Raw genomic sequence first — 57209 nt, 5'->3', positions numbered from 1 at the left:
GCATGGCGGAAGCGGTGCACTATCATGTGCCATTGCTGATCTCGCCCTACGGCTATTCGACCTACAGGGGGAGCTGAGGCATGGCCAAGGTCACTATCCGCAACGAAATCCGCTTCATCCTCAATGGCAGGGATGTCGCGCTGTCGTCGGTGGCGCCAGACGCGACCCTGCTCGACTGGCTGCGGCTCGACCGTTCGCTGCGCGGCACCAAGGAAGGCTGCGCCGAGGGCGATTGCGGCGCCTGCACCGTGCTGGTCGGCAGACTGTCTGCCGGCGGCCTGGTCTATGAAAGCGTCAATGCCTGCATCCGCTTCCTCGGCTCGCTCGACGGCACCCATGTCGTGACGGTGGAACATCTGCGCGGCGCGCCCGGCCAGTTGCATCCGGTGCAGCAGGCGATGGTCGATTTCCACGGCTCGCAATGCGGCTTCTGCACGCCGGGCTTCGTCATGTCGCTCTATGGCCTGTGGATGAAGTCGCCGGATCCGTCGAACGCGGCGATAGAAAAGGCCTTGCAAGGCAATCTCTGCCGCTGCACCGGCTATGAGGCGATCATGCGCGCCGCGCATGCCATCTCCAGCTACGGCAAGGCGGCAAAGGATCCGCTGGCGATTGAGCGCAAGGCGATCACGGCGAGGCTGGAAGCCTTGCGGGACGGCGCACGGATCGAGATCGGGTCGGGCAAGGCGCGGCTCATCGTTCCGGCCAATGTCGATGATTTCGCCACTGTGCTCGACAAGGAACCCGGCGCCACCATCGTTGCCGGCTCGACCGATGTCGGCCTGTGGGTGACCAAGCACATGCGCGACATCTCGCCGGTCGTCTTCATTGGCAATCTCGACGGGCTGTGCACCATCGCCGAAGACAAGGGCGTCATATCGATCGGCGCCGGCGTCACCTACACCGAAGCCTTTGCGACGCTCGCCAAACGCATCCAGGCGCTCGGGCCGCTGTTCGACCGCATCGGCGGCGAACAGGTGCGCAACATGGGCACGATCGGCGGCAACATCGCCAATGGCTCGCCGATCGGCGACACGCCGCCACCCCTGATCGCGCTCGGCGCGCGCCTGACCCTGCGCAAGGGCAAGAAGCGGCGCACGATCCCTCTGGAAACCTTTTTCATCGCCTATGGCAAGCAGGATCGGCAGCCGGGCGAATTCGTCGAGGCCGTGCACGTGCCCGTCCCGGCGAAGGGAGAAAAATTTGCCGTCTACAAAATTACAAAACGCCGCGACGAGGACATCACCGCTGCCCTCGGCGCCTTCTGCCTGACACTGGCCAAGGACGGCACGGTCGCCGATGTCCGTATCGCTTATGGCGGCATGGCGGCGACGCCAAAGCGAGCCTCTTTTGTCGAACAGGCATTGCTCGGCAGGCCCTGGACCGAAGAGACGGTCGAGACGGCGATGGTGGAATACACTCGGGATTTCACCCCGCTCACCGACATGCGGGCGTCGGCCGAATATCGGGCGCTTGCGGCCAAGAACCTTTTGCTGCGTTTCTTCGTCGAAACCACCGGCACCAAGGCACCCTTCCAGGTGTCACGCAACGAGGCGGCATGATGAACAAGCACGCCACATCAAATCTCAAGGCCGAAAAGATCGTCGGCGGCGTCGCCACCGACCAGCGGCATGATTCCGCCCACAAGCATGTCAGCGGCACCGCCGTCTACATCGACGACATGCCGGAACCGGCCGGCACGCTGCACGGCTGCCTCGGGCTCTCGGCCGCCGCGCATGCCACCATCACCCGCATGGACCTTTCGGCGGTGCGCGCCGCTTCCGGAGTCGTCGATGTGCTCACGGCAAAGGATGTGCCGGGCGAGAATGACATTTCGCCGACCGGCCGGCACGATGAGCCGGTGCTAGCCGACGGCAAGGTCGAGTTCTTCGGCCAGCCGATCTTCTGCGTTATCGCCGAAACCCGCGAGCAGGCGCGCCGCGCCACCAGGCTGGCCAAGGTCGAATACAAGGAATTGCCTTTCGTCACCGACATCGGCGAACTCGATCCGAGGAAGGACAAGCTCGTCACACCGCCACTTACTTTGAAGCGCGGCGATGCCGCTGTTGCGATCAAGGCGGCGCCGCGCCGGCTGAAGGGAAAGATGCGCGTCGGCGGCCAGGAGCATTTCTATCTTGAAGGCCATATCGCCATGGCCGTTCCCGGCGAGGATCAGGACGTCACCATCTATTCCTCGACCCAGCATCCGAGCGAAGTCCAGCACATGGTGAGCCATGCGCTCGGCGTACCCAGCAATGCCATCACGGTGGAGATCCGCCGCATGGGCGGCGGTTTCGGCGGCAAGGAAACGCAAGGCAACCAGTTTGCCGCGCTCGCGGCCATCGCTGCCAAGAAACACCATCGCGCCGTCAAGATCCGGCCCGACCGCGACGACGACATGATTGCTACCGGCAAGCGCCACGATTTCCTCGTCGACTATGAAGTCGGCTTCGACGACGGGGGCAACATTCTCGGTGTCGATTTCATGTTCGCCGCGCGTTGCGGCTTTTCGTCGGATCTGTCAGGCCCGGTCACCGATCGCGCGCTGTTCCATTGCGACAACACCTATTTCTGGCCGGCGGTACACGCGCAATCGGCGCCACTCTACACCAACACCGTGTCGAACACCGCCTTCCGTGGCTTCGGCGGCCCGCAAGGCATGGTCGGCGCCGAACGGGTCATCGACGAGGTTGCGTTCGCGCTCGGCAAGGATCCGCTCGAAATCCGCAAGAAGAATTTTTACGGCACCAGCGACCGCAACATCACGCCCTACCACCAGACGGTCGAGGACAACATCATCCAGCGCATCGTCGCCGAGCTCGAGGAGAGCGCCGGCTATGCGCGGCGGCGGCGCGAAATATCGGCCTTCAACGCCAACAGCCGTTTCATCAAGCGCGGCCTGGCGCTCACGCCGGTCAAGTTCGGCATTTCCTTCACCGCCACGCACTACAACCAGGCCGGCGCGCTGGTGCATGTCTATACCGATGGTTCGGTGCATCTGAACCATGGCGGCACCGAGATGGGGCAGGGGCTCTACCTCAAGGTCGCGCAGGTGGTGGCGGAAGAATTCCAGATCGATCTCGACCAGGTGAAGATCACCGCGACCACCACCGGCAAGGTGCCCAACACCTCGGCCACCGCGGCATCGTCCGGCTCCGACCTCAATGGCATGGCGGCGCAGAACGGCGCCCGCCAGATCAAGGACCGGCTGACCAATTTCGCCGCGGAGAAATACCAGGTGCCGCGCGATCAGGTGCTGTTCCTGCCTAACCGGGTGCGCATCGGCAACCAGGAGATCGCCTTCGCCGATCTCGTCAAGCAGGCCTATATGGCGCGCATCCAGCTCTCAGCGGCAGGCTTTTACAAGACGCCGAAGATCCACTGGAACCGCGACAAGGGACAGGGCCGCCCTTTCTACTATTTCGCCTACGGCGCCTCCTGCTCGGAAGTCTCGGTCGACACGCTGACCGGCGAATATGTGGTCGAGCGCACCGATATCCTGCATGAGACCGGCCGCTCGCTGAACCGCGCCATCGACCTTGGCCAGATCGAGGGCGGCTTCATCCAGGGCATGGGCTGGCTGACGACGGAGGAATTGTGGTGGGACGACAAGGGCCGGCTGCGCACCCACGCGCCGTCGACCTACAAGATCCCGCTCGCCTCCGATCGGCCCAAGATATTCAACGTCACTTTGGCCGACTGGCCGGAAGCCGCGGAGCCGACGATCCACCGCTCCAAGGCGGTCGGCGAGCCGCCCTTCCCGCTCGGCATGTCCGTGCTGCACGCGCTGTCGGATGCGGTGGCCAGCGTCGCCGATCACAGGATCTGTCCGCGCCTTGACGCGCCGGCGACGCCGGAGCGTGTGCTGATGACGATCGAGCGGCTGAAAGGCGAGGCGAAGGCCTGAATCCGGCAAAACGTGCAATTCAGGCCGAAAACCCTATGTTTCCCGTACGGGAATGCGAATGATGACTTCGAAAGTGCAAAGCCTGAAAGACTTCCTGGGTGGCCAGGGCCGCATTGCTTTGGTCGAAGTGGCCGGCACCAGGGGCTCGACCCCGCGCGAGAAGGGCGCCTTCATGCTGGTCTCGCCGTCGGCGACATCAGGCACGATCGGCGGCGGGCAACTTGAATATATGGCGATCGACAAGGCGCGGCAGATGGTGGCGTCTTTACCTTCCCGCAAGCGGCAGGGCAAAGAAGCCCGCATCGAGGTCGATGAAGTCTGCGCCACACTCGACGTGCCGCTCGGGCCGGAGATTGGCCAGTGCTGTGGCGGCCGCGTCGAGGTCCTGATCCGGCTTGTCGACGGCGTGCTCGCTGCTGAGCTGGTCTCGGCTGCCGAAGCCGAAGAAGCCCACCTGCCGCACGTCTATATCTTCGGCGGCGGCCATGTCGGTCAGGCGCTGGCGTCGACGATCGCGCTCCTTCCTGTACACGGTGTCGTCATCGAGACGCGGGCCGAGGCGCTTGAAGGCATGCCGGAAACCGTCGAGACGCGGCTGACGCCGATGCCCGAGGCCGAGGTGCGCAACGCTCCCGCCGGCACCGCCTTCGCCATCCTCACCCATGACCACGCGCTGGATTTCCTGATCGTCACCGAAGCGCTGAAACGCGAGGACGCGGCCTATGTCGGCATGATCGGCTCGAAGACCAAGAAAGCGACCTTCAGGAACTGGTTCCTGAAGTCAGGGGACGGCACGGACGCGGAATTTGCCCGCCTCGTCTCGCCGATCGGTGGCGATGCCGTCAAGGACAAGCGCCCGCCTGTCATCGCCGCACTTGCCGCCGCCGAGATCATGACGGCGCTGGTCATCCACAACGCGGCGTCAAATGCCGACCTTGAAATTCCGCATGACAGAGTGATAGCCGGCTAAGCTTGCGCTGCCGGCTCAGGCCGGCCGCTTCAGCCCGAGATGCTCGCGCAGGGTTCGGCCTTCATAGTCCCGTCGAAACAGGCCGCGCCGCTGCAGTTCCGGCACCACCAGCGTGGCAAAGGCATCGAGCTCGCCCGGGAAATAGGATGGCATGACGTTGAAGCCGTCGGCTGCCCCGCCTTCGAACCGCGCCTGCAATTCGTCGGCCACTTGCGCCGCCGTGCCGACAATGCGCCAATGACCGCGCGCGCCGGCGAAATGGCGGGCAAGCTGGCGGATGGAAAGGCCGTCGCGTCGAGATTGCTCGATGACCAGCGCCTGCCGGCTTTTCATCCCCTCGCTCTCCGGCAGTTCGGGCAGCGGTCCGTCGATCGGATAGCGTCCGAGATCGGAGATACTGAGATAGCTGGACAGCAGCGCCACGCCGACATCGTCGGGGATCAGTTCCTGCAACTCCTCATGTTTCTCGCGGGCTTCCGCCTCGGTTTCCGCCACCACGGGTGAGACGCCGGGCATGATCTTGATGTCGTCAGGCTCACGCCCATAGGTGGCCATGCGCCCCTTGAGATCGTCATAAAAGGCCTTCGCTTCCTCGAAGGTCTGCGCCGCCGTGAACACCACGTCGGCTGTGCGGGCGGCAAGATCGCGGCCGACATCCGAGGCGCCGGCCTGGACCATGACAGGCGCGCCCTGCGGCGAAAGCGGCAGGTCGAGAGGGTCGCGCCCCGAAAAGCTCTGGCCTTCATGGCCGGACGCCTTGCCGTGCCAAAGGCCGGTGACCACTTCGGCGAATTCGCGTGCCCGCTCGTAGCGGTCGGCATGGGGTTTGAGGCCGGTCGAGCCGAAATTGGCGGCTTCGATCGGGCTGGCCGATGTCACCAGGTTCCAGCCGGCCCGGCCGCCGCTCAGATGGTCAAGCGACAGAAAAGTCCGCGCCAGGCCGTAAGGCTCGTTGTAGCTTGTCGACGCCGTCGAAACGAGACCGATGCGGCTGGTCTGCACGGCCAGCGCCGACAGCAGGCTGATCGGCTCGAAGCCGATCGAGCGCGAGGTCTGGCTGGCGATGCCGACATTGGCCTCGCGCAGGCCGGCGGCGTCCTCGCAGAAGATCATGTCGAACTTGGCCGCCTCCGCCGTGCGCGCCAGCTGGATGTAATGGTCGATGTCGATGCCGGCGGTCACATGCGCCTTGGGGTGGCGCCAGGCGGCGATGTGATGGCCGGTCGCCCAAAGGAAGGCGCCGAGCTTCATCTGGCGCGCGCTCATTCTGCGCCTCCGGTACCAAGCCCAAGATGTGCGCGCAGCGTTGCGCCTTGCTGACCCTGGCCGGCGATGCCATGGCGCCTGAGCTCTGGCAAAACGCGGTCGATGAAACTCTGAAGTCCCGGGACATCAGCTGGCAAAACAAAATTGAAGCCGTCACAGCCACTCGATTCCAACAAGGCTTGGAGGCTGTCGGCGTCCGGTTCGGATGTCAGGGCTATCGTTGCCAGTACCTTCACTGTCTCCGGTTTGCGGCCGATGGCGGCGGCTCGGCGCTTCAGGTCGCCAACGGCAACTTTCAAGGCCTCAGACGGCTGTCCCTCGATAAGGACAACGTCAGCGGCGCCGCTTGCGAGATCGATATCTGCCTCTGCCGGGCCGGACATGATTAGCACCGGCCTGTCCTGCGGCGAGCGCGCGACATTGAGCGGCCCGCGCACCGAAAAGAATTCGCCGGTGTGGTTCAGACGGTGCATCTTGTCCGGATCGTGGAAGCGACCGGCTGCCTTGTCGAACAGCAGCGCGTCGCGCTCCCAGCCAATCCACAACGCCCGTACGATGTTGATGAACTCCTTGGCACGGCGGCGGAAATCATCGTCGGAAAAGCCTTCGGGCCGGCTGCAGTTTCCGGCCTCGCACGGGTTCTGCCGCATCGTCACGTTCCAGCCGATGCGGCCGTGGCTAATGATATCGAGCGAAGCAAAACGGCGTGCCAAATTGTAGGGCTGATGCGCGAGCGTAGAGGCGCCGGCCACGAGACCGATCCTGTCGGTCACCGTCGTCAGGGCGGCCAGCAGTGTCGTCGCTTCAAACGGGCTGCTTGATAGCTCATCCGCGGAATCGGAAATCACGACCATGTCAACGCCGGCCGCCTCTGCCTCCCGCACGAAACTCGTGATCTGGCCGAAATCCAGAGCGGGCTGTCCGTTGGTGGCAGCGATGTTTAGCGAAATGGCGAGATGCATTGCACCAACCTAAGTTCGCCGGCGCGCAAGGCAAGTCCGGCGAATAGACCAGCGGGCCCTCACTTGCCGGCCAGAAGATCCTTGATCAGCCGTTGGCAGCGTTCGGCCATGAAATCGAGCAGCAGCCGTACCTTGGGGTCCTGCAACTTCTTGTGCGGATAGACGGCGGCGAACTGCACCGGCGTTGGCGGCGTGCTGGCGAGGATCACCTTGAGCCGCTGGTCGCGGATGAACGGCTCGACCTCGAAGCGCGGCTTGTTGATGATGCCGCGCCCGGACAGGGCCCAGCCGGTCAGCACGTCGCCATCGTCGGTGTCGTAGGGCCCGTGCACTTCGAATTTCTGCGGGCCGGTGGGGGTCTGCAGCGTCCAGACATATTCGCGCGCGCCGGAATAGCGCAACATCAGGCAGTCATGCTTCTTGCCGATCAGTTCCTGCGGCTCCATCGGTTCGCCGCGCGCTTCCAGATATTTTGGCGCAGCCACCAGCACGCGTTCGCATTCCATGATGCCGCGCATCCTGAGGCTGGAATCCTCGATGATGCCGAGCCGGAAGGCGACGTCGATGCCTTCCTTCATGATGTCGACATTGTGGTCCGAGAGCCTGAGCCGCACCTCGATATCGGGATACTTGTCGTGGAAATCGGGAATACCCGAGGCCACCAGCCGGCGACCGAGGCCCAGCGGCGCGGTCACGCGGATGGTGCCACGCGGCTGGCCGGACAGCGCCGATACCGCCGCTTCCGCTTCGGTGATCGCCTCCAGCACCTGCTTGGCGCCTGAGTAGAAAACGGTCCCATGCTCGGTCGGCATCAACTGCCGTGTCGTGCGGTTGAACAGCCGCACACCGAGATGCTTCTCCAATTCCTTGATGCGGTTGGAGGCGACGGCCGGCGAAATACGCATGTCGCGGCCGGCCGCCGACAGATTGCCGAGTTCGACGACGCGGACGAAGACGGCGATGTTGTCGAGATAGGCCATGCTGAACACCTTCGCCGGTTTTCGGCGATCAGCCTAGTATTTTCCATTTTTTTTTGAAAGTCATCGTACACCTCGCCTCTTTCCGTTTGCGCGCCACACCGTAAAGTCAGCCGATCGGCAGGGACGACTTCAATGATGGATTTCGCGATTTTCTGGGACTGGCTGAGCTTTGCCGTGCGGTGGCTGCATGTGATCACCGGCATCGCCTGGATCGGCTCGTCCTTCTATTTCGTCGCGCTCGATCTCGGCCTGCGCCAGCGTCCGGGCATGCCTGTCGGCGCCTTTGGCGAGGAATGGCAGGTGCATGGCGGCGGCTTCTACCACATCCAGAAATATCTGGTGGCGCCGGCCGAGATGCCAGAGCATCTGACCTGGTTCAAATGGGAATCCTACGCCACCTGGCTCTCTGGGTTCGCCATGCTGTGCGTGGTCTACTACGCCGGCGCCGACCTGTTCCTGATCGACCCCAATGTGCTGCCGATGTCGGTGCCGGTCGGCATCCTTTTGTCCATGGCCACGATCGGTGTCGGCTGGGTGGTCTATGATCTCTTGTGCCGCTCGCCGCTCGGCAAAAGCGACACCGGCCTGATGCTGGTGCTCTACTGCGTGCTGGTGTTCATCGCCTGGGGGCTGACGCACCTGTTCACCGGCCGCGCCGCGTTCCTGCATCTGGGCGCCATCACCGCCACGATCATGTCGGCCAACGTCTTCATGGTCATCATCCCCAACCAGAAGATCGTCGTCGCCGACCTGATCGCCGGCCGCAAGCCCGACCCGAAATATGGCAAGATCGCCAAGCAGCGCTCGCTCCACAACAACTATCTGACGCTGCCCGTTCTGTTCCTGATGCTGTCGAACCACTATCCGCTGGCGTTCGGCACGCAGTTCAACTGGGTGATCGCCTCGCTGGTGTTCATCATCGGCGTGCTGATCCGGCACTATTTCAACACTGTTCACAAGCGTGCTGGCAACCCACACTGGACCTGGCTCGGCGCCCTCGTCCTGTTCATCATCATCATCTGGCTGTCGACCGTGCCGAAGGTGCTGACCGGCGAGCCGAAGGCGTCCGCCTCGGCGGACATCTATATTGCCTCCGCCCATTTTCCGGCTGTGCGCGACACCGTGCTTGGCCGCTGCTCGATGTGCCACGCGCAAGAACCGGTCTATGAAGGCATCTATCATGCGCCCAAGGGCGTGATGCTCGACACCGACGCTGATATCGCCAACCATGCCCGCGAGATCTATCTGCAAGCCGGCCGCAGCCACGCCATGCCGCCCGCCAATGTCAGCCAGGTCACCGACAAGGAACGGGCGCTGCTGGTGGCCTGGTTCGAAGGCGCGGGGAAATAGCATGAATTCGACACTTCTGCGCGGCCGCACGCTGTCCTTCGTGCGCTGGCCCGAGACCATCGACGACCATTCGGCCTGGCGTTACGAGGAAGATGGCGGCCTGCTGATCCGCGACGGCAAGATCGTCGCCTCAGGCGCCTACAGCGGTGTCGAAAAGCAAGCCGGCGAGGGTGTACAAAGGATCGATCACCGGCCGCATCTTTTGCTGCCCGGTTTCATAGATACCCATGTGCATTTCCCGCAGATGCAGGTGATCGCTTCCTACGGCGCCGAACTGCTCGACTGGCTGAACACCTATACGTTTCCCGAAGAGACGAAATTCGCCAACGCCCAGCATGGCCGCCGCATCGCGCGGCTCTTCCTCGACGAGATGGTGCGGCACGGCACCACGACGGTCACCGCCTACTGCTCGGTGCATAAGGCCTCGGCCGAGGCCTTTTTCGCCGAATCGCATGACCGCAACATGTTCAACATCGCCGGCAAGGTGATGATGGACCGCAATGCGCCCGAGGGCGTGCTCGACACGCCGCAATCCGGCTACGACGACACCAAGGCGCTGATCGCCGAATGGCACGGCAAGGGACGCCAGCACTATGCCATCACGCCGCGCTTCGCCATCACCTCCTCGCCGGAGCAGATGGAGATGGCCGGCGCGCTGTGCCGCGAACATCCCGACCTGCACATGCAGACGCATCTGTCGGAAAACCAAGCCGAGATCGCCTTCACGCAACAGCTCTACCCCCGGTCGCGCGACTACACCGACGTCTACGAGCACTATGGGTTGCTGGGCAAAAAGAGCCTGTTCGGCCACTGCATCCATCTGTCGGAACGCGAGGCGGATGCGCTCTCGGACAGCGGTTCGGTGGCGGTGTTCTGCCCGACCTCGAATCTGTTCCTCGGCTCCGGCCTGTTCGACTATCAGCGCTTCCGGCGCAGGGACAAGCCGCTCAGGATCGCCGCCGCCACCGATGTCGGCGGCGGCACCAATTATTCCATGCTGCGCACCATGGACGAGGGCTACAAGGTGATCGCGCTGAACGGCGAGAAGCTGAATCCGTTCCAGTCCTTCTGGCAGATCACACGCGGCAATGCCGAGGCGCTGTCGGTTGCCGACAAGATTGGCACGCTGGAAGAAGGCACCGACGCCGACATCGTCGTGCTTGATGCCAGGGCGACGCCGGCGATGCGGCTCAGGATGGAAACGGCGCAGACGCTGGCACAGGAATTGTTCCTGCTGCAGACGCTGGGCGATGACCGCGCCGTGCGCGAGGTCTATGTCGCGGGGCGGGCAGCCAAGAGCGACATGATCGCGGGATAGGTCCCCCTCACCCGGATTGCCAAAACTGAATTGCCAAGGGCAATTCGGGGCAATCCGACCTCTCCCCGAGGGGAGAGGAGGTTGCTGATGCCAGCGCCTTTCTCTTCTCCCCCACGGGGAGAAGGTGGCCGCGAAGCGGCCGGATGAGGGGGCGGCCTCGACGGGAGCTTGACCCGGCAGTGCTTGTCGTACAAACGACGTGTGACGATTTTCGGAGAAAGAAAATGGCCGCTGCGGATGACATCGCTCTGATCCGGAAACAGGAAGAGACGCTGGTCTTTCCCGCCTTCGATGAAGCCGTCGCCTTCAAGATCGGCTCAGCCATTCGCGATCGCGCGCTCGCCGAAAACCTGCCCATCATCGTCGATATCAGGCTCTGGGACCGGCCGTTGTTCTATGCGGCCATGCCGGGGTCGAACGCTTCCAATCCCGACTGGGCGCGGCGCAAGATCAATGTCGTCAGGCGGTTTCTCAGAAGCACCTATCGCATGGTGCTGGAGCAGCAGCGCCCTGACCGCGCCTTCAAGATCGGCGAGGGCCTCGATATCACCGACTACGTGCTCGCCGGCGGCGGTTTTCCGGTGACGGTCAAGGGCGCCGGTGTCATCGGCGTGATCGCGGTCTCCGGGCTGCCGGAGCGCGAGGATCATGGTGTTGTCGTCGATGCGGTGTGCGATCACCTGGGTGTCGACAAGCGTGGACTGGCGCTGGCTGCGGAACCCGAATGACTGTGCTCAATCCCAAAGCTTTCCTCACCTCGATCTTCGACGCCGCCGTGGCCGCTGCCGATCCGGAGCGGACCATCAGGGGGCATTTGCCGGCGAAGCCCAAGGGCCGCACCATCGTCATTGGCGCTGGCAAAGGCTCGGCGCAGATGGCGGCCGCCTTCGAGAAGGTCTGGGATGGGCCGATCGAAGGCCTGGTCGTCACCCGCTACGGCTATGGCGCCAAATGCGAGCGTATCGAGATCATCGAGGCGGCGCACCCGGTGCCGGATGCTGCCGGCCTCGAGGCATCTCGACGTCTGCTGGCAAAAGTGCAGGGACTGACGGCGGACGATCTGGTCGTGGCGCTGATTTCCGGTGGCGGTTCGGCGCTACTGCCATCGCCTGCTGCTGGCCTGACACTGGCCGACGAGATCGCCGTCAACAAGGCGCTGCTCGCCTCCGGCGCGCCGATCGCGGCGATGAACACCATCCGCAAGCATCTTTCCACCATTAAGGGCGGCCGGCTGGCGGCAGCGTCCTGGCCGGCCAAGGTGGTGTCACTGGTTGTGTCAGACATTCCCGGTGACAACCCGGCCCTTGTGGCCTCCGGGCCGACCGTGCCGGATACCGGCAGCCGTCAAGACGCGCTGGCCTCGATTGCGGCCTATGGCATGAAGCTGCCGGCCTCGGTGATGGCGCACATCAATTCGCCGGCGGCCGACGCGCCGGATCCCGACGATGAGCGCTTTTCCCGCAATGAGGTGCATCTGATCGCCTCCGCCGGCGTGTCGCTGGAAGCGGCGGCCGCCGAAGCGAAGCGGCAAGGCATCGAGGCCGTCATCCTCTCCGATGCGATCGAGGGCGAAGCGCGCGAAGTCGGAGGCGTCCACGCCGCCATCTCGCGCGAAGTGGCGACGCGAAACCGGCCATTTTCGAAGCCGGTGCTGATCCTGTCGGGCGGCGAAACCACGGTGACCTTGCGCGCCAAAGGCAAAGGCGGCCGCAATTCGGAACTCCTGCTTGCCTTCGCCATCGGCATCAACGGCGTACAAGGCATTCACGCCCTGGCTGCCGACACGGACGGCATCGACGGCTCGGAAAACAATGCCGGTGCCTTTGCCGACGGCTCGACCGTCTCGCGCATGCGCGCGGCCGGCGTCGACGCCAAGGCGATGCTGGCCGGCAACAATGCCTGGACGGCGTTCGACGCGGTGGGCGATCTGTTTGTGCCGGGACCGACCGGCACGAATGTCAATGATTTGAGGGCGATTCTGATCCGATAGTTCACCTGTAGCTTGACTAGCGTTTGGCTCACAAAGTCTTTGGTGATGGGCCGAAGCCTCTCAGCTTCGTCATCCCTGGCGAAGCAGGAGCGCAGCTCCGTCGCGGAGACCCTGGGATCCATTCCGTGATCTTGGTCGAAGAATGCAGCGGAGCAGAATTCTGCACCCGTGGTGGCGCTCAGGAGTCCCGGCATGGATCCCTTGGGCTGCGACGCAGCTCCAGGGGTCTGCGCTGACGAAGTCGTTGAGGCCTTTGCTCATCTCACGACCCCATCAACCGCCTCACCTTTCTCATATCCTGCAAAAACCGTTCTCGCTCCGCTTCCTTCTCCGCCGGCTCCTGAATGCGCAGGATAAATGACGGATGGATGGTGATGAACACGCGCAGGCCATCCTCGCGCTCGACCACCTGGCCGCGCATTTTCGTCACAGGGATCGCCTTGCCCAGCAAAGACAAGGCCGCCGTTGCGCCGAGCGCCACGGCAAGCTCCGGCTTGATCAGCGCGAATTCCCGGTCGATCCACCAGCGGCAGGCCTGTACTTCGCCGGCATTCGGTTTGGAATGGATGCGGCGCTTGCCGCGCGGCTCGAATTTGAAGTGTTTGACCGCGTTGGTGACGTAGACCTTCTGCCGGTCCACGCCCGCGTCATCGAGGATGGAGTCGAATACCTTGCCCGCAGGGCCGACGAAAGGTTTGCCGGCCAGATCCTCCTGGTCGCCGGGCTGTTCGCCGACGAAGATGATCTTCGCATTATCAGGCCCTTCGCCGAACACGGTCTGCGTCGCATCGCGCCAAAGCGGACAGCGGCGGCAACCCTTTGCAGCCTCGCGCAATTCGGAAATGCTGCTTGCGTCATCACCCTGCAGCGTCTTGGCGGGCTGCTTCGGCCAATGCCTGGCCTGCACCTTGGTGTGATGCGGCGCGGGCGTTGTCGGTATTCTGGCGATCATCTCCTTGGCGGCCTTATCAGCTCCTGCGATCAGCTCTGGAATGAGTGAGGCCTCGGGAAGGTTCCGCCAATATTTCTTTGGCATCTCCTTTTGCATGGCCTTCACCTTCAGCCGTGCCGGGTTGAAAATGTTCTCGAAATAGGTGCGCCACAGCGCCTCGGTGTCGTCTTGATCAGGTGCATCGCCCTTGGCGGCACCCGGTCCGATCGCCAGTCTTTCGCCGTCCCAGTCGGCCGAAGCGTAAGGCGTCAGGATCGTCCAGCGCATGCCGGTGAAGCGCCCGACGAAGAAATCGGCGTTCCGCTCGACAATGAAATGATCGGGCTCAAACCAGGCGACATACCGCTCCTCGCCGCCATCGCCAATTTTTCGGAAGCGTACAAAAGCATGCATCTTGTGGCTGTCGCGCCGCACCGCCTTTTCCATCGCCTCGAGCCGCCTGGTGTCGGGATCCGATGCGATCGCCAGCAGTTTCGGCTCGGTGCGCAGTCGCCACAGCAACCGGTAGAGAAAAGCGAACCGGCTGGGGTCGGAATGGCAGAAGGCGGTTTCCGCGTGCTCGATAAAATCGCGCGGCACCACGAGTTGCGCCCCCGTAGGCACGGCGGGCATATCGCCAGGCGGTTGGTCGGAGCCGGCCGCGACATGCCAGCTGATGTCCTCGGGCCTGACCTCGTTCAGCGCCAGCCGCCGTGCCGCGTCGCGCCAGCCGGTAAAATCGGTCTCGCTATCGAGCCGCACACTGTATCGGGCAAGGTTGAGCTCTGCCGGCCGCATGGTCAAAACAATGACAGCTGTTCGCAAGAGCGCACGATCTTGTCGCGCAAGCCTTGCTTGTCGGTGAGCGCTCCCGGCGACCAGCCCTCGGCGATAATAAAGGGTCTGAGCTTGGCGATCGACTGGCAGATCCGCCCGACATCTTCAAGCCGCAGCCTTCGGTGCCGGCGGGTCTCCAGGATTTTCGCCACCACCTTGGTGCCGAGGCCGGGGACCCGCAACAGCGCCTCGCGGTCTGCCCGGTTCACGTCGACCGGGAACTGCCCGCGATTGCGCAGCGCCCAGGCCAGTTTGGGGTCGATGGCAAGGTCGAGCATGCCGTCGCTGCTCCCGGCCAGGATTTCCGGCTGCGAGAACCCATAGAACCGCATCAGCCAGTCGGCCTGATAAAGCCGGTGTTCGCGCATCAGCGGCGGTTTCTGCAGCGGCAGGGACGACGACGAGTCAGGGATCGGGCTGAAGGCCGAATAATAGACGCGCCGCAGATGATAGCTGCCATAGAGCCGGGCGCTGGTGTGCAATATGCCGTCGTCGGATGTCTTGTCCGCGCCGACGATCATCTGTGTCGACTGGCCACCCGGCGCAAAGCGTTCGCGTTTTTTGGTCCTCAGCGTCGGCTCGGCTTTTTCTTCCATCTTCTGGCGCAGCCTGGCCATGGAAAGGCGGATCGTTTCCGGCTTCTTTTCCGGCGCCAATTTCTTGACGCCCTCGTCGGTCGGCAGCTCGACATTGATCGACAGCCGGTCGGCGTAGAGACCGGCCTTTTCGACCAGTTCCGCCGAACTTTCCGGAATGGCTTTCAGATGGATATAGCCGGAGAACTTTTCTTCCAGCCGCAGCCGCCGCGCCACCTCGACCATCTCGCCCATGGTTTCATCCGGCGAGCGGATGACACCCGATGACAGGAACAGGCCCTCGATATAGTTGCGCCGGTAGAAATCCATGGTCAGTTTCACCACCTCATCGATGCTGAAACGGGCACGCTTCACATTCGAGGACGAGCGGTTGATGCAATAGCTGCAATCATAGATGCAGAAATTGGTGAGCAGGATTTTCAGGAGCGAAATGCAGCGGCCGTCCGGTGCGTAGGAATGGCAGATGCCCATGCCTTCGGTGGAGCCGATACCGCCGGATTTCAGCGAGTCCTTTTTCGTTGAGCCTGACGAGGCGCAGGAAGCGTCATATTTGGCGGCATCGGACAGGATTGCCAGCTTTTCACGGACGGTGAGAATGGTCATCCGTTCATGGTATGTTCTGTAGTGCCAGCTTGCTACCTCATTTGATGCAGGCGGCGAAAAAGTGATCGCCGCCCATCACAGAGTCGTCAAACCTCGTGCAGATAGAGATGATAATCCAGTTCGCTGACTGTGCGTGCCACGCGCAGATATTCGGACTGTTTGATCGCCACGAAGGTGCGGTGCAAATCCTCGCCGAGCGCGCCTTTCAGGAAGCTGGACGCCTTGGCCGCTTCGATCGCAGCGCGCCAATCGGCTGGCATCGTCGTGCGGGTGACAGCCGCTTCATAGCCATTGCCGGTCGTTTCCGGACCGGGGTCGAGCCCCTCGTCGAGGCCTTTGATGATGCCGGCCAGCACCGTCGCTGCGATCAGATAGGGATTGGCGTCGACGCCGGACGGCCGGTGCTCGATGCGCCGGTTCTTGGCGTCGCCGGCCGGCACGCGCAGCGCCACCGAACGGTTGTTGACGCCCCAGGTCGGCGCCACCGGCGCATAGGATTGCGACACGAAACGCCGCCAGGAATTGGCGTGCGGCGCAAACACCAGCATCGATTCCGCCATCGTCTGGATCAGCCCGCCGAGCCCTTGCAACAGGGGCAGCGACCAGCTCTCGCCGCCGGCTTCGGCAAAGACGTTGCGGCCGGCTTTGTCCTGCAGCGAGACGTGGAAATGCATGCCCGAACCGGCATATTTCTCGATCGGCTTGGCCATGAAACAGGCGGTCACACCATGGCGGCGCGCCTGCGCCCGCACCAGACGCTTCAGCATGACGAGGTCGTCGGCTGCCCGCATCACATCCTTGCGGTAGTTCAGCGTCAGCTCGTACTGGCCCGGTGCGTATTCGGATATCACGGTCTCGGCCGGAATACCTTGCGCCTTGGCCGCGGCATAGATGTCGGAGAACAGCGGCTCCATGCCGTGCAGATGGTCGACGGAATAGACCTCCGTCTTGCCCGAGACACGGCCGTCGAGCACCGCGCGCGCCGGCTGCACCTTGCCCTCGGCATCGCGCTCGTTGGCAAGGAGAAAAAATTCCAGTTCGAAGGCGCCGGCCGGGTAAAGGCCCTTGGCCGCGAGGATGTCGACCTGCCGGGCCAGCGCCAGCCGCGGGTCCGACGACATGGGCTGGCCGTCGAGGTGATACATCGCCATCAGCACCTGACCGCGCGGCGGGCTGGTGCCGTAGAGCGGCACCAGCGTGCCGGGGATCGGCCATGCCCGGAGGTCGCCGTCGCCGGTGGTCCAGATCAGCCCGGTCTCGTGCACGTCCTCGCCGGTGATGTCGAGGCCGAGGATCGAGATCGGCATGTGCCGGCCGCCCTCGAAAATGCTCTTCAGCTCATGCCGGCGCACGATCTTGCCGCGGCCGACGCCATTGGCATCAGTCAGCACGATATCGAAGGCTTCGATCTCGGGATGGGCGTCGAGAAAGGCTTGCGCTTCGGCGGGCGACGACCCTGAAGGCGAGGTCACAATGGCATTGTCCATGGCCGCTTGTCTCATGCCGCAAGCTTTGCCGCAACCGCGCCGAAGGCGGCGATCAGCCGGTTGACCTGGGTGCCAGTGGTTGCCGGCGAGATCAGCATCATGTTGTGGAAGGGCGCGATCAGCACGCCGCGATTGACCAGCGCGACATGGATGGCGGCCTCCAGCTCCGGCGCATGCGCGGTCTCGGCTTGCGCGCCGTTGCGCAACGGGCCGGGTGCGCAGATGAACTCAACGCGGGCGCCGACACGGGCGACATGCCAGGGCAGGCGATAGCGGTCGATCACCCCGGTCAGCCCGGCATCCAGACGCCGCGCCAGATGGTCCATGCGGTCATAATTCTCCGGCGTCATCACTTCTTCCAGCGTGGCGCGCATGGCAGCAAATTGCAGCGGGTTGGCCGAAAGCGTTGTGCCCATGCCGGAATAGCCGGGCTCCTTGGTCCTGTTGTAGTCGGCATAGCGCGAGGCGACCTCGTCGCTCATGCCCCACACACTTGCCGGCACGCCGCCGGCGATCGGCTTGCCCAGCACGAAGAAGTCCGGCTCCAGCCCGTATTTCCTGGTGTAGCCGCCGGGGCCGGTCGAGATGGTGTGCGTCTCGTCGATCAAAAGCAGTGTGCCGGTCGCGCGCGTCAGCCTGCGCAGCGCGTCATGGAAGCCGGGATCGGCCAGCACCATGCAGGAATTGGTCAGCACCGGTTCGGCGATGACACAGGCGACATCCCTGTCCTTGAGCGCGGCCTCAAGTGCTGCAACATCGTTGAACTCGATCACCTTGGCCGTGCGGGTCAGGTCGCGGAACTCGCCCGCCAGTCCCGGCCGGTTGACCGGCTTGCCGTCGATCAGCCGCACCATCGTCTCGTCGACCGAGCCGTGATAGCAGCCGTTGAAGACGAGGATTTTTTCCCTGCCCGTGACGGCGCGGGCGACGCGCAGCGCAAAGCGGTTGGCGTCGGTCGCCGTCGTCGCGATCTGCCAGAACGGCAGGCCGAAGCGCTGCTGCAGCAACGGCCCGATGGCAAGTGCGTCTTCCGAAGGCAGCATATAGGTCAGGCCGCGTCCGGCCTGGCGGCGGATGGCGCGCGCCACCGGCGGCGGCGAATGGCCGAACATCGAGCCGGTGTCGCCGAGGCAGAAATCGTCGAGCCTGTTGCCGTCGATATCGGTGATCGCAGCGCCCTTGGCGCTGTCCACCAGGATCGGAAACGGCGTCGGCCAGTCGTTCATCCAGTGCATCGGCACGCCGCCGAAGAAGCCAGGCAGGCCGTTGCCGACCTTGGCTTGGGATTTCGGCCGCGCCTTGCGGAAGGCCGCCCCTTCCGTTTCGCGCAATTGTGCGATGCGCTCGCGGCTGATGCCGCCGATGGACGTCTTTGAACTGTTGCTGCTGTGCATGAAAACCCCTCTCGTGCGTCCCTCTTAGCCAATCCACCTCCGCAACTGCAATTGGCCGCGCGCCCGCCCTGCGTTGGCTCAGCCTTTGCCGGCGACGCTTGACCGTGCTGCCGAAGTCAGCGCCAATGTGTGCGGGCGTTGAGGTGGGAGGACAAAAATGCGCACGATCATCTGTGCGGCAATGCTGCTGTCGTCGGCCGGCACGGCCTTCGCCTCAGGCGGCATCTGGTGCAATGTCGACGACACGGCGGTGACGTTCGACGTCGGCGCCGGCGTCACCAGAGGCATGGGTGGCCCGACCTTCAACTTTCGCGGCGATCTCGAAATCAAGGCGAGGCCGGCTGGCGATGGATTGCGCAAGACGGTGTTCGAGGATTCCAACCTGACCCAGTACTGGCTGGACGACAAGGAGCTGCGGCTGAACATCTACCGCGAGTACGAAGCGGCAAACACCTTCAATTCGGTCGAACTGACGATCCTGACCAAGGTCAGCGACGAAGGCGTCTATGACGGGCAGTACTCGCTTGCCGTCTATGACAATGCCGCCGACACGGACAAGGACGGCAAGCCGGCGGAGTTGACGGGCAAGGTGTCGTGCGGGGCTGAGTAGGCTCGCCGACCGGTTGTGTCAGCCCGCCTGCATCGAGGCGATGGCGCGCCGCATCAGGTCGAGAAACACCAGCCGCTCGTCCTCGCTGAAGCGGGCCAGCGCCGCCTCGTTCTGTGAACGCGCGGCCTGTGTCGCCGGCTCGCGCAGACCAACGGCTTTCGCTGTAAGATGGATCGACTGCGAGCGCCCGTCTTCGGGATGCAGGCGTCGTTCGATCAAGCCGTCACGCTCCATGCGGATCAGCGTGTTGGCCATCGTCGCCTGTTCCACGTTGAGGCGCTGCACGAGTTCGCGTTGCGTCAGGCCATCTTCATCCCACAGCGCCAGCAGCGTCATGAACTGGGCGGGCGCCAGGCCGAGTGGCCGGATGCGCTGCTGCAGCCCGTTGGCAAACAACCGTGCCATGTGGTTGGCCAGGAATCCGGCGGATCGTTCCTTCTGAAATGCCATGCCTGCAAAGATAATAGTTGAATAGCATGCTATGCAATGATATATAGCTTGCTATGAAAATGAAAACCAGAATTCATGCGGCGGCGGGCGCCGTCGCGCTCATCACGGTGTCTGCTTTCTGGCTGTCGACGGCCACGGTTGAACTGCTCGGCGACACCGCCGCGATCACAATGGTCAAAAACTCTGTGCTGGTCGGCATGGCGGTGCTCATCCCGGCGATGATCATTGCCGGCGCGTCGGGCGTTTCACTCGGCAAGGGCTGGAAGAGTCCGGTCGTGGCACGCAAGAAGTGGCGCATGCGCATCATCGCCGCCAACGGACTGCTTGTCCTCGTGCCTTCGGCCTTCCTGCTCAGCAGCCTTGCCACGGCCGGTCGCTTCGACAGCCTTTTCACAATCGTCCAGGCGATCGAACTGGTGGCTGGCGCAACCAACATCGCACTGCTGTCGCTCAACATGCGCGATGGTCTGTCGCTGCGGCGCAAGCCTGTTCGGCTGGCCGCCCGGGCGCGGTGAGTTCAGGCCGTGATGTCGATGACGCCGCAGTCGCCGGCGGCACTGCCGAAGGCGATGCGGCGTTCTTCCTTGTCCCACATCATCGCGGTGATGGCGCCCTTGCCTTGCCGGCGCAACAGCACTTCCTTGGCGTCGGCGAAGCGCGCGGCGATCACCATGCCGTCCTCATAACCGATCGCCACGACATCCTGGCTTGGATGGCAGGCGACCGAGGTCACCATCGTGTTGCCGCGCGTGCCGAGTTCCAGCGGCGCCTTGCCCATCGGCCCGTCCTTGCCCGAAAACGGCCAGACGATCGCCGCCGGCGCGCCGGAACTCGCCAGCCATTTGCCTTTGGCGCTCCATGACAAGCTTTTCACCTTGCCGGGATAGCCGGTCATGCGCATGTGCTTGCCGTCAGCGAGCTTCCAGCCGTGCAAGGCGTTTTCCTGCATGGTGGTGACGAGGAAGGCGCCGTCCGGCGAAAAGGTGATGCCGGTGTGGGCGCCGGCCCATTCGAGCTCCACCGGCTTGCCCTCGGCGGCCGGGAAATGCAGCGTCGCGCCATTGTAGCGGGCGACACCGAAGCGCATGCCCTTGGGCGAGAACGCCAGCCCCTCAACCGAGCGCGGATGGGCAAATTCCCTTGTCTTGCCATCGGCGAAGCGCACGAAAGCGGTCTTGCCCGTGGCATAGGCGATAGCGCCTTGCGGCCCTGCGGCAACGCTGGTGATCCATTTCTTGCCGGCTGTCGCCACTTCCTGGGCATCGCCGCCGGTCTTAACGGCAAACACCTTGCCGTCCTCGCCGCCGGTGATCAGCCGGTCGTTGGCCGCGTCATGGAAGGCCGTGAGCAACCCGTCATTGGCCTGAACCGTCTTGTGGCCATTGTCGAGCCGATGGACGGCGCCATCGGCCAGGGCGAAATGCGGCACGTCACCGAGGAAGACGGCGGCAACGCAATGGCCTTCAAGGTCGAGAGGGGCAACTGTGGGCATGAGAACCGTTCCAAGTAAATTTGTCGCCAACCCCGGGAAGGCGCCAGCGCGGCCAGGCATGTCGCCAACCTTCTCCCCTTGTGGGAGAAGGTGGATCGGCGCGCGCGCCGAGACGGTTGAGGGGGTGTGACGGAGCACGGTCATTGCCAAGCTGGAGCACCCCTCATCCGACCTCGCTTCGCGAGGCCACCTTCTCCCACAGGGGAGAAGGAAGAAGGGGCAGCGCTAGCGCCATAAAGTCAGGAAATCAAGCCGCCTGGCAGGCCTCAAAACTCTTCTTCAGCCGCTCGGCGTCCAGCTCGCGGCCGATGAACACCAGCCGGCTCTCATGCTTCTCGCCGTCCTTCCAGGCGCGTTGGTGGTCGCCCTCGATGATCATGTGTACGCCCTGGATGACGTAGCGCTCGTCATCGCCCTTGAGCGCAATGATGCCCTTCAGCCGCAAGATGTTGGGGCCTTCCATCTGGGTGATCTTCTCGATCCATGGGAAGAACTTCTTCGGGTCCATCTCGCCGCCGCGCAGCGACACCGACTGCACCGTCACGTCGTGGATGTCGGAAGGATGCGCGTGGTCGTGATCATGATGATCATGCCCGTCATGATCATGGTGATCGTGGCCATCATGGTCGTGATGATCATGATCGTGGTCATGATGATCGTCATGCGCCTCGAGGAAATGCGGATCGTTTTCCAGCGCCCGCGACAGGTCGAAAGCGCCGCGGTCGAGCACTTCCGACAGGGCGACGCCGGCGCGCGTGGTGCGGTGGATCCTGGCCGCCGGATTGATGGCGCGGATCGTCGCTTCGACCTTGGCCAGCTCTTCCGGGGTGACCAGATCGGTCTTGTTGAGCACGACGACATCGGCAAAGGCGATCTGGTCCTCGGCTTCCTTGGAATCCTTGAGCCTGAGCGGCAAATGCTTGGCGTCGACCAGCGCCACCACCGCATCGAGCTTGGTCTTGGAGCGCACATCGTCATCCATGAAGAAGGTCTGTGCCACCGGCACTGGATCGGCAAGGCCGGTAGTTTCGACGACGATGGCGTCGAAACGGCCGGGCCGGCGCATCAGGCCTTCGACGACGCGGATCAGGTCGCCGCGCACCGTGCAGCAGACGCAGCCATTGTTCATCTCGTAGATTTCCTCATCGGATTCCACGATCAGGTCGTTGTCGATGCCGATTTCGCCGAATTCGTTGACGATGACCGCGTAACGCCTGCCATGGTTTTCCGACAGGATGCGGTTGAGCAGCGTCGTCTTGCCGGCGCCGAGATAGCCGGTGAGAACGGTTACGGGGATCTGCGTCTGTGCGTCGCTCATGGGTTGCCTCGAAAATGACTGGGCCTTGAAATCCAGGCCGCGAAAAAGGGATTGTCGGCTCCATATAGGATGTGTGCGGGGCTTTTGCACGGGGCAAACCGATGGGCCAAAGCTCTCGGCCCGGCCACTGGGATATCGGCGTGCCGGATGACTGCGGAAGTGCGCCTTTGTGGCGAGCAAAACGCATCTCATGCCATGCGCGCCTCGTCCTTGCGGCGATTCCTGTGCGGCCAAAAGTCGTTTGTCATCTAACTGAAATAAACATCTGGCATTAGCCACGGTGGGCACCGCAATGCTTGCCGGCAAAGCTGTTTCACGCGCCGGATTCTTTTTATCGTCGATTGCCAACCGGCCGGCTGCGTCTATGCTGTCGCTACCGGTATGGCCGAAGAGGGATGAACCATGGCCAAGGCGGACAAGACTGCAACAATGAGCCGGCTGCATTCGGCGGCCAGGCTGGCAAGAACCGCGCTGGCGGCCCGGCTTCTGGCGCATGGCTTCTATGCCGGCCAGGACCAGATCATGCTGGCGCTCGACCGCGAGGATGGCCAGACGCCGGGCAATCTTGCCGGCCGCCTTGGCGTGCGCCCGCCGACCATCACCAAGACCATCAACCGGCTGCAGGCGCAGGGTTTTCTGGAAAAGCGCGCCTCCGAGGCCGATGCCCGCCAGGCGCACATCTTCCTCACCGACAGCGGCCGCGAGACCATCCGCGCCATCGAGAAGTCGGTGAAGAAGACCGAAAAGCAGGCATTGAAAGGCCTCGACAAGAAGGACCAGAAGGCGCTGTTCAAGCTGCTGGCCCGTATCGAGGCCAACCTCTCCAACGAGGAGCTGGAGCTGATCGACGACGACGCCGAGTCGGACGACTGATCACGCCGCCGCCGGGGCCGAGTCCCGGATCAGCGACGACCAGCGTCCTGGCGTCAGGCCGAACGCTTTCTTGAATTGCCTGTTGAAGTGGCTCTGGTCGGTGAAGCCGGCCTCGACCGCGATTTGCGCCAGCGGTTCGCCGGCGGTGATCATCCGCCGCGCGCGCTGAAGCCGGCGCATCACCAGGAAACGATGCGGGCTGGTCGAGAAGGCCGCGCGGAAATGCCTCGATAAGGCATAGCGGTCAAGCCCGGTGATGGCCTCCAGTTCGCCGGATCGCACGGGCCGCGTTGCGTTCTCCGTCAAATAGTCCCGCGCCAGCGCGGCCGCCCGCCACGCCGTTCTGGCCATCGGCTTCGCCGGCTGGCCGGCATGGCGCGCCAGGCTTCGCATTAGTTGCGTGAGAAAATCGTCGACGAACAGCTCGTCGAGTTCCTGCTGCAGCGGCCCCAGCGCCGAAAGCAGCGTGGCGCAGAAGGCGTCATCCTTCACCACGGCATCCCCGACGAAGGGCAGAGAAGCGCCGCCAAGGCAGTCCAACATCAGCGACGGTTCGAGATAGAGCATCCTGTAGCGCAACCCATCCTCGGTGCCGGCGCCGCCATCATGCAATTCGTCGGGATGCAGCACGATGATCTGGCCGGGCAGGCTCAGCCGCGTCGCGCCGCGATAGCGGAAGGTCTGCACACCCTGCAGCGTCACCCCGATCGCGTAGGTGTCATGACGATGCAGGTCGAAGGCGCTGCCGTGGAAGCGCGCCTCGATCCGCTCCATCCCCGCGGGGTCGGGAGCCGAGATGATGCAGTTTTCCGCCGCATCCGCGCACAAACGTCCAAGACCTTCGAAGGCCTGGCTGCCTAGATCGTGCGACATCGTCTCCTTCAGCCCCGACATCGGGGCACAACCTCGAATGGTCCATTTTCTCATGTTCGATACGAAATTTGCAATCGTGCTGCGGGAAGATCTGCCCGTCTGGCAGAAGCTCAATGTCACCGCCTTCCTGACCAGCGGCGTCGTCGCGCAGTTTCCTGACATCATCGGCGAGCCCTATCGCGACCGCTCCGGCAACCTCTACAATCCGCTGTCGATCCAGCCGGTCATCGTGCTGTCGGCCGACCAGGCGACGCTGGCCACCATCCACCGGCGCGCGCTGGAGCGCGGCGTGACGACCTCGCTCTATGTCGAGGAGATGTTTTCCACCGGCTTCGACGCCGCCAACCGCGCTGTCTTTGCACAATTCGCGCCGGAAGACGCGAAGGTGGTCGGCATCGCGCTGCGTGCCGAGAAGAAGCTCGTCGACAAGATCACCAAGGGCGCCCGTATGCACACATAAGGATTTCAACCAGCTGGCTGCCGCCGATCGAGAACAGCGGCATACAGTGCCGCCAGCAATGCGAGTGCCGCCGATATCAGCATCGTGACCAACAGCGCAGGGATCGACCCTGCCAGGAACAGGCCGGCGATGGCGGCTATGAGTGCTCCGCCGCCGATCCGCATCGCGGCGGCCAGTCCTGCGGCGGTGCCGACCAGATCCTGTCGCACCGACAAGGCGCCGCTGTTGGCGGCAGGCATGGTCAATCCATTGCCGACGCCGATGAACAGGCAAGGTCCAAAGAAGGCCAGGATGTGCGTGATGCCAAAGCCTGACAGGACCAGACCGGCCAACAGGCCAGCGCAGGTCAGCAGGCGCGCAAAGACAAGTGTGGCGCCGAGCGAGGTCTTCGCGGCGTAGCGCCCGGCCAGATAGCTGCCGAGAATGAAGCCGGTTGGAACCAATCCCATGTAAAGGCCGAGCTTCGCGCTTGATCCACCGAGCGCGTCGCCGACGACCAATGGGGCTCCGCCCAGGAACACATAAAGCACCCCCATCGAGGCGGCCATGCACAGCGTGTAGGCCCAGAACCGCGCTGAACCCAGGAGCAGCCCATAGGAGGCAAGGTAGTTCCTGTTCGATCTCGGTAATGGAATTCTTCTGATCTCGCGCATGGACAGGGCGAAGGCGGCTATCCCGAGGATCGCAAAGACAACGAAGCTTGAACGCCATCCGAACAGCTCGTCCAAAGACCCGCCAAACAAAGGACCGACCATGGGCGCGAGCGCCCACCCCATGGCGAGGTAACCGAATTTGCTGGCGGCTTCGCGCTCGTCCGATGTCTCCTTGATGATGACCAAGGCGACCGAATAGCAGGGACCGATGCACGCCTGCATCGCGCGAAACAGAAGGAAAGTGCCGATATTGGGAGCCAGAGCGCAGCCGATGGACGCCGCGACGAAGATCGAGAGGGATATCAAGACGACCAGCCTGCGCCCAAATCGGTCCGATAGTGCGCCCCCGATGGCCTCTATGACGGCGGTGATGATCGCGAAGCCGGCAACCGACAGATTGACCAATGCGAAATCAGCTTGGAACGTTGCGGCAATGTTCGGCAGCGACGGCAAAATCATGTTCACCGGCAGCACGGCAAGAGCCGAAAGCAGGATAAGGGTAATTAGCCGGGGCGGAGCAACGGGTTTGGGGACGACCGTTGTCTCGAGCATGTCCGTGCCCGGACTCCGAATGGGGTTATCGCTCGCCATGATCTCGCTCGCCTTGTCGGTGGGATTGAAGGGAGGGTCTGACGGGGCGGCCCAAATTCCGGGCATAAAAAAGGGCCCCGTCAGGAGCCTGCTTACCGCGCATGGGTGCTTTCGCCGGATGGTTACACCATCCTGCCCATGCGCTCCCTTACGACGATCAAAGCCATTGCGATGTTCATGGCACCAGAGCTAGGCGCAAGAGGTGCATGTCGTCAAGGCAGCACGCGCTCGGACGTCGATCGGCAACAGAGCCATGCAAGTGGTCTGTCGGAGCAATTCCAGGAACAAGAGTGAAATGGTGAATTGCTCTAAGCCTGTCGGCGCGTCTTGTTGTGCCAGACGCTTTTGGCTTGCCGGCAAGCGACAATTCCCGCAAAGGTGGGCTCCAGCCCTGCTTTTCCCCGGCCTGCAAGTGAATGCTTCCCAAAGATATGTCGAGAGCGCGACGCCGCCCGTGGCGATTCTGTGCATGCTCACCACCTACGTCTTCTTCACCTTCCTCGACACCTCAAGCAAATATCTCGTCCTTGCCGGCGTTTCCGCGCTGATCGTCGCTTGGGTGCGCTTTGCCGTGCATGTCGTGCTGGTCGGCACGCTGCTGCGCGGCTGGCGCGAACCCATGCGGTTTCGCCCGGTCAACCTGCCGGCGCAAGTGCTGCGGGGCGTGTTCCTGTTCGGCTCGACCATGGGCAACGTTCTGGCTCTGCGCTCCCTGCAACTGGCGGAGACCACATCGATCTATTTCTTCGGGCCGATGGTGATCACGGCCCTAGCCGGCCCGCTGCTCGGCGAATGGGCCGGCTGGCGGCGTTGGTTGGCCATCCTGGCCGCCTTCGTCGGGGTCCTGATCATCACAAGGCCAGGTGTCGGCGTTTTCGGCATCGGACATCTCTTCGCGCTCGGCTCGATGCTGTCGAACTGCTTCTACGTCATCATGACACGCCGCATGTCGTCGACCGAGACGTCGGAAAGCCTGATCCTGTTCTCGGCGCTGGCGCCGGTGGTGCTGCTTTTGCCCTTGCTGCCGTTTTCCTTCTCGCTGCCGCATGATGGCTGGCATTGGCTCGTGCTGCTCATGCTTGGCGTGTTCGGCGGTGTCGGACACTGGCTGCTGGTGCAAGCCTATCGGCTGGCGACGACCACGGCGCTGGCGCCCTATCCCTATTCGCAGATGGTGTGGATGATCATTTCCGGCTGGATCGTCTTCAAGCAGTTCCCGGATCGCTGGACGCTGGTCGGCGCCGCCATCATCGTCGTCAGCGGCCTCTATATCGTCCATCGCGAGCACCGGCTTCGGCTGCAGAGCCGCGCGGCCTCCGATGTCGAGGCCGAAGCGCTGGCAAAAAAACTTTGATTTGCCCCCGATCGGTGGCATAACGCCGCCTTTAAACAGTTTAGGTCGGAATTCAGGTCGTTCGGGGGGCGCAAGGCGCTGGCACAAAAAATCAAGCTTTCGACGATCGCCGATGCGCTCGGCGTGTCCACCGCCACCGTGTCCCTGGCGCTGCGCGACAGCCCGCTGGTGGCCGGCTCGACGCGCGACCGCATCAAGGAACATGCGCGCGCCATCGGCTATATCTACAACCGCCGCGCCGCCAGCTTGCGCACTTCGCGCTCGGGCATTGTCGGCGTCGTCGTGCACGACATCATGAATCCGTTCTTCGCCGAGATCCTGCGCTCGATCGAAAGCGAGCTCGACCGCAGCCGGCAGACCTTCATCCTGTCCAACCACTACGACCAGCTCGAAAAGCAGCGCACCTTCATCGACACGCTGCTGCAGCTCGGCGCCGACGGCGTCATCATGTCGCCGGCCATCGGCACCCCGGCTTCGGACATCCTGATGGCCGAGGAAAACGGCCTGCCGGCGGTGCTGATCGCGCGCACCGTCGAGGGCGCCGACGTGCCGGTGTTTCGCGGCGACGATTCCTATGGCACCGGGCTTGCCACCAACCATTTGATCTCGCTTGGCCACAAGCGCATCGCCATGATCGGCGGCACCGACCAGACCTCGACCGGCCGCGACCGCTACCAGGGCTATGTCAACGCCATGGAGGCGGCAGGGCTCGAAGTCAGGCCGTCCTGGCGCATCGCCGGCCCGCGCACCAAGCAGGCCGGCTTCGAGGCCGCCGGGCAGTTCCTGGCGCTGAAGGACAAACCGACCGCCGCCTGTTGCTGGAACGATCTCGTCGCCATCGGCCTGATGAACGGCATAGCGCGCGCCGGCTTGGTGCCGGGCATCGACATCTCCGTCACCGGCTATGACGATCTCGAGGAGGCGGCGATCGCCACGCCGGCGCTGACCACCGTCTGGAACGGCCAGCGCGAAGTCGGCCGCCGCGCCGCCAGTGCGCTGCTCGACAAGCTCAACGGACAGACGGTGCGCCCCTCACAGGAATTGATCAAGCCGGAACTGCATGTGCGCCAGTCGACCGGCAAGCCGGTGGAGCGTGCATGACCAAAGCCGAACAGCTGCAAGCCGTCGCCATTCTGGTGCCGGCTGACTTCAGCGACCATGCCGTCCGGCGCATCGATCGCACCTTCAAACAGGTCAGAATAGAGCGCGCCGATCCGGCGCTGGTCACCGACGAGATGCGCCGCGCGGTGCGTGGCATTGCCTCCTTTGCCGGCATCAGCGCGGCGATGATGGACGCGCTGCCCAATCTCGAAGTCATTGCCTCCTTTGGCGTCGGCTATGATTCGGTCGATGTCGGCCACGCCGCGGCGAAGAACATCATGGTCACCAACACGCCCGACGTTCTGACCGAGGAGGTCGCCGATACCGCGATCGGGCTGCTGATCAACACGATCCGTGACCTGCCACGCGCGGAAAACTGGCTGCGCGACGGCAGTTGGGTGCGCAAGGGCAACTATCCGCTGACCCGGCTGACCTTGCGCGCGCGCCGCGTCGGCATTTTCGGCATGGGCCGCATCGGGCAGGCCATTGCCCGGCGGCTTGAGGCGTTCGGCCTGCCGGTCGCCTATCACAACCGGCGCCGTGTCGAAGGGCTTGCCTACCAGTACCATTCGACGCTGAAGGGCCTTGCCGAAGCGGTCGACACGCTGATTTCGGTGGCGCCCGGTGGCGCTTCGACGCAGAAGGCGGTCAATGCCGAGATCCTGTCGGCGCTAGGCACCAACGGCGTCTTCGTCAATATCGGCCGTGGCAGCACGGTCGACGAGGCGGCCCTTGCGGCGGCGCTCGCCGATGGCACCATCGCCGCCGCCGGGCTGGATGTCTTCGCCGACGAACCGAACGTGCCCAAGGCGCTGCTCGACGCGCCCAACACGTCGCTGTTGCCGCATGTCGGCTCGGCCTCTGAGCACACACGCCGCGCCATGGCCGATCTGTGCGTCGACAATCTGGTGTCCTGGTTCACCGAGCGCCGGCCGCTGACGCCGGTGCCGGAGACAGCGCATGTGAAGGCTCCCGGTTGAGTGCCAGGCTGCCACATCTATTAACGTCGGCTTAACCCTTTGGAATCATTGTTCATCCTGTGCGCGTGCATGGATGAAGAACGATGAGAGTGCTTTCCGCCTTTGTTGCAATCACCGCCCTGTTTGGGGGCGTTCAGCTGTTTCATGGCGGCAATGGGGAAAGCGTCGCCGAAGAGGTCACGCCGTCCAACAGCTACAGGCTGGTCGCCAATGGCGACCAGGGAGCCTGCGCGGTGACGCGGGGCGCTTCGATTTCGGATGGCTTGTCCCTGCTTACCGTCGCTCGGACATGCCGTCGTCTGCTGCCTGGCATAGAGCGGGCAAAGTTTTGGCATGACCAGAATGACGGCACGGTGGCCTTCAGCGCCAACGGCGTCGATCCGATTGTCACCTTCGCCGTGGCGGATGGCGACGGTTACGAATCCTATGCGCCAGCCACGCCCTTGCTGTCGCTGGCGGGGACCGGAAGACTGACGACTGATTACTCCGCGGCGGCCCGCGCACCGGCCTTCGCGGCGGCGTGCAGGCGCACGGCATCCCCGAAGGCGCGGAAGATCTTGGCCGAGTTGCTGTCCGAGTTGACCCAGTATTCCGGATGCCACTGGACGCCGACGGCGAAGGCGCGGGCGCCCTTGACCGAAACCGCTTCGACCGTTCCGTCAGTGGCGACAGCCTCGATCTCAAGCTTCGAGCCCAGCCGGTCGATCGCCTGGCGGTGCAAGGAATTGACCTTGATCTCGCCGGCGCCGAACACGCCGGCCAGGCAACTGCCCGGCTTGATCGAAATGGTCTGGTGGATGACGAAGCGCTCATCCTGTTTGTCGCTCACCGGTGCGCGGTGGTCGAGCGAACCCTCGCGCTCCTGGATCTCGGTGCCCAGAGTGCCGCCGAGCGCGACGTTCAATTCCTGGATGCCGCGGCAAATGGCGAGCAGCGGCACGCCGCGCTCGATCGCCCGGCGAATCAGCGGCAGCGTGGTGGCGTCGCGCGCCGGATCATAGGGACCGTTGGCTTCGCTGGCATCGCCACCGTAGAGCGAGGGGTGCACGTTGGATTTCGAGCCGGTGACCATGACGCCGTCGACCGAGGACAGGAGTTCGTCGAAGTCGAGCCTGTCGCCGAACGACGGCACCAGCAGCGGGAACACGCCCGCTCCAGTGATCGCGGCTTCCAGATATTGCTGCGGGGCGGCATGCCAGGTGTAGTTGTCGAACTGACGGACGTCGGTCGATATGGCGACGAGCGGCTGCTGCATTTTGGCTCTGGTTTCCATCTGGCAAGGGATATCCTGCCTTCAAAATAGGCGATCCGCTGTGGTTTTTCCATGGCAAGTTTCAGCGTGTCGCATGGGCCACCAAATCCGCTGTTAGACTATAGTTGCAGGGTCGCATGGGTTGGTTACCAAATCCGGCCGCCGTGCTGGACTAGACTTCTCGCCCGTGTATTGTTTCTGCCAACCGATGCGGGAGCCCGAGGATTTCCCGAATGTCGGTCTGTTGATCCAAAAGGGAGGAACTGCATGGATCGTCGTTCATTCATTCGCAAGGCCGGCGTGACCGGCGTCGGCGCCGCGGCGGCGGCGGCAACGCTTGCCGCCCCGGCAATCGCCCAGTCCAATCCCAAGGTGACATGGCGGCTTGCCTCGTCCTTCCCGAAATCGCTCGACACCATTTATGGCGGCGCCGAGGTGTTCTCCAAGATGCTGTCGGAAGCCACCGACGGCAATTTCCAGATCCAGGTCTTTGCCGCGGGCGAACTCGTGCCCGGCCTGCAGGCCGCCGACGCCACCACGGCCGGCACGGTCGAGGCCTGCCACACGGTGGCATATTATTACTGGGGCAAGGACCCGACATGGGCGCTCGGTGCGGCGGTTCCCTTTTCGCTCAACGCACGCGGCATGAATGCCTGGCACTACCATGGCGGCGGCATCGACCTGTTCAACGAGTTCCTCGCCACGCAAGGTCTTTTTGGCCTGCCGGGCGGCAACACCGGCGTGCAGATGGGCGGTTGGTTCCGCAAGGAGATCAACACCGTCGCTGACCTCTCCGGCCTCAAGATGCGCATCGGCGGCTTCGCCGGCAAGGTGGTGCAGAAACTTGGCGTCGTGCCGCAGCAGATCGCCGGCGGCGACATCTATCCGGCGCTGGAGAAAGGCACCATCGACGCCGCCGAATGGGTCGGCCCCTATGACGACGAGAAGCTCGGCTTCTACAAGGTCGCGCCCTATTACTACTATCCCGGCTGGTGGGAAGGTGGCCCGACCGTCCATTTGATGTTCAACAAAGCGAAATACGAGGAACTTTCGCCGGCTTACAAGTCGCTGCTGCGCACCGCGGCGCAAGCCGCCGACGCCGACATGCTGCAGAAATACGATTATGTGAACCCCCCAGCGGTGAAACGGCTGGTGGCCGGCGGCGCCAAACTGCGTCCGTTCAGCCAGGAGATCATGGCCGCCTGCTTTGAGAAGGCCAACGAGGTCTATGCCGAAATGGAGGCCTCGAACGCGCCGTTCAAGAAGATCTGGGAATCGATCAAGGGCTTCCGCAAGGAGCACTATCTCTGGGCGCAGGTGGCTGAGTACAATTACGACACCTTCATGATGGTCCAGCAGCGCAACGGCAAGCTGTAAAACGACCCATAGCATTCGTTGAAAGACCCCGGGCGTGTCGCCCGGGGTCTTTCTTTTTCAGGTCGCAGAGCTGCCGATCTCGACCAGTATTCCGCCCGGCGCACGGCAATAGAACGTCGTTGACTTGAAGCCGCCGCGCGTCAGGTTCTCGACCGCGCCCGGCGCGAAGCCTGCCTCAGTCAATTCGGCCTGCTTGGCATGCACAGGTCTGGATTGCCGACGAAAAAGCCGACGTGAAAGCCGTCCGGGTAAACGGCAGGTTCTCCCTTGCCGGGCGTCATCAAATTGAGGGCAAAGCCATCGGCTCCGCGCAGGATGGCGAAGGCTTGCCTGCCGCGCATGGCGACAAGTTCGAAGCCGAAATGGCTGGTGAAGAAGCCGGCAAGGGCCGCGACTTCCGATGTGGTGAGGTTGAGGTGGTTCAGTTTCATGGTCTTTGTCCTGTCACGGTTGAAACGCGGACAGGCTTGGCTGCAGACCGAGAACCGGCGGGACCGTGGCATCAGGAAATCCGGACATGACCCAACCGGCCCACGGGCTTTCGCCTCGCTTGCCGGCCGCGGGTTCTCCCGCAAATCATGCGGTGAACAGGCCTCCGCCGAGCATGATCCCGAAAAGTGGTGTCCGGCATTCGGACAAGATCATGCTCGAAAAAAGGAACGGAAGAGACCGGACTACCGAACCGGTCATGTCTTTTTCGGCGCCGGCTGGATAGCCGATCGGCGGTGTGGTCGCAAGCGGCCGCGGCGCGACCGGCCTTGGCTCAGGGCCGGCCTGGCACCACCAGCACCTTGACCTCGCCGGGCGCCGGCGGATTGGCGATCACATCGGCCGCCTCTTCGAGCGGCACCTGCCTGGAGATCAGCCGGTCGATCTCGATCGCACCCGACGCGATCAGCTCGGCGGCACGGCGATGCGTATAGGGATTGAGGAACGAGCCGACCACCTTCAATTCCCGAAACAGCAGGTCAAAGGGCTCGAATTCCGCCCTCATGCCTTGTGGCGTCACGCCGACGATGACGACCGTGCCTCCGGCCCTTGCCAGCCGCATCGACTGCTCGACGGTGTCGCGCACGCCGGCGCATTCGAACACCACGTCGACGCCGCCTGGCATCAGGCCCGCCGGTCCGGCAACGGCATCGATGACATCGCCGGCTGTAGGGTCGACCGTCGCTGTCGCGCCGAGTTCCTCGGCGAGCGCGCGCCGCGAGGCCTGCCTGGTCGACAGGATGATGGTCGTGGCGCCGGCCAGCCGCGCCAATTGCACGGTGAGCAGGCCGATCACGCCGCCACCCAGCACGATCACCGAACTGGCCGGCCTAATCTCGGCAAGGTCGACGCCATGCAGGCAGCAGCCGAGCGGCTCGCAGAAGGCGCCGCGCGTCGGCGGCAAGTCGGCGGGCAGGATGAAAGCCTGTTTCTGCGGCAGCACGACATACTCGGCAAAGCCGCCATCGCGGTGGATGCCGATGGCATTGAGATTGCGGCAGAGATTGACCCGGCCGGCATGGCAATGGGGGCATCGCCCGCAGGCGATGTTGGGATCGCCGGTGACACGGTCGCCGACGGCAAAGCCGGAGACGGCGTTGCCGACCGCCTCGATGATGCCGGAAAATTCATGCCCGGGCGTCACCGGCGGCCGGCAGGGGAATTCGCCATGGAAGAGATGCCGGTCGGTGCCGCAGACACCGCAGGCCTCGATCCGCACCAGAAGCTCGTCCGGGCCGGGGACAGGTTTGTCCACCTCACGCAGCGCTATGCTGCCCACCGCCTCCAGCCGCACCGCTTTCATGGCGTCGTCCCCATCAGTTGAAGCTCGGCGGCTGCGAAAGGTCTGGCGCCGGTGTCGCTGGCTTGGACGGCGGCGCATCGCCGAAACTCGGCGGTTGCGACAGGTCCGGCGTGCCAGGAGCGGCCGGTGCGCTGCCGCCATTGGCAGGGGCCGTGCCACCAGGCGGCGGTGTACCGAGCGGTGACAGGCCGGGCGCATCCGGCACCTTGTAGTCGATCGTGCCCGGATCGATCGCCGTGCCCTTGTAGCGCATCACCATTTGCGGGAAGGCGATGGTCAGTCCGATCATCACCACCTGGATCAGGACGAAGGGCACCGCGCCCCAATAGATCTGGCCGGTCGTCACCGGCGCGATCTGCTTGCCGGTGAGGCGGTCGAGATAGGGCACGCGGGCGGCGACCGAGCGCAGGTAGAACAGCGCGAAGCCGAAGGGCGGGTGCATGAAGCTGGTCTGCATGTTGACGCCGAGCAGCACGCCGAACCAGATCAGGTCGATACCCAGCTTGTCGGCTGCCGGCGCCAGCAGCGGCACGATGATGAAGGCCAGCTCGAAGAAGTCGAGGAAGAAGGCCAGGAAGAAGACGAGGAAGTTGACGCCGATCAGGAAGCCGACTTCGCCACCCGGCAGCGAGGTCAACAGGTGTTCGACCCAGATGTGGCCGTTGACGCCGTAGAAGGTCAGCGAGAACACGCGCGCGCCGATAAGGATGAACAGCACGAAGGACGACAGCCGCGTCGTCGAGGTCAGCGCCTGCTTGATAACGTCCAGCGACAGCCGGCCTTTTGCCGCTGCCATGATCAATGCGCCGACGGAGCCCATGGCGCCGCCTTCGGTCGGAGTGGCGATGCCGAGGAAGATGGTGCCAAGCACCAGGAAAATCAGCGCCAGCGGCGGAATCAGCACGATGACCACCTGCTGCGCCAGCCTGGACATCATGTTGAAGTTCAGGCGTTTGTCGGCAATTGCCACGATATAGATGAAGAGCACCCCTACGGTGGCGCCGAGAATGTCGGCATTGTCGCCATGGGTTGGGGCGAGATAGCGATACGCGGCGTAGGAGATGGCCACCGCCACCACCAGCGCCACCAGCAGCGACAGAACGCCGTGGCCGAGCGTGCGGGCCTCGAGCGGCAGAGCCGGCACCGACTTCGGCCGGACGATCGACATGATGAGGATGTAGAGCGCGTAGAGGCCGGTCAGCACCAGACCCGGGATCAGTGCGCCGGCATACATGTCGCCGACCGAGCGGCCGAGCTGATCGGCAAGCACGATCAGCACCAGAGACGGCGGGATGATCTGGGCGAGCGTGCCGGATGCCGCGATGACACCGGCAGCCAGCCGGCGGTCGTAGCCGTAGCGCAGCATGATCGGCAGCGAGATCAGACCCATGGCGATGACGGATGCCGCCACCACGCCGGTGGTCGCCGCCAGCAGCGCGCCGACGAAGATGACCGCGTAGGCAAGGCCGCCGCGGATCGGCCCGAACAGCTGGCCGATTGTGTCGAGCAGGTCTTCGGCCATGCCGGATCGTTCGAGCACGATGCCCATGAAGGTGAAGAACGGAATGGCCAGCAGCGTATCGTTCGACATCACCCTGCTGCCGTAGAAATTATCCGGCAGTGCGTGCAGAAGCGGCCAGGCGAGGTTGATCGATCCACCAGAATAGGGCGATAGGAGCACGCCGATGAAGAAGAACATCAAGCCGTTGGCGGCCAGCGAGAAGGCCACGGGGTAGCCGATCAGCAGGAAGATGATCAGCGAGGCGAACATGATCGGTGCCATGTTCTGGGCGATGAATTCCATCATGAGCGCACCTCGTCGGCCAATGCCTTGGCTTCGAGTTCGGCTTGCTCATGTGCCGATATGAACGGATTGGGGTCGTCCATGTCGCCGCGCATGATGGCGATTTTCTTGATGATTTCTGAAATGCCCTGCAGCGCGAGCAGGAAAAAGCCGACCAGCAGGATGGCCTTGGCCGGCCAGATGATGAGCCCGCCGGAGTTGTTGGACATCTCGCCGCTGCGGAACGACAGGGATACGTAGGGAACGAAATAGAACACCATCAGCGTCACGAACGGCATCAGGAAGAGGAGATGGCCGAGAAGGTCGATCCAGTGCTGCACGCGGCGTGAAAACAGGCCGTAGACGATGTCGATGCGGATATGCTCGTTCTGCTTGAGCGTATAGGCGGCAGCCAGCATGAAGGCGGCGCCGAACAGGTACCATTGCAGCTCCAGCCAGGCATTCGACGAAATGTCGAAGAGCTTGCGGATTACGGCGTTGGCCGCGCTCACCAGGATCGCCAGCAGGATCAGCCAGGATACCGATTTGCCGATGAATTCATTGAGGCGGTCGATACCCCGCGACAGAGCGAGCGGCCCTTCCATGCAGTCCTCCCTTTGTACCGAAGGCGTGCCGGCTCCCCCTGCCGTCACGCCGCGTGGCCCAACGGTATGCCGTGCGTGGCCGGACGGGTCAACACGGATGGGAGCGGCAAAACGGGATTGGATGAAGGGCGGGGCCGGACAAGGGCAGTCTGCCCCGGCGTCATACAACCAAAGTCTGATGGTTCAGACGACCTTGCTGGTGTCGCGGCCGGCGCCGATCAGGATCAGCATGGCCACAAGGAACAGATACATCCACGCGTCGCGCCATTCGAGCGGAAAATAGCCGGCCCACAATGATTCGGCCATGCCGAAGGCGGCTGCGCCGAGTGCTGCCCGTGGCGGTGAGAGATAGCCGCCGACCGCCGTCACGAACAGGATCTTCAGGCCGTAGACGAGGCCGGAGCCGAAGCTGACATTGCCGTAGTAGAGGCTGGCCATGACGCCGGCCAGCGCGGCGCAGAAGCCTCCGAGCAGCACGGCATGCCGGAATACGCTTCGCACATCGACACCGCACAGGGCTGCGGCGCGTGGATCGTCGGAGACAGCGCGCCAGCACCGGCCGAAGTTGGAGCGGGCAAACGCAGATGTGGCAAGTGCGACCGCTGACAGCACCACCGCGCAGTCGAGCACCTGGATCAGCGTCAGCGTCGCCTTGAAGCCGGCGCCTTCGGCGAAGACGATGGGCTGTGCCAGCATTGGCGGCAGCCACAGATCATGCGTGTCGGCCGCGATACGGCTTGCTTCCGACAAGACGATCAGGATGCCGAGTGTCGTCACCACGATGGCGTTGGGCGAGCGGTCGGCCAACGGTTCAAAGACGCTGCGCGACAGGACATGGCTGATCAGCGCGGCATACAGGAATGCCGCCACCACGCCGAACAGCACCGACGCCAGCAGCGTCAGCCACAGCACCTGGTAGCCGAAGGCGACGCTCAGGATCATTGCCTGGCCGCAGAAGGCGAACAGCGCCCCATAGGCGAGGTTGGTGCGGTGCAGGATGCCGTTGATCAGCACGTAGCCGAAGGCGAGCAGCGCGTAGAGCGCGCCCGAATGCAGCCCGTTCAGCACCTGCTGGAGGAAATAGAGCATGCTCAACAACACCAGAAGCATCTCGCCCAGAGGGTTTGGGACGACGGAATGCTCGAGACAAGGCCACGATACCGTGCGCATCGGAGGTTTGCATCGTCGAATCTAACTTGTCAAATGCGATTTATCGGTTAGATTTTGCGGCATGACGGTTGCCTGGACCCCACACCGCTTCACCGGCGGCCTGCTCGCGCTTGATACGGCGAACACCGTCGTGCTGCGTGGCGATCCGGAGCGCACGTTCGACCGCTTCGACGATCCCGTCGAAATCGCCCGCTTTGCCGATGCAGCCAGCGGCTTCCGCGCCGCCGAGCTCGGCGACAGGCAACTGACCGTATCTTCGCCCACGGCAATCGCGCCCGTCGTGCTGTCGATCCGTGAGACGACCGACCGGTTGTTTCGCGGCGCTGTGTCGAAAGGCGCGGTTTCGACCGCCGATCTGCCTGAATTCCTGCGGGCCTGTGCCGAGGGCCTGGCCGGCAGCCGGACTGAGATCGGCACGCCGGGAAGGCCTTTCGGTGATCCCCTGACGCCGATCGCCTTCGAGGCGGCGCTGGCGGTCTCGGCGCTTTCGCTGCTGCGCAACGACACCGTCGCGAGGCTGAGGATCTGTCCCAACTGCACCTGGCTGTTCGTCGACAGAAGCCGCAATTCCAGCCGCCTTTGGTGCGACATGGCGGTGTGCGGCAACCGGCAGAAGGCAAGTCGTCACTATCGTCGCCGCCGCATGGCGGCCCATGAGGTCAAGGATGCCTAGAGGAGTTTCACGCGCGCTCGTTGCCGGCGCCTTGTTGATTGCCGCCGCGACCCTCGGCGCCTGCCGCGACACTGGCGGCGAGGGCAAGCTGTTCGAGGTTTCCGGCAAGATTTTCGTCTTCAATTACCGTCTCGCCAGGGCGACTTACGTCGTGACGCTGCGGCCCTTGCAGCCGATGGGCGAGGGCCAGGTGGCGGTTGCCAGCTTCCAGAACCCAGCCGGCGGCGCACCGTTGGTGGTCGAGCAGAAAGTCTGGCCGAAGCTTGACAAGGTGAGCCTGGAAAGCCCGGCCCTGACCTGCATCGTCAAGAACAAGCCCTATGCCATCGCCATCAGCATCAAGGGCGCCGACGGCGCGATCCTGCAGAAAATCGACACCACACTGATGTCGACGGAAGACCAGTCGATCCTGCCCGACCGGCCGCTGGTCATGGATCAGCTCTATACGGCCAACCCCGACCTCGCCGGCCATCCCGACGGCAAGCTGCCTGGCGAGCCGAAGCCGGACTGCTCGAAAGCCGGCTGACACCTTCCGACAGCAGCGATTCCGGGCGGAATTTTCGTGCGCAGCAGCACTGTCGGCGCGTGGTTTCATGCGTGGTCCGGCGCCCATCGGACTGTTTGTTGCGCGTTGCCTGGCCCCTGCGATTTTGTTTGACCTGCCTTGCAAGGGGAGAAAGGATGCGTCATCCGATCCCGACGTTGGCCGGTTCCCCGCGCGGCCTTCGCAGAGGAAATGCCTGATGACGCTGCATGATGTCGCGCTCGACGACAAGTTCGACCTTGGAAAGGAGCGCATCTTCCTGTCCGGCGCGCAGGCGGTCATCCGCATGCTCCTGATGCAGCGCGAGCGCGACCGTCGCGCCGGCCTGAACACGGCCGGCTTCGTCTCCGGCTATCGCGGCTCGCCGCTAGGCGGCCTCGACATGCAGCTGTGGAAGGCGAAGAAGCAGCTCGCCGGGGCCGATATCGTTTTCCAGCCCGGCCTCAACGAGGAGCTTGCCGCGACCGCCTGCTGGGGATCGCAGCAGACCGAGCTTCTGGGCGAGGGCACTCATGATGGCGTCTTTTCCGTCTGGTACGGCAAAGGCCCGGGCGTCGATCGTTCCGGCGACGTGTTCCGCCACGCCAATCTCGCCGGCTCGTCCAAGCATGGCGGTGTGCTTGCCCTGATGGGCGACGACCACATGGCCGAATCCTCGACCAATGCGCATGCCACCGAATTCCTCTTCGTCGACACCATGGTGCCGATCCTCAACCCGGCCGGCGTCCAGGAGATTATCGACTACGGCCTGTACGGCTTTGCCATGTCGCGTTTCGCCGGCACCTGGGCGGCGATCAAATGCGTCAAGGACAACATCGAATCGACGGCCTCGGTCGATGCCTCGCTCGAACGGCTCAACATCGTCGTGCCGGAGTTCGACATGCCGCCGGGCGGGCTCAACATCCGTCACGAGATCGACATGCTGGGCCAGGAGGAGCGGCTGCACGAATACAAGCGTGCCGCGGCTTCCGCCTTCATCCGCGCCAATGGGCTGAACCACATTGTCTATTCGGGCGGCCGCAACCCCAAGCTCGGCATCATCACGCTCGGCAAAAGCTATCTCGACGTCCGCCAGGCGCTGGAGGATATCGGCATCGACGGGGCCGCCGCCAACCGCATCGGTGTGCGGCTGTTCAAGGTCGGCTGCCCCTGGCCGCTCGACCTCCACCACATCGCCGACTTTGCCCGTGGCCTCGACACCATCGTCGTCGTCGAGGAGAAACGCTCGCTGATCGAGGTGCAGCTGCGCGAAAGCCTCTACGGCACCGCCTCGCAGCCAGTCATCGTCGGCAAGAAGGACGAGCGCGGCGACTGGCTTTTCCCGGCCAAGGGTGCGCTAGACCCCAACGAGATCGCCATCGCCCTTGGCGAAAGGATCGTCAAAACCATCGGCCCGTCGGAAGAGATTTCGGCGCGGGTGGCGAAACTGCGCCAGTTCCAGGCGATGCTGGCGGACGCCACCGACATCGGTTCACGCACGCCCTTCTTCTGCTCGGGCTGTCCGCACAACTCCTCGACCAAGGTGCCGGATGGCTCCATCGCCGCCGCCGGCATCGGCTGCCATTTCATGGCGCTGTGGATGGACCGCAACACGCTCGGCTTCACGGCGATGGGCGGCGAAGGTGCACAGTGGGTCGGCCAGGCGCCGTTCTCCAAGCGCGGCCACATCTTCCAGAATCTCGGTGACGGCACCTACAACCATTCCGGTACGCTGGCGATCCGCTTCGCGCTATCGAGCGAAGCCAACATCACCTACAAGATCCTCTACAACGATGCGGTGGCGATGACCGGCGGCCAGCCGCATGAGGGCGGCCTGACGGTGGATATGATCGCCAGGCAGGTGCGGGCAGAGGGCGTCGACCGCATCGCCATCGTCACCGATGAGCCCGACAAATATGCCGGCAAGGCCGAATTTCCGGCCGGCGCCACCATCCATCATCGCGACGACCTCGATCTCGTCCAGCGCGAACTGCGCGACGTCAAGGGCGTGTCGATCCTGCTCTACGACCAGACTTGTGCCGCTGAAAAACGCCGGCGCCGCAAGCGCGGTACCTTTCCCGATCCCGACAAGCGCGTCTTCATCAACGAACTGGTCTGCGAAGGCTGCGGTGACTGCGGCGTGCAGTCGAACTGCGTCTCGATCCAGCCGGTCGAGACCGAATTCGGCCGCAAGCGCAAGATCGACCAGTCGAGCTGCAACAAAGACTTCTCCTGCGTCAACGGCTTCTGCCCGTCCTTCGTCACCGTGCACGGCGCCAAGATCCGCAAGGCCGAGGGCCTTGCCGGTAAGGCCGATCCGCTCGACGGCGTGCCGACGCCTGCCGAATTCCCGCTTGGCGAGCAAGGCTGGGCGGCGATCATCGACGGTGTCGGCGGCACCGGCGTCGTCACCGTCGGTGCCGTGCTCGGCATGGCGGCTCACCTCGAGGACAAGGGCTGCGGCATGATCGACATGGCCGGCCTTGCCCAGAAGGGCGGCTCGGTGTTCACCCATGTCCGCATCGCCCGCACGCCGGACGACATCCATGCCATCCGCGTCTCGGCGGGCAAGGCCGACCTCGTGCTTGGCTGCGACCTCGTCGTGTCCGGCGCCAAGAAGGTGCTGACGGCGGTACGCGAGGGCCATACGATCTTCCTCGCCAACACCGCCGAGATCATGCCCGGCGAGTTTGCCCGGTCGGCGGATTTCTCCTTGCCGATAGAGCGCCTGAAGAAGGCGATCCGCACCGCGGCCGGCGACGACAAGGCGCATTTCTTCGACGCCACCCGCACCGCCACATCGCTGTTTGGCAATTCGCTTGGCGCCAACATGTTCATGCTCGGCTTTGCCTTCCAGCATGGCGGCCTGCCACTGTCGGCCGAGGCGGTCGAGAAGGCGATCGAGCTCAACGGCGAAGCGGTGGCCATGAACATCGCCGCCTTCCGCTGGGGCCGTCGCGCGGCGCACCAGCCGGATTTCGTGCGTGGCCTTGTCGCCCAGCCGGGCAAGGCGGGACAGACCGCCCCGATCGCACAGACGCTGGACGAGATCATTGCCCGCCGTGTCGCCTTCCTGAGCGCTTACCAGAACGCCGCTTACGGCAAGCGTTATGCCGACAGGATTTCCGCGCTGCGGGCGGCAGAAACGAAGGCCATGCCGGGTTCAACTGTTGTGACCGAGGCGGCAGCCAAAAGCCTGTTCAAGCTGATGGCGATCAAGGACGAATATGAGGTGGCACGGCTCTACACCGACGGCTCCTTCGCCGCCGAGCTTGGCAAGCAGTTCCAGAGCTACGAAAAACTCGAATTCCATCTCGCTCCGCCGATCATGGGCCGTCGCGGCAATGACGGAAGCCCTCGGAAATCGAGCTTCGGCCCCTGGATGATGAAGGGGTTTCGCGTGCTGGCGGCGCTGAAGGGCCTGCGCGGCACCGTTTTCGACCTGTTCGGCTACACCGCTGAACGACGCATGGAACGGCAGCTTTTGGCACAGTATGAGGGCGATCTTGAGCTCGTCGCTAGGTCGCTGGCGCCTGATAAGGCCGATGCGGCGGTTGCTCTCGTCTCGGTCCCCGCGCTTATCCGCGGTTATGGCCATGTCCGGCAGGCCAGTGCCGAAAAGGCCGCGGGCGAGCGCCAAAGGCTGCTGGCGCGCCTGTCGAGCACGCCGACGCGGGCGGAACTTCAGGCCGCCGAATGATGGATACGCCTTGTTTACCTGAAGCTTGATTTTCCAGGTCTGCCCTGCATTTGCAGGCCCCGGTAACCGGGCCGAAGTCACTGTTCTAAGCCTTTCTTAAGGCGGGTGTGACATGACAAGGCTTAGCGTTGGGCCGACAATATGGGCAGACCAAAAACCGAAAACATCCCCGCGGATGTTTATATCCAGTTTGTGCGGTCGTTGTTCGACAACGCCCACATGCTGGTGATCGGCGGCGTATGCTACTGGATCCTCGGATTCATGATCTATTTGCGTACGCACAACCCTTTGTTTCTGGGTTTTTCTTTTGGGTTGCTGTCCATCAGCCTTTTCCGCTACTCCGGCATTCGCGGCTTCCGGAAGGCGGGCGGGGTAATCGCCAATGTCGAAGAGGCGCGGCGGTGGGAGCGCACCTATATCCTCAAAGGCAGCCTGCAGGGCCTCGGCTTGGGCGCGCTGTGCTTCATATCGATCTATGTATATCCCGATCCGTTTGCCGAACTGGCCGCGACGTCGCTGGCCATCGCAACCCTGGTGACGGTTGTTGGCCGCAACTACGGCTCTCCGCTGATGGTGCGGATTTTTTCCGTGACCTTCATTGGCCCGGCGGCACTTGCACTCTTGCTGCGCATGGATGTCCCCTCGGTCGTTCTGGGCTTGATGATCATCCCGTTGACGTTCATCACGATCAACAGCGCCGACCACGTCCGTAACGTGCTTTTCTCGGCGGTCATCGGCCACAAGGAAGCGAGGAAGCTCGCGCACAGGTTCGATCGCGCCCTCAACACCATGTCGCACGGCCTCGTCATGCTCGGCCCCAACGGCCGGGTGGCGGTGGCCAATGCCGAGGCGGCCCATCTGATGTCGCTCAAGTCCGCGAATTCGCTGCTTGGGCGGTCGATCCATGGTCTGCTGATGCGCGGCGTTGCCGGCGGCATGCTGGCGCCGAAGGACTGCCGCTATATCGAGGCCCAACTGACGCGTGCCCTGCGCGAGGGCCGCGACCGCAAGGTGCTCGTTTCCCTCGCCAATGGCCAGCACTACGAATTCTCGGCCCGCGAAGGCAGCCAGGAACTCGGTGTCATCACCTTCGAGGACGTGACGGCGCGTGTCGAGGCGGAAGACAAGATCCGCTTCATGGCGCGCTATGACAATCTCACCGGCCTGCCCAATCGCGCCTATTTCCACGAGCTGGTCGGCGAGGCGATGGCGTCAGGCGACCGCGACCGTTTCTGCGGTCTGGCCGTGCTCGACCTCGACGATTTCAAGAGCGTCAACGACACGCTCGGCCATCCGATCGGCGACGGGTTGATCTACGCGGTCGCCGAGCGTCTTGCCGCCGTTGCCGGGCAAGGCATCACCGTCAGCCGTTTCGGCGGCGACGAATTCATGGTCTTCTTCGACCGCATCGAGGACGAGAGCCATCTGACCACGCAGATCGATGAGATCTTCGCCGGGCTGCAGGGCGAGGTGGACGTCGCCGGCCATGGGCTGCGCATCCAGGCCAGCGGCGGCGCCGTGCTGTCGCGGGTCAAGGACAGCGACGTCGACGCCATGATCGTCAAGGCGGATCTGGCGCTCTACAAGGCCAAGGAGCTCGGCAAGAACGGCTGGCGGCTGTTCGAGGCCGCGATGGACGCCGCGTTCCGCAATCGCCAGCTGATGAAAGCGGATCTGCGCAGCGCGGTGGAAAGCAAGGAATTGCGCGTGGTCTATCAGCCGATCGTGGCGATGAACACCATGCGCATTGCCAGCTGCGAGGCGTTGTGCCGCTGGGATCACCCCGATCTCGGGCCGATTTCGCCCAGCATTTTCATTCCGCTGGCCGAGGAAATGGGCATCATTTCCGAGATCAGCACGTTCGTGCTGCAGGCGGCCTGCACGGAATGCGCCAAATGGCCTGATCAGACCAGCGTCTCGGTCAACCTCTCGGCCAAGGATTTCCGCAACCGCGACGTCATCCAAAAGGTTCGCGATGCCCTGGCGAGTTCCGGCCTCGCCGCCGGCCGGCTGGAGATCGAGGTCACCGAAACGGCGCTGCTCGACGACAAGTCGCTGACGCGCCAGTATATCGAGGAACTGAAGCAGCTCGGCGTGCGCATCGCGCTCGACGATTTCGGCACCGGCTATTCGAGCTTGAGCTACCTCCACAAGCTGCCGCTCGACAAGATCAAGATCGACCGTTCGTTCCTGATGGACGTCACCCAGAATAATCGTTCGCTGGAACTGCTCAAGGGCATTGTCAGCCTGTCGCGGCCACTCGGGCTTTCGGTGACCGTGGAAGGCGTCGAGACCTTCGAACAGCTCAAGATCCTGGCTTTGCAGGTCAAGCCGGATCTCGTGCAAGGCTTCCTCTTCGGTGCCGCGCTGAGTGCGTCGGGTATCGAGACGATGTCGAATGTCACCTGGCCATTCGCCGCGGAGCTGCGTCTCACCGGCAAACGGACAGCCATTTCCGGCAAACGGACAGCCAGTCAGTTGTCGTGATTTCGAAGGTCGCTGGATGGTGGTTCCGCCGCTTTGTCGGGCGTTCCATGCGCAGGCGATGCACAACGCGCGTTCATGACCGGGAACGGGTCGGCCGTGAGGCCAAGCCCGATAGGCGGCGTCATGATGGTCGGTCTTTCAAATATATAAAGCAAAAACAATTTGTTACGACGCGATCGGCAATTGCCGAACGCAAGCGCCACGGTCTCACCCGGACGCCTGGCTGTTAAGGTTAACAGAAGGTAAACCGGCGCTATCTAAGTTTCAGCTTGTGTCTCATTTCAGCTCGAATAGCCTATTCATAGGCGGAATTTCGAGGACAGATGATGGATGCTGCAACGGCTGCAAGGAATGCGTCTGGCGTGGTCAGGGCAGCCGGAGATTCGGTGCTGAACCGATCGATGATGCAACTGCTGGAGCATGTCGACTATCGCCTCATTACCGGAGGTGAGGACTTGGAGGCGATTTACCGGCTTCGCTATAAATCCTATCTGCGCTCAGGCATGTGCGGCCCAATCGCCAGCGGGATGTTCGAGGATCGCTGGGACAATCTGCCCAATTCCTACCGGTTCGGTGTCTATTTCTATGGCGAGTTGGTCAGCACGATCCGCTTCCACTACATTTCTCGGGAGCACCCGAATTCGCCGTCCGTCGATGCCTATCCGGAAATACTGCTCGAGCGACTTGCCCGCGGAGAAACCTTTATCGACGGAACCCGGTTTGCAACCGATCCCGATAGCGCGCCGGCGCCCGGAGTGCTGCCGTTCCTGACCCTCAGGCTTGCCATGGTGGCCTCGCTCTATTTTGGGCAGGACTCGGTGCTGACGCCGGTCAAGGTCGAGCATTCCAATTTTTATTCGCGTTATTTCAATGCCGTACAGCGGACCGAGGCTAAGGAATTTCCAGGCGTTCTTACCCGGATCGCCCTGTTCGAAATCCCTGCCGGCGAAAATATGCGCCTGACGCTCGAACGGTTCCCATTCTTCAGGTCGACGCCGACCGAGCAGCGGCTGATGTTCGCCAATCCGGCCATCAACCGGCTGACACCCTTGTCCGTCGTGCCGACGGCGAAATATTATCGCGCCGCCGCCTGAGACTACGCGATTTTTGATGAGCCTCGGGAGCTTTCCGGCCAGATCCGCGTTCTGATGACGGCGGCGTGCCGCCGTTCCGTCTTGTCATCATGCCAACCGATCTGCCGCGAAGGACCCCGACATGCACATTTCCCAGCTCGCGCTCACGCCGCTTATCTCGCTGATCGCCGGCGTGTTGATCCTCATCATGCCACGGCTGCTGAACTACATCGTCGCGCTCTATCTGATCGTCGTTGGACTGCTCGGCCTTTTCCCGCACCTCGCCGGCTGAGGCCGCGGGGCAAGCCTGGCGCAAAGCCGTCCCTCACAGGGGCGGCCGGCAGTTTCAATTTTCCCTTGAGGCAGTTGTCCGCCCCAATGCGGCAATAGCGCCATTGCTCTCGGCCCGGCTTTTCGCTATGTGCCTGAAAGATGTCTTCGAAGGGGTATTCCTATGGCTGATCACTCGCCGACCGGTCCTGTCGAACTGGGCGCGAAGATGGACTATGCGGAACATGACCGTACCTATGCGGGCTTTCTCGCACTGGCCAAATACGGATCGCTTTTCTGCGGCGCGTTGCTCATCGCGATGGCTTTCGGCTTCTTCGCGGCCGGTTTCTTCTCGGCGACCATCCTGTTCATCCTGATCATGGCCGTCGGCGCCTTCATTCTGCGATAGACCTTCCAAAACCCCGTTGCCATTGACGTCGCCGGATATTCCGGCCGACACTTTGCGCAAACAGGTTCCAGCCGAAAGGATCATGCGGTGGGACAGACGGTTTTCATCCCTCGTGAGCTTGATGCGAACGAGCCGCGTGTCGCGGCCTCGCCCGATACGGTCAAGCGGCTGGCGGGGCTGGGCTTCGATGTGATCGTTGAAACCGGCGCCGGCACGAGGTCTCGCATCCCCGACGAGGAGTTCGCCAAGGCCGGTGCTGCCATCGGCAAGGCTGACGCTGTCGCCAAGGCCGATGTCGTGCTGAAGGTGCGCCGGCCGACGGAAGCCGAGCTGAAAGGCTACAAATCGGGTGCTGCGGTCATCGCCATCATGGATCCCTACGGCAATGACGCGGCGGTCGCGGCCCTGGCCAAGGCCGGTGTCACCGCCTTCTCGATGGAGTTCATGCCGCGCATCACCCGCGCCCAGTCGATGGACGTGCTGTCCAGCCAGGCCAACCTCGCCGGCTATCAGGCAGTCATCGACGGCGCCTCGGAATATGATCGCGCACTGCCGATGATGATGACGGCGGCGGGCACTGTGCCGGCGGCTAAGATCTTCATCATGGGTGTCGGCGTTGCCGGCCTGCAGGCGATCGCCACCGCGCGCCGTCTTGGTGCGGTCGTCACGGCGACCGACGTTCGACCCGCCGCCAAGGAACAGGTGGCATCGCTCGGCGCCAAGTTCCTCGCCGTCGAGGACGAGGAGTTCAAGGCGGCCGAGACCGCCGGCGGCTACGCCAAGGAAATGTCGAAGGAATACCAGGCCAAGCAGGCGGCGCTGACCGCCGAGCACATCGCCAAGCAGGATATCGTCATCACCACGGCGCTGATCCCCGGCCGGCCGGCGCCGAAACTGGTCTCGGCAGCGATGGTCGCCTCGATGAAGCCGGGCTCGGTGATCGTCGACCTCGCCGTCGAGCGCGGCGGCAATGTTGAAGGCGCGGTCCCAGGTCAGGTGGTGACCACGGCCAACAATGTGAAGATCGTCGGACACCTCAATGTGCCCGGCCGCGTCGCTGCGTCGGCCTCGCTGCTTTACGCCCGCAACCTGTTCGCTTTCGTGGAAACACTGGTCGACAAGACAACGAAGACGCTCGCCATCAATCGCGACGATGACCTGGTCAAGGCGACGATGCTGACCGATGGCGGCAAGGTGGTGCATCCGGCCTTCGCCCAGGCCGACCAGCAGCCGCATGTCGAGCCGGCCGCGATCCCGGCCACGACCATGGTGGCCTCGGCCGAGCCGGCTGCTGCAAAGAAAGCCGCGACAAAGAAAACGGCCGCATCCCAGTCGCCCTCGTCCAAGTCGCCCAAGTCGAAAGGCACAGCGTGATGGATCAGACCCTGCAAAAAGCCCTCGACCAGCTCGACCAGGCAAGCGCTGCCGTCAGGCTCGCGGTGCAGAACCTGGCCAATGCTCCAGGCGGTGCCGAGGCGGCGGGTGACGCCGCGCACGCCCTGTCCGGTGGCACCATCGATCCCTTCGTCTTCCGCTTCGCCATCTTCGTGCTGGCGATCTTTGTCGGCTACTATGTCGTCTGGTCGGTGACCCCCGCTTTGCACACGCCGCTGATGGCCGTCACCAACGCCATCTCCTCGGTCATCGTCGTCGGCGCGCTGCTGGCTGTCGGCATCGCGGCTTCCGGTGTTGCCGCCGGCTTCGGCTTCGTCGCGCTGATGCTGGTCTCGGTCAACATCTTCGGCGGCTTCCTGGTCACCCAGCGCATGCTGGCGATGTACAAGAAGAAGGACAAGTAGAGCGCCATGAACGCCAACTTCGCGTCCTTCCTCTATCTGGTCTCCGGCGTGCTGTTCATCATGGCGCTGCGCGGCCTGTCGCATCCGACCACCAGCCGCCAGGGCAATTTGTACGGCATGATCGGCATGGGCATCGCCATTGCCACCACGCTGGCGCTGGCGACTCCGTCAGCCGGGCGCTTCGGGCTGATCGTGCTTGGCCTCGCCATCGGCGGCGGCGTCGGCGCCGTCACCGCGCGCCGCATCGCCATGACCTCGATGCCGCAGTTGGTCGCCGCCTTCCATTCGCTGGTCGGCCTCGCCGCCGTCATGGTGGCTGCAGCGGCCATCTATGCGCCGGAAAGCTTTGGCATCGGCACCAATGGCGATATCCATGCCCAGGCGCTGATCGAAATGAGCCTTGGCGTCGCCATCGGCGCCATCACCTTCACCGGCTCGGTCATCGCCTTCCTCAAGCTCGATGGCCGCATGTCCGGCAAGCCGATCATGATCGGCGGCCGCCACTTCATCAACGCGGCTCTCGGCGTCGCGCTCATCGTGTTGATCATCCTGCTCGTCACCACCGAGTCAAAACTGGTGTTCTGGCTGATCGTCGCCGCCTCGCTGGTGCTCGGCATCCTGCTGATCATCCCGATCGGCGGCGCCGACATGCCGGTCGTCGTCTCGATGCTGAATTCCTATTCCGGCTGGGCAGCCGCCGCGCTTGGTTTCACCCTCGGCAATCTGGCCCTGATCATCACCGGCGCACTCGTAGGTTCGTCCGGCGCGATCCTGTCCTACATCATGTGCAAGGGCATGAACCGAAGCTTCATCTCGGTTATCCTCGGCGGCTTCGGCGGCGAGACCGCGGCAGCGGCCGACGATGGTATCGAGCGCACGGTCAAGCAGGGCTCGGCCGACGATGCCGCCTATCTGATGATGAACGCCCAGAAGGTCATTATCGTGCCGGGCTACGGCATGGCGGTTGCGCAGGCGCAGCACGCGTTGCGCGAAATGGCCGACAAGTTGAAGGCCAATGGCGTCGACGTGAAATACGCGATCCACCCGGTCGCCGGCCGCATGCCTGGCCACATGAACGTGCTGCTCGCCGAAGCCAACGTGCCCTATGACGAAGTGTTCGAGCTGGAAGACATCAATTCGGAGTTCGCGCAGGCCGACGTCGCCTATGTCATCGGCGCCAACGACGTCACCAACCCGTCTGCGCGCGACGACAAGTCCTCGCCCATCTACGGCATGCCGATCCTCGACGTCGACAAGGCGCGCACCTGCCTGTTCGTCAAGCGCTCGCTCGGCTCGGGCTATGCCGGCATCGACAACACGCTGTTCTACAAGGACGGCACCATGATGCTGCTCGGCGACGCCAAGAAGATGACCGAGGAAATCGTCAAGGCCATGGATCACTGATCCAGCTGATAGTCTCGATATCCGAATAGCAAAGAGCCCGGTCTCGAAAACCGGGCTCTTTCTTTTTTGGCAAGGAGTCTGAGCGTTTAGCGGCTGGTCAGGAAAACCGCTTCCTCTTCGTCGCGCTGCCTGCCGCCGAGAGCGGCCGCAGCACTGGCGATAAAGGCGCCGATGACCAGCGACAAAGCGCCGAGCAGGGCAAACGTCGCGCTGCCTTTCCGAGCTGCGTCGGCGGCCTGCTTGGCCTTGACCTTGGCGTCCTCGACCTTGGCAACCAAGGCATCGACACGCGCCTTGGCATCAGCCTCGGACAGCCCAGTGCGGGCGGCAACCAGTTGCGACAGATAGGTCCTGTCGTCGGCTGAAATCTCGCCCGCCGCCGCACTGGCGATCAGGATGCGCGAGGCCTCTCCGACTGCAGCAGCATCGCTGTCCGAATTGGCAGCCGCAAGCTTGGCCGGATCGGCCGGACGGAACAGCGAATCCACCAGATAGGCGGTTGCATTGTCGGCCGATGCGCTGCCGGTCTTGGCCGAGACACCAGCCGATGCACCCATGGCAGCGCCGGATGCTACGGTTGAGACAGCCTGCACGCCTGTACCGAGTGCCGCGGACAGCGCCGAGCCGAGCACGCCGACAACGAGCAGCGTCGCCAATGCCCAGGCGAGGAAGCCATGGGCAGTGTCGCGGAAATACACCTCGTCAGTGTGGATGCCGACCCATTTGGTGCGCAGCCGTCCGGCAAGGTAACCGCCGACGCCGGAGGACAGCCATTGCACGATGACCAGCCAGATCGCGGTCGAGACCGCGAAGGTGGTGATCGATGCGCCGGACCCCGACCATGGCGAAACCATGCTGAGCCCAAGCCCGGAGCCAAGCAGCATGAGGATAAAGGTCAAGGTCGAGGCCGCGAAGGCGCCGGCAATAATCGGTCCCCAGCTGACGGCTGTAGCGGAGGATTCTTCCGAAGCGGAAAGGTCAATGGCCGATAGGGTGGGCTGCATCAACGCCCCCTACCGTACGAACAGCATGATGAGGATGATGATCGGGATCGGAATACCGAGCAACCAGAGCAAAATGCCACGTCCCATGAAGGCCTCCTGTGAGAAATTTTTGATCGATGTTGTCACAATGTCGTCGGAGGACTTCCGTTCCGGCGCGGTTTGAAATGATTTTGTTTGCCGCCGATGGAACAATTCGGAGCGCCGCTTCGCGCCAATGTCTCAAGCGATCATGTTGTTGTGATTTGACCCATAGGCCGAGCCGGGCAAAAGCGGAAGTCCGGGCGTCGTCCCTGCCTTTTGACTCACCAGTCTCGCTGGATGCGACCCGTCAGCCCTGCGAATTTTCTTCGAAGTGCCTTGCCGAGCAGGAGGACAAATGACCCCAAGGAAATTCCGGAAGAAGCAGAAAGCAAGAGCCCGGCGGATTTGCGCCCAATCCGGTGGCTCGCGCTTAACAATTTTCGCGGGCCTGGTCTTGCTCTCTGGTCTGTTCACCGGAGCCTTGACCCCGGCGGCTACAGCCGGTCCGACGATTGGCACGACATCGGTCAGTCCAGTTGCTGAAGACCTCGCGCATTCCCCCGTGGGCTTCGAAGCCGTTCGCGTTCCAAATGGCGGCGAACCGCCGCTGGCCGCCGGCATCTGGTACCCGACTTCGGCCGAGCCGCGCGATGTGCCGCTGGAATTCTTCAAGCAGCGCGTCGCGCTTTCCGGCCCGGTAAAAGGCCATGCGCTGCCGCTTATCGTGATTTCGCATGGCGGCGGCGGATCCTATGCCGGTCACTATGATACGGCGATCGCCCTGGCGAGAGCCGGCTTTGTCGTCGCCGCGGTCAGCCATGCCGGTGACACTTTCGACGACCAGAGCAAGGTGCTGATGCTATGGCGCCGACCCGCCCAACTGAGCCGGCTGATCGATTTCATGCTGACGGACTGGCAGGGACATGCAGACATCGATCCGCAGCGCATCGGTGCCTTCGGATTCTCGAATGGCGGCTTCACTGTGCTCGTCGAAGCGGGCGGAATACCTGATCTCGGCAGGATCGACCCATACTGTGCGGCAAATCCCCAGCATGATCTTTGCACCACGCTGGCGAAAGCGGGGGTCCATTCCGTTGCGCAAGCGGCCCAGCCACCTCCGGATGCGTGGAAGCCTGATCGGCGAATCCGCGCCATCGCAGCCGCCGCGCCCGCGTTCGGCTTCACCTTTGACCGCGCCGGCCTCGCTTCGGTTCAGATCCCGGTGCTCCTGTGGCGGGCCGCCAACGACCGGCATCAACCCGACCCCTGGTACGAGGAGCCCGTGCGCTCGGCGCTGCCTCGACCGCCGGAGTATCATGTCGAGCCCCTGGCAGGCCACTATGCGTTCCTGCCGCCTTGCAGCACTCGCCTGCGCGCCATTGCGCCCATGGCGTGCGTTGACGCACCCGGCTTCGACCGGGTCGCGTTTCATCAGCGCCTCAACGCCGCCCTGGCAGACTTCTTCAGCGCATCGCTACAGTCTCAAAGCCCGTCGCATTGAAGCGGATTCAGCCGCTGCGCTTTAAGCTCTTGTGCATCTCGTTCGCCCAAAACCGCTGCGCGGTTTTGGGCGGCCGGCATCAAATATCCAGATTGGCGACGGACAGCGCATTGTCCTGGATGAATTCGCGCCGTGGCTCGACCTCGTCGCCCATCAGCCGCGAGAAAAGCGAGTCGGCATCGGTCGCGTCGTTCACCTTGACCTGCAGCAGCGACCGCACATTCGGATCGAGCGTGGTTTCCCAGAGCTGCTCGGCATTCATCTCGCCGAGACCCTTGTAGCGCTGCATGGTCAGGCCCTTGCGGCCGGTCGCAAAGACGGCGTTGAGCAGCGCCAGCGGGCCCGAGACGGTTTCGGACACATCCTTGCGGCGCAGCACCGGCGGCGTCCCGTATACCTCGCTGAGGCGCTGTGCGTAGCGATCGAGCTGGCGGGCATCGGCCGAATTGATCAGCCCCATGTCGAGATGGGCGTATTCCTTGACGCTGCGCACCGTGCGCTCGAAGACATAGCCGCCGCTGCCGTCATTCGAGGTCGACATGCGGCCGGTCCAACCACGCTCGGTGTCCTCGGCGATGATATCGAGGCGTTGTGCAATGCGTTCCGCCATGGCGTTGGCGCGGCCAAGGTCGCCGAAGACCTCGGGGTTGAGCCCGCCGGCGATCGCGGCCTGTTCGACCACGCCTCTGTTGTAGCGCGTGTGCAGGCCGTTGATGAGCTGGCGCACAGCGAGCGCATCGTCAACGGCACCACGCAAATCCTGCCCGATCCGCACTTCGCCTGAACCCAGCGTCAGCGAAGCTTCCTCCAGTCCGGACTCGATCAGGAACTCCTCGAACGCGCTCTCATTCTTGATGTATTGCGAGCTCTTGCCGCGCGTCACCTTATAGAGCGGCGGCTGGGCGATGTAGAGATGGCCGCGCTCGATCAGCTCCGGCATCTGCCGGAAGAAGAAGGTGAGCAGCAGGGTTCTGATATGCGCGCCGTCGACGTCGGCGTCGGTCATCAGGATGATCTTGTGATAGCGCAGCTTGTCGGCATTGAACTCGTCCTTGCCGATAGAGGTGCCGAGCGCGGTGATCAGCGTGCCGATCATGTCGGAGCCGAGCATGCGGTCGAAACGCGCCCGCTCGACATTGAGAATCTTGCCGCGCAAGGGAAGGATCGCCTGGTTCTGGCGCGAACGGCCGCCCTTGGCCGAGCCGCCGGCCGAGTCGCCCTCGACGATGAAGATTTCGGATTTCGCCGGGTCGCGTTCCTGGCAGTCGGCCAGCTTACCGGGGAGCGAGGTGACGCCGAGCGAGCTCTTGCGGGTGATGTCGCGCGCCTTGCGCGCGGCTTCGCGCGCTGCCGCGGCTTGGATCACCTTGTCGATGACCACCTTGCCTTCGGTCGGATGCTCTTCCAGCCAGGTGCCGAGCGCCTCGTTGACCAGCCCCTCGACCACGGGACGGACTTCCGACGAAACCAGCTTGTCCTTGGTCTGCGAGGAGAATTTCGGGTCGGGAACCTTGACCGACAGCACGGCCGTCAAGCCTTCGCGGCAATCGTCGCCGATCAGCGAGACCTTTTCCTTCTTGGTCAGGCCCGAGGACTCGCCATAACCGGTGATCTGACGCGTCAGCGCGCCACGGAAGCCGGCCAGATGGGTGCCGCCATCGCGCTGCGGGATGTTGTTGGTGAAGGCCAGCACATTCTCATGGTAGCTGTCGTTCCACCACATAGCCACTTCGACGGTGATGCCGTCGCGCTCGGCCTTGATGGCAATCGGCTTCTCGATCAGCGGTTTCTTGACCCTGTCGAGATATTTGACGAATTCTTCGAGGCCGCCATCATAGTGCAGCTCATGCCGCAAGATGTCGGCGTGGCGGGCATCGGTCAGAATGATGCGCACGCCGGAATTGAGGAAGGCGAGCTCGCGCAGCCGGTGTTCCAGCGTGCCGAAGTCGAACTCGACCATGGTGAAGGTCTCTGCCGACGGAAAGAAGGTGATCTGGCTGCCGCTGCGGCCCTCATAGGTGCCCGGCTGTTTGTCCTGCTCGTAGCTGCCTGTCGCCTTCAATGGCGCATCGGCATTGCCATGCGTGAAGCTCATCTCGAAGATCTGACCGTTGCGGCGAATCTTCAACTTCAGCCAGGCCGAAAGGGCGTTGACCACCGAGACGCCGACGCCATGCAGGCCGCCCGACACCTTGTAGGAGTTCTGGTCGAATTTGCCGCCGGCATGCAGCTGCGTCATGATCACTTCGGCCGCGGAAATGCCTTCGCCGGTGTGGATATCGGTCGGAATGCCACGGCCATTGTCGATCACCGTCACCGAACCATCGGGGTTGAGCGTCACGGTGACGAGGTCGGCGTGGCCTGCCAGGGCCTCGTCGATGGCGTTGTCGACCACCTCATAGACCATGTGATGCAGGCCCGAGCCGTCGTCGGTGTCGCCGATATACATTCCGGGGCGTTTGCGGACGGCGTCCAACCCCTTCAAAACCTTGATGGAATCGGCGCCGTATTCGGCTTCGGCGCCGTTGGTGTTCTCGGTCTGGTCGCTCATGAAAACCTATTGTCTAGATGCCGCTTATATAGCGCGAAAAATCGGCCCCGAATCGCGCGTCTGATATGCCTTAGATATAGGCGCTAAAGGCGGTTTTTCCAAGGTTTGCGGGTATTTCCGGGCCGAATCCCGCGCTGGCAGCCGGCTATTTTTTTCGGGCACCGAATTTGGCGAGAAGATTGCGCAAATATTCGATCGTGGGCTTGTCCCGGGGCGCCAGCCGGCCCGTGCGGTCGAGCTCCAGCGTCAGGTTCAGCGCCTTGGTCAGCACCGCCTTCGGATCCTTCGCCACATAGGCATAGTTGATGTAGGCCTGCACCAGATCGAATTGCCAGATCGCATTGTTCGGATCGGACTGGGCGAGTTTCTGGCGGATGCCGAGGCTGTCTTCGAACGCCTTCTTGGAACCCTCGAAGTGGCGCTGCTTGGTCTCCAGCATGCCGATTTCCGACAGCGTGATCGACAGGTCGCGCTGCCAGTCGGAATTGGCGGGGTCGAGCTTCGCCAGCCGGTCGGCAATGGCAAGACTGTCCTGATAGTTCTGCAGTGCACCGCTGACATCGCCCTGGGCATCGAGCACAACGGCAACCTTTTCCAGGCAGACCGACAGGTCGCGCTGCCAGTCGGCGTTGCCGGGGTCATCAGCGGCAAGGTCACGCGCGACGGCCAGCGCTTGCTGATAGGAAGCCAGCGCTGCCGGCCAGTTCTCCTGGTCGTTGAGCGCGTTGCCGACCTTGGTGTAACTGATCGACAGGTCGCGTTTCAAGTCGGTATCGTTAGGATCACGGCGCACCATTTCTTCGGCGATCGCCTGGCTCTTGGTGTAGGCCGCGAGCGCACCGGCGGCGTCGCCGCGTTGGCGCAGCAGGTCGCCGATCCTGTCGTGGCTGACGGAAACAGCGCGCTGGCGCTCGGGGTCATCGGGTTTGTTCCCGGCCAGCACAAGCCGAATTCTCAGGCTCTCTTCAAAGGCCGTCTGGGCGCCGTCCAGCTGTCCGGCGGTCCGGGCAAGGTCGCCGATTTCGTCATAGGTTATGGTCAGGTCGCGCAGCAGATAGGCGCTGTTCGGCTCGGCATCGGCCAATTGCTGCTTGATCGACAGGCTCTGTTGATAGGCCTTGGCCGCCGCACCCACATCGCCTTGCGTCGCCAGAACATTGCCGATCTTGTCGTTGGCCATGGCGAGGTCACCGAGCCAGTCTTTCTTGTCCGGCACGCTTGCGGTCAGGTCCTGCAGCATGTCCCTGGCCGCCTCATAGTTTTCCAGGGAGGTTGGCAGGTCGCCTTGCGCCATCTCAGTGTTGGCGAGCTTGATATGGGCGATGGCGAGATCGCGCTTGACGCTGGGGTCGGTTTCCTGACGCGACCGCTGCTCGAGATTGGCCAACAGGGCGGTGAAGGCGCGGCCGGCCGCCTCGACATTGCCCACCGTCGTATAGAGGATACCGAGTTCCTCCAGCGTGCGGCTCTGGCGGTCGGCCTGCTCCAGATTGAGCGAGGTCTGCCCGGCCTCGCCATACAGCGCCAGCACCGATTCATAGTCACCAATGGCCGTGGCGTAGTCGAGATCGGCGCGCGCCGCACCACCGGACAGGAAGCGCGTCGCGGCCTCGGACAGGGTTCGGCTGACGAAATTGACCTTCAGCGCCTGGCGCGAAACATTATCGATGTCGGCGGCCTTGGCGAGAAGGGCGCGGGCGCCGTCGAAGGCACCGAGCGCAAGCTGCTCCTCGGCCTGCCGGCGAAGCTCCGTCACTTGGGGATCGTCGGAGGCGAGCGTCTTCATTTCGCTACGCACCTTGACGAAGGCGTCGGCAGCCTCGCGCAGCCGGGCGTTGAGGCTGTCGGCGGAGAGATGGCTGGTGTCGGTGCTGATCAGCGCGCCATAGAGCGGCGCGAGCGGCATGTCGGCATCGCTGGCGATCTGCTCGACCTCGCCGCGCATTTCCGGCGTCACATCGGCCATGGCCAGCAGCAGCCGTTCGCGCTCCGGCAGCTGTTCCTTGGCGGCAGTGGCGAAGAACAGTTTCGGCAGGCCGCTTTCGACATAGGGCAACTGCTTGCCGCGCGACAGGTCGTAGACCTCCTGCTGCACCAAGGTCAGCACCGAGCGGATTTCGAGCCCGTCCGTGCCGAGATATTTGGTCAGCGCCGTTGTGAACGGCGAGTTCTGGCCGGTGCCGTCGGCCGCCGTTTCGCCGGGTGCGGCCGAGAAGGCGAACAGGATGTTTTCCGCCCGGCCGACGCGGCCGAGGCCCGGCTTGACCTTGTCGGCGACATCCTTTGCCAGTGACGTCGCGCCGCGCCCTTCGCCACCGCTACCCGAGAACGGATCGCTGCGGCAGGCGTCGAGCACGATCAGCCCGACCTTGGCGGTGGCGGCGACTGCAGCGCGCACTTCTTCCAGCGGCAGGCTTGTCTTGTCCAGTTGATCGAGCGAGGAGGCATCGGCATCGACCGGCAGCAGCC

The 57209-nt window shown here is 63.4% G+C and carries 49 protein-coding genes and 1 pseudogene (1 of these 50 running past the window's edge); 28 read left to right on the top strand and 22 right to left on the bottom strand.

Annotation, left to right across the window (positions count from 1 at the left end; all coding sequences use genetic code 11):
• From uraH to xdhC, 4 genes are all read left to right on the top strand, one after another.
• Positions 1 to 77: the 3' end of a hydroxyisourate hydrolase gene (uraH, locus tag AC04SF_RS12365; RefSeq protein ID WP_488478030.1), read on the top strand. The gene continues 298 nt to the left of window position 1, outside the view; the window shows 77 of its 375 coding nt (coding positions 299–375); its start codon lies off the left edge, out of view; its stop codon occupies positions 75 to 77.
• Between the two features lie 3 nt (positions 78 to 80).
• Positions 81 to 1562: a xanthine dehydrogenase small subunit gene (gene xdhA / locus AC04SF_RS12360; protein WP_488478029.1), complete on the top strand. Its 1482-nt coding sequence runs from the start codon at positions 81 to 83 to the stop codon at positions 1560 to 1562.
• Positions 1562 to 3907, top strand: coding sequence for a xanthine dehydrogenase molybdopterin binding subunit (gene xdhB / locus AC04SF_RS12355; protein WP_488478591.1), 2346 nt, complete (start codon positions 1562 to 1564; stop codon positions 3905 to 3907). The genes xdhA and xdhB overlap by 1 nt, the downstream gene beginning before the upstream one ends.
• 61 nt (positions 3908 to 3968) lie before the next feature.
• Positions 3969 to 4877 carry a xanthine dehydrogenase accessory protein XdhC gene (gene xdhC / locus AC04SF_RS12350; RefSeq protein WP_488478590.1) on the top strand — a complete coding sequence of 303 codons (909 nt, stop codon included), beginning with the start codon at positions 3969 to 3971 and terminating at the stop codon, positions 4875 to 4877.
• A 15-nt stretch (positions 4878 to 4892) separates the two neighbouring features.
• Here xdhC and AC04SF_RS12345 read toward each other — a convergent pair whose 3' ends face one another.
• From AC04SF_RS12345 to AC04SF_RS12335, 3 genes are read right to left on the bottom strand one after another with little or no spacing between them, the layout of a single operon-like run.
• The gene (locus tag AC04SF_RS12345) at positions 4893 to 6143 is read right to left on the bottom strand and encodes an LLM class flavin-dependent oxidoreductase (protein ID WP_488478028.1); all 1251 of its coding nucleotides are present in this window, start codon (positions 6141 to 6143) and stop codon (positions 4893 to 4895) included.
• On the bottom strand, positions 6140 to 7105 hold the full coding sequence (locus tag AC04SF_RS12340) for an LLM class flavin-dependent oxidoreductase (RefSeq protein ID WP_488478027.1): 966 nt from the start codon (positions 7103 to 7105) through the stop codon (positions 6140 to 6142). The genes AC04SF_RS12345 and AC04SF_RS12340 overlap by 4 nt, the downstream gene beginning before the upstream one ends.
• 59 nt (positions 7106 to 7164) lie before the next feature.
• Positions 7165 to 8085 carry a LysR family transcriptional regulator gene (locus tag AC04SF_RS12335; RefSeq protein ID WP_488478026.1) on the bottom strand — a complete coding sequence of 307 codons (921 nt, stop codon included), beginning with the start codon at positions 8083 to 8085 and terminating at the stop codon, positions 7165 to 7167.
• Between the two features lie 132 nt (positions 8086 to 8217).
• On the opposite strand from AC04SF_RS12335, the gene AC04SF_RS12330 reads away from it, so the two are divergent.
• From AC04SF_RS12330 to AC04SF_RS12315, 4 genes are all read left to right on the top strand, one after another.
• Entirely contained in the window at positions 8218 to 9435 is a 1218-nt protein-coding gene (locus AC04SF_RS12330; RefSeq protein WP_488478025.1) for a urate hydroxylase PuuD, read from the top strand.
• 1 nt (position 9436) lies between these two features.
• Entirely contained in the window at positions 9437 to 10753 is a 1317-nt protein-coding gene (guaD, locus tag AC04SF_RS12325; protein ID WP_488478024.1) for a guanine deaminase, read from the top strand.
• Between the two features lie 224 nt (positions 10754 to 10977).
• Complete coding sequence (locus AC04SF_RS12320) at positions 10978 to 11481, top strand: heme-degrading domain-containing protein (RefSeq protein ID WP_488478023.1); 504 nt, start codon at positions 10978 to 10980, stop codon at positions 11479 to 11481.
• Entirely contained in the window at positions 11478 to 12743 is a 1266-nt protein-coding gene (locus AC04SF_RS12315) for a glycerate kinase type-2 family protein (protein WP_488478022.1), read from the top strand. The genes AC04SF_RS12320 and AC04SF_RS12315 overlap by 4 nt, the downstream gene beginning before the upstream one ends.
• A 262-nt stretch (positions 12744 to 13005) precedes the next feature.
• On the opposite strand, the gene AC04SF_RS12310 is transcribed toward AC04SF_RS12315, so the two are convergent.
• The 4 genes from AC04SF_RS12310 to AC04SF_RS12295 all read right to left on the bottom strand — a co-directional run bounded on the left by AC04SF_RS12310 (position 13006) and on the right by AC04SF_RS12295 (position 18591).
• Positions 13006 to 14472: a UdgX family uracil-DNA binding protein gene (locus AC04SF_RS12310; RefSeq protein WP_488478021.1), complete on the bottom strand. Its 1467-nt coding sequence runs from the start codon at positions 14470 to 14472 to the stop codon at positions 13006 to 13008.
• Between the two features lie 2 nt (positions 14473 to 14474).
• A complete protein-coding gene (locus tag AC04SF_RS12305) occupies positions 14475 to 15710 on the bottom strand; it encodes a putative DNA modification/repair radical SAM protein (protein ID WP_488478020.1) in 1236 nt (411 codons plus the stop codon).
• An 86-nt stretch (positions 15711 to 15796) separates the two neighbouring features.
• Positions 15797 to 17197 carry a glutamine synthetase family protein gene (locus AC04SF_RS12300; protein ID WP_488478019.1) on the bottom strand — a complete coding sequence of 467 codons (1401 nt, stop codon included), beginning with the start codon at positions 17195 to 17197 and terminating at the stop codon, positions 15797 to 15799.
• Between the two features lie 11 nt (positions 17198 to 17208).
• Complete coding sequence (locus tag AC04SF_RS12295) at positions 17209 to 18591, bottom strand: aspartate aminotransferase family protein (protein WP_488478018.1); 1383 nt, start codon at positions 18589 to 18591, stop codon at positions 17209 to 17211.
• Between the two features lie 157 nt (positions 18592 to 18748).
• Here AC04SF_RS12295 and AC04SF_RS12290 point away from each other — a divergent pair, with 157 nt between their 5' ends.
• Positions 18749 to 19201 carry a hypothetical protein gene (locus AC04SF_RS12290; RefSeq protein WP_488478017.1) on the top strand — a complete coding sequence of 151 codons (453 nt, stop codon included), beginning with the start codon at positions 18749 to 18751 and terminating at the stop codon, positions 19199 to 19201.
• 18 nt (positions 19202 to 19219) lie between these two features.
• On the opposite strand, the gene AC04SF_RS12285 is transcribed toward AC04SF_RS12290, so the two are convergent.
• Entirely contained in the window at positions 19220 to 19651 is a 432-nt protein-coding gene (locus tag AC04SF_RS12285) for a MarR family winged helix-turn-helix transcriptional regulator (protein ID WP_488478016.1), read from the bottom strand.
• A 59-nt stretch (positions 19652 to 19710) separates the two neighbouring features.
• Between AC04SF_RS12285 and AC04SF_RS12280 the strand changes: the two genes are divergently transcribed.
• Positions 19711 to 20166, top strand: coding sequence for a hypothetical protein (locus AC04SF_RS12280; protein ID WP_488478015.1), 456 nt, complete (start codon positions 19711 to 19713; stop codon positions 20164 to 20166).
• 2 nt (positions 20167 to 20168) lie between these two features.
• On the opposite strand, the gene AC04SF_RS12275 is transcribed toward AC04SF_RS12280, so the two are convergent.
• Positions 20169 to 21143 carry a WD40 repeat domain-containing protein gene (locus AC04SF_RS12275; protein ID WP_488478014.1) on the bottom strand — a complete coding sequence of 325 codons (975 nt, stop codon included), beginning with the start codon at positions 21141 to 21143 and terminating at the stop codon, positions 20169 to 20171.
• 247 nt (positions 21144 to 21390) lie between these two features.
• Positions 21391 to 22461 (bottom strand): CobW family GTP-binding protein, encoded by a 1071-nt coding sequence (locus AC04SF_RS12270; protein WP_488478013.1) that lies wholly within the window; start codon positions 22459 to 22461, stop codon positions 21391 to 21393.
• Between the two features lie 402 nt (positions 22462 to 22863).
• Here AC04SF_RS12270 and AC04SF_RS12265 point away from each other — a divergent pair, with 402 nt between their 5' ends.
• Positions 22864 to 23334, top strand: coding sequence for a MarR family winged helix-turn-helix transcriptional regulator (locus tag AC04SF_RS12265; RefSeq protein WP_096452889.1), 471 nt, complete (start codon positions 22864 to 22866; stop codon positions 23332 to 23334).
• Here AC04SF_RS12265 and AC04SF_RS12260 read toward each other — a convergent pair whose 3' ends face one another.
• Positions 23335 to 24207 carry an AraC family transcriptional regulator gene (locus AC04SF_RS12260; RefSeq protein ID WP_488478012.1) on the bottom strand — a complete coding sequence of 291 codons (873 nt, stop codon included), beginning with the start codon at positions 24205 to 24207 and terminating at the stop codon, positions 23335 to 23337.
• 52 nt (positions 24208 to 24259) lie between these two features.
• Here AC04SF_RS12260 and AC04SF_RS12255 point away from each other — a divergent pair, with 52 nt between their 5' ends.
• Positions 24260 to 24667, top strand: coding sequence for a DUF2000 family protein (locus AC04SF_RS12255; protein WP_488478589.1), 408 nt, complete (start codon positions 24260 to 24262; stop codon positions 24665 to 24667).
• A gap of 5 nt (positions 24668 to 24672) precedes the next feature.
• Here AC04SF_RS12255 and AC04SF_RS12250 read toward each other — a convergent pair whose 3' ends face one another.
• Positions 24673 to 25911: a multidrug effflux MFS transporter gene (locus tag AC04SF_RS12250; RefSeq protein WP_488478011.1), complete on the bottom strand. Its 1239-nt coding sequence runs from the start codon at positions 25909 to 25911 to the stop codon at positions 24673 to 24675.
• 469 nt (positions 25912 to 26380) lie between these two features.
• Here AC04SF_RS12250 and AC04SF_RS12245 point away from each other — a divergent pair, with 469 nt between their 5' ends.
• From AC04SF_RS12245 to AC04SF_RS12230, 4 genes and pseudogenes are all read left to right on the top strand, one after another.
• Entirely contained in the window at positions 26381 to 27265 is an 885-nt protein-coding gene (locus AC04SF_RS12245; protein WP_488478010.1) for a DMT family transporter, read from the top strand.
• A 78-nt stretch (positions 27266 to 27343) separates the two neighbouring features.
• Positions 27344 to 28366: a LacI family DNA-binding transcriptional regulator gene (locus AC04SF_RS12240; RefSeq protein WP_081850252.1), complete on the top strand. Its 1023-nt coding sequence runs from the start codon at positions 27344 to 27346 to the stop codon at positions 28364 to 28366.
• Positions 28363 to 29346: a 2-hydroxyacid dehydrogenase gene (locus tag AC04SF_RS12235; protein ID WP_488478009.1), complete on the top strand. Its 984-nt coding sequence runs from the start codon at positions 28363 to 28365 to the stop codon at positions 29344 to 29346. The genes AC04SF_RS12240 and AC04SF_RS12235 overlap by 4 nt, the downstream gene beginning before the upstream one ends.
• 83 nt (positions 29347 to 29429) lie before the next feature.
• Positions 29430 to 29819 (top strand): annotated as a pseudogene (locus tag AC04SF_RS12230) (hypothetical protein); the annotation flags it as partial.
• A gap of 8 nt (positions 29820 to 29827) precedes the next feature.
• Here the strand turns inward: AC04SF_RS12230 and AC04SF_RS12225 are convergent.
• Positions 29828 to 30619, bottom strand: coding sequence for a gamma-glutamyl-gamma-aminobutyrate hydrolase family protein (locus tag AC04SF_RS12225; protein ID WP_244734366.1), 792 nt, complete (start codon positions 30617 to 30619; stop codon positions 29828 to 29830).
• Between the two features lie 246 nt (positions 30620 to 30865).
• Here AC04SF_RS12225 and AC04SF_RS12220 point away from each other — a divergent pair, with 246 nt between their 5' ends.
• On the top strand, positions 30866 to 31975 hold the full coding sequence (locus tag AC04SF_RS12220; RefSeq protein WP_096452903.1) for a TRAP transporter substrate-binding protein: 1110 nt from the start codon (positions 30866 to 30868) through the stop codon (positions 31973 to 31975).
• Between the two features lie 57 nt (positions 31976 to 32032).
• Here the strand turns inward: AC04SF_RS12220 and AC04SF_RS12215 are convergent, their stop codons facing one another.
• The 6 genes from AC04SF_RS12215 to AC04SF_RS12190 form a co-directional block, all read right to left on the bottom strand.
• Positions 32033 to 32158, bottom strand: a complete 126-nt coding sequence (locus AC04SF_RS12215; protein WP_488478008.1) for a hypothetical protein — start codon at positions 32156 to 32158, stop codon at positions 32033 to 32035.
• Entirely contained in the window at positions 32155 to 32406 is a 252-nt protein-coding gene (locus AC04SF_RS12210) for a VOC family protein (RefSeq protein WP_488478007.1), read from the bottom strand. The genes AC04SF_RS12215 and AC04SF_RS12210 overlap by 4 nt, the downstream gene beginning before the upstream one ends.
• A 332-nt stretch (positions 32407 to 32738) precedes the next feature.
• Positions 32739 to 33767: a zinc-dependent alcohol dehydrogenase family protein gene (locus AC04SF_RS12205; protein ID WP_488478006.1), complete on the bottom strand. Its 1029-nt coding sequence runs from the start codon at positions 33765 to 33767 to the stop codon at positions 32739 to 32741.
• A gap of 13 nt (positions 33768 to 33780) precedes the next feature.
• A complete protein-coding gene (locus AC04SF_RS12200) occupies positions 33781 to 35574 on the bottom strand; it encodes a TRAP transporter large permease (RefSeq protein WP_488478005.1) in 1794 nt (597 codons plus the stop codon).
• The gene (locus AC04SF_RS12195; RefSeq protein WP_096452909.1) at positions 35571 to 36155 is read right to left on the bottom strand and encodes a TRAP transporter small permease subunit; all 585 of its coding nucleotides are present in this window, start codon (positions 36153 to 36155) and stop codon (positions 35571 to 35573) included. Before AC04SF_RS12195 ends, AC04SF_RS12200 begins: the two co-directional genes overlap by 4 nt.
• A gap of 183 nt (positions 36156 to 36338) precedes the next feature.
• On the bottom strand, positions 36339 to 37244 hold the full coding sequence (locus tag AC04SF_RS12190; protein ID WP_488478004.1) for a branched-chain amino acid ABC transporter permease: 906 nt from the start codon (positions 37242 to 37244) through the stop codon (positions 36339 to 36341).
• A 142-nt stretch (positions 37245 to 37386) separates the two neighbouring features.
• Here AC04SF_RS12190 and AC04SF_RS12185 point away from each other — a divergent pair, with 142 nt between their 5' ends.
• The 10 genes from AC04SF_RS12185 to AC04SF_RS12140 all read left to right on the top strand — a co-directional run bounded on the left by AC04SF_RS12185 (position 37387) and on the right by AC04SF_RS12140 (position 49663).
• Positions 37387 to 37998, top strand: a complete 612-nt coding sequence (locus AC04SF_RS12185; RefSeq protein WP_488478003.1) for a CGNR zinc finger domain-containing protein — start codon at positions 37387 to 37389, stop codon at positions 37996 to 37998.
• Positions 37991 to 38524, top strand: a complete 534-nt coding sequence (locus AC04SF_RS12180) for a hypothetical protein (RefSeq protein WP_096452911.1) — start codon at positions 37991 to 37993, stop codon at positions 38522 to 38524. Before AC04SF_RS12185 ends, AC04SF_RS12180 begins: the two co-directional genes overlap by 8 nt.
• Before the next feature lie 217 nt (positions 38525 to 38741).
• Positions 38742 to 42221, top strand: a complete 3480-nt coding sequence (locus tag AC04SF_RS12175) for an indolepyruvate ferredoxin oxidoreductase family protein (protein ID WP_488478002.1) — start codon at positions 38742 to 38744, stop codon at positions 42219 to 42221.
• Between the two features lie 141 nt (positions 42222 to 42362).
• Entirely contained in the window at positions 42363 to 44708 is a 2346-nt protein-coding gene (locus AC04SF_RS12170; RefSeq protein ID WP_488478001.1) for a putative bifunctional diguanylate cyclase/phosphodiesterase, read from the top strand.
• A 386-nt stretch (positions 44709 to 45094) separates the two neighbouring features.
• Positions 45095 to 45802 (top strand): N-acyl amino acid synthase FeeM domain-containing protein, encoded by a 708-nt coding sequence (locus AC04SF_RS12165; RefSeq protein WP_488478000.1) that lies wholly within the window; start codon positions 45095 to 45097, stop codon positions 45800 to 45802.
• Between the two features lie 121 nt (positions 45803 to 45923).
• Entirely contained in the window at positions 45924 to 46073 is a 150-nt protein-coding gene (locus AC04SF_RS12160; RefSeq protein WP_019862764.1) for a DUF3096 domain-containing protein, read from the top strand.
• Between the two features lie 162 nt (positions 46074 to 46235).
• Positions 46236 to 46460 carry an aa3-type cytochrome c oxidase subunit IV gene (locus AC04SF_RS12155; RefSeq protein WP_095200826.1) on the top strand — a complete coding sequence of 75 codons (225 nt, stop codon included), beginning with the start codon at positions 46236 to 46238 and terminating at the stop codon, positions 46458 to 46460.
• 87 nt (positions 46461 to 46547) lie between these two features.
• Positions 46548 to 47834, top strand: coding sequence for a Re/Si-specific NAD(P)(+) transhydrogenase subunit alpha (locus AC04SF_RS12150; RefSeq protein WP_488477999.1), 1287 nt, complete (start codon positions 46548 to 46550; stop codon positions 47832 to 47834).
• Complete coding sequence (locus AC04SF_RS12145; protein ID WP_488477998.1) at positions 47834 to 48259, top strand: proton-translocating transhydrogenase family protein; 426 nt, start codon at positions 47834 to 47836, stop codon at positions 48257 to 48259. The genes AC04SF_RS12150 and AC04SF_RS12145 overlap by 1 nt, the downstream gene beginning before the upstream one ends.
• 6 nt (positions 48260 to 48265) lie before the next feature.
• Entirely contained in the window at positions 48266 to 49663 is a 1398-nt protein-coding gene (locus AC04SF_RS12140) for an NAD(P)(+) transhydrogenase (Re/Si-specific) subunit beta (RefSeq protein WP_488477997.1), read from the top strand.
• Between the two features lie 86 nt (positions 49664 to 49749).
• Here AC04SF_RS12140 and AC04SF_RS12135 read toward each other — a convergent pair whose 3' ends face one another.
• Positions 49750 to 50667 carry a hypothetical protein gene (locus AC04SF_RS12135; RefSeq protein WP_488477996.1) on the bottom strand — a complete coding sequence of 306 codons (918 nt, stop codon included), beginning with the start codon at positions 50665 to 50667 and terminating at the stop codon, positions 49750 to 49752.
• A gap of 583 nt (positions 50668 to 51250) precedes the next feature.
• Here AC04SF_RS12135 and AC04SF_RS12130 point away from each other — a divergent pair.
• On the top strand, positions 51251 to 52189 hold the full coding sequence (locus AC04SF_RS12130) for an alpha/beta hydrolase family protein (protein WP_488477995.1): 939 nt from the start codon (positions 51251 to 51253) through the stop codon (positions 52187 to 52189).
• 79 nt (positions 52190 to 52268) lie between these two features.
• Here AC04SF_RS12130 and gyrB read toward each other — a convergent pair whose 3' ends face one another.
• Entirely contained in the window at positions 52269 to 54740 is a 2472-nt protein-coding gene (gene gyrB, locus AC04SF_RS12125) for a DNA topoisomerase (ATP-hydrolyzing) subunit B (RefSeq protein ID WP_488477994.1), read from the bottom strand.
• Between the two features lie 145 nt (positions 54741 to 54885).
• Positions 54886 to 57209, bottom strand: a 2324-nt coding sequence (locus tag AC04SF_RS12120; protein WP_488477993.1) for a tetratricopeptide repeat protein, incomplete at its 5' end; no start/stop codon positions are given.

This window comes from Mesorhizobium sp. CNPSo 4671 (assembly GCF_057784245.1).
Note: the sequence above shows the minus strand (reverse complement) of the source record. Positions and strands in the feature narration are given on the sequence as shown.

Coding starts and splice junctions, on each gene's coding strand:
- AC04SF_RS12320 (WP_488478023.1), top strand. CDS start 10,978: ATGGCCGCTGCGGATGACATCGCTCTGATCCGGAAACAGGAAGAGACG.
- AC04SF_RS12135 (WP_488477996.1), bottom strand. CDS start 50,667: ATGCAGCCCACCCTATCGGCCATTGACCTTTCCGCTTCGGAAGAATCC.
- AC04SF_RS12330 (WP_488478025.1), top strand. CDS start 8,218: ATGATGGATTTCGCGATTTTCTGGGACTGGCTGAGCTTTGCCGTGCGG.
- AC04SF_RS12245 (WP_488478010.1), top strand. CDS start 26,381: ATGCTCACCACCTACGTCTTCTTCACCTTCCTCGACACCTCAAGCAAA.
- AC04SF_RS12335 (WP_488478026.1), bottom strand. CDS start 8,085: ATGGCCTATCTCGACAACATCGCCGTCTTCGTCCGCGTCGTCGAACTC.
- xdhB (WP_488478591.1), top strand. CDS start 1,562: ATGAACAAGCACGCCACATCAAATCTCAAGGCCGAAAAGATCGTCGGC.
- AC04SF_RS12345 (WP_488478028.1), bottom strand. CDS start 6,143: ATGAGCGCGCGCCAGATGAAGCTCGGCGCCTTCCTTTGGGCGACCGGC.
- AC04SF_RS12200 (WP_488478005.1), bottom strand. CDS start 35,574: ATGATGGAATTCATCGCCCAGAACATGGCACCGATCATGTTCGCCTCG.
- AC04SF_RS12275 (WP_488478014.1), bottom strand. CDS start 21,143: ATGCCCACAGTTGCCCCTCTCGACCTTGAAGGCCATTGCGTTGCCGCC.
- AC04SF_RS12235 (WP_488478009.1), top strand. CDS start 28,363: ATGACCAAAGCCGAACAGCTGCAAGCCGTCGCCATTCTGGTGCCGGCT.
- AC04SF_RS12340 (WP_488478027.1), bottom strand. CDS start 7,105: ATGCATCTCGCCATTTCGCTAAACATCGCTGCCACCAACGGACAGCCC.
- AC04SF_RS12170 (WP_488478001.1), top strand. CDS start 42,363: ATGGGCAGACCAAAAACCGAAAACATCCCCGCGGATGTTTATATCCAG.
- AC04SF_RS12220 (WP_096452903.1), top strand. CDS start 30,866: ATGGATCGTCGTTCATTCATTCGCAAGGCCGGCGTGACCGGCGTCGGC.
- AC04SF_RS12280 (WP_488478015.1), top strand. CDS start 19,711: ATGAAAACCAGAATTCATGCGGCGGCGGGCGCCGTCGCGCTCATCACG.
- AC04SF_RS12145 (WP_488477998.1), top strand. CDS start 47,834: ATGGATCAGACCCTGCAAAAAGCCCTCGACCAGCTCGACCAGGCAAGC.
- AC04SF_RS12290 (WP_488478017.1), top strand. CDS start 18,749: ATGCGCACGATCATCTGTGCGGCAATGCTGCTGTCGTCGGCCGGCACG.
- AC04SF_RS12300 (WP_488478019.1), bottom strand. CDS start 17,197: ATGGACAATGCCATTGTGACCTCGCCTTCAGGGTCGTCGCCCGCCGAA.
- AC04SF_RS12305 (WP_488478020.1), bottom strand. CDS start 15,710: ATGACCATTCTCACCGTCCGTGAAAAGCTGGCAATCCTGTCCGATGCC.
- AC04SF_RS12260 (WP_488478012.1), bottom strand. CDS start 24,207: ATGTCGCACGATCTAGGCAGCCAGGCCTTCGAAGGTCTTGGACGTTTG.
- AC04SF_RS12190 (WP_488478004.1), bottom strand. CDS start 37,244: ATGCTCTATTTCCTCCAGCAGGTGCTGAACGGGCTGCATTCGGGCGCG.
- AC04SF_RS12310 (WP_488478021.1), bottom strand. CDS start 14,472: ATGCGGCCGGCAGAGCTCAACCTTGCCCGATACAGTGTGCGGCTCGAT.
- AC04SF_RS12250 (WP_488478011.1), bottom strand. CDS start 25,911: ATGGCGAGCGATAACCCCATTCGGAGTCCGGGCACGGACATGCTCGAG.
- AC04SF_RS12285 (WP_488478016.1), bottom strand. CDS start 19,651: ATGGCATTTCAGAAGGAACGATCCGCCGGATTCCTGGCCAACCACATG.
- AC04SF_RS12160 (WP_019862764.1), top strand. CDS start 45,924: ATGCACATTTCCCAGCTCGCGCTCACGCCGCTTATCTCGCTGATCGCC.
- AC04SF_RS12140 (WP_488477997.1), top strand. CDS start 48,266: ATGAACGCCAACTTCGCGTCCTTCCTCTATCTGGTCTCCGGCGTGCTG.
- AC04SF_RS12175 (WP_488478002.1), top strand. CDS start 38,742: ATGACGCTGCATGATGTCGCGCTCGACGACAAGTTCGACCTTGGAAAG.
- AC04SF_RS12295 (WP_488478018.1), bottom strand. CDS start 18,591: ATGCACAGCAGCAACAGTTCAAAGACGTCCATCGGCGGCATCAGCCGC.
- AC04SF_RS12225 (WP_244734366.1), bottom strand. CDS start 30,619: ATGGAAACCAGAGCCAAAATGCAGCAGCCGCTCGTCGCCATATCGACC.
- guaD (WP_488478024.1), top strand. CDS start 9,437: ATGAATTCGACACTTCTGCGCGGCCGCACGCTGTCCTTCGTGCGCTGG.
- AC04SF_RS12270 (WP_488478013.1), bottom strand. CDS start 22,461: ATGAGCGACGCACAGACGCAGATCCCCGTAACCGTTCTCACCGGCTAT.
- AC04SF_RS12255 (WP_488478589.1), top strand. CDS start 24,260: ATGTTCGATACGAAATTTGCAATCGTGCTGCGGGAAGATCTGCCCGTC.
- AC04SF_RS12265 (WP_096452889.1), top strand. CDS start 22,864: ATGGCCAAGGCGGACAAGACTGCAACAATGAGCCGGCTGCATTCGGCG.
- AC04SF_RS12185 (WP_488478003.1), top strand. CDS start 37,387: ATGACGGTTGCCTGGACCCCACACCGCTTCACCGGCGGCCTGCTCGCG.
- AC04SF_RS12180 (WP_096452911.1), top strand. CDS start 37,991: ATGCCTAGAGGAGTTTCACGCGCGCTCGTTGCCGGCGCCTTGTTGATT.
- AC04SF_RS12315 (WP_488478022.1), top strand. CDS start 11,478: ATGACTGTGCTCAATCCCAAAGCTTTCCTCACCTCGATCTTCGACGCC.
- gyrB (WP_488477994.1), bottom strand. CDS start 54,740: ATGAGCGACCAGACCGAGAACACCAACGGCGCCGAAGCCGAATACGGC.
- AC04SF_RS12195 (WP_096452909.1), bottom strand. CDS start 36,155: ATGGAAGGGCCGCTCGCTCTGTCGCGGGGTATCGACCGCCTCAATGAA.
- xdhC (WP_488478590.1), top strand. CDS start 3,969: ATGACTTCGAAAGTGCAAAGCCTGAAAGACTTCCTGGGTGGCCAGGGC.
- AC04SF_RS12205 (WP_488478006.1), bottom strand. CDS start 33,767: ATGAAAGCGGTGCGGCTGGAGGCGGTGGGCAGCATAGCGCTGCGTGAG.
- AC04SF_RS12155 (WP_095200826.1), top strand. CDS start 46,236: ATGGCTGATCACTCGCCGACCGGTCCTGTCGAACTGGGCGCGAAGATG.
- AC04SF_RS12210 (WP_488478007.1), bottom strand. CDS start 32,406: ATGAAACTGAACCACCTCAACCTCACCACATCGGAAGTCGCGGCCCTT.
- xdhA (WP_488478029.1), top strand. CDS start 81: ATGGCCAAGGTCACTATCCGCAACGAAATCCGCTTCATCCTCAATGGC.